At 64.2% G+C, this 54,499-nt stretch carries 56 protein-coding genes and 1 pseudogene; 36 read left to right on the plus strand and 21 right to left on the minus strand.

The window, feature by feature from the left end; translation table 11 throughout:
* The 3 genes and pseudogenes from MRBLMU1_RS11810 to MRBLMU1_RS11820 all read left to right on the plus strand — a co-directional run.
* Positions 1–230: pseudogene (locus tag MRBLMU1_RS11810) on the plus strand (hypothetical protein); the annotation flags it as partial.
* Positions 172–1,002: a hypothetical protein gene (locus MRBLMU1_RS11815; protein WP_363501381.1), complete on the plus strand. Its 831-nt coding sequence runs from the start codon at positions 172–174 to the stop codon at positions 1,000–1,002. The pseudogene MRBLMU1_RS11810 and the gene MRBLMU1_RS11815, both read left to right, overlap by 59 nt.
* Before the next feature lie 79 nt (positions 1,003–1,081).
* On the plus strand, positions 1,082–3,385 hold the full coding sequence (locus MRBLMU1_RS11820) for a UvrD-helicase domain-containing protein (RefSeq protein ID WP_363501384.1): 2,304 nt from the start codon (positions 1,082–1,084) through the stop codon (positions 3,383–3,385).
* 84 nt (positions 3,386–3,469) lie between these two features.
* On the opposite strand, the gene MRBLMU1_RS11825 is transcribed toward MRBLMU1_RS11820, so the two are convergent.
* The 3 genes from MRBLMU1_RS11825 to MRBLMU1_RS11835 form a co-directional block, all read right to left on the minus strand.
* A complete protein-coding gene (locus MRBLMU1_RS11825; protein ID WP_363501387.1) occupies positions 3,470–4,252 on the minus strand; it encodes a BPSS1780 family membrane protein in 783 nt (260 codons plus the stop codon).
* Positions 4,252–5,208, minus strand: a complete 957-nt coding sequence (locus tag MRBLMU1_RS11830; protein ID WP_363501390.1) for a homoserine kinase — start codon at positions 5,206–5,208, stop codon at positions 4,252–4,254. Before MRBLMU1_RS11830 ends, MRBLMU1_RS11825 begins: the two co-directional genes overlap by 1 nt.
* A gap of 105 nt (positions 5,209–5,313) precedes the next feature.
* On the minus strand, positions 5,314–5,727 hold the full coding sequence (locus tag MRBLMU1_RS11835) for a hypothetical protein (RefSeq protein WP_363501393.1): 414 nt from the start codon (positions 5,725–5,727) through the stop codon (positions 5,314–5,316).
* A 268-nt stretch (positions 5,728–5,995) separates the two neighbouring features.
* On the opposite strand from MRBLMU1_RS11835, the gene polA reads away from it, so the two are divergent.
* The 3 genes from polA to MRBLMU1_RS11850 all read left to right on the plus strand — a co-directional run bounded on the left by polA (position 5,996) and on the right by MRBLMU1_RS11850 (position 10,656).
* Positions 5,996–8,770, plus strand: coding sequence for a DNA polymerase I (gene polA, locus MRBLMU1_RS11840; protein ID WP_363501396.1), 2,775 nt, complete (start codon positions 5,996–5,998; stop codon positions 8,768–8,770).
* Positions 8,771–8,875: 105 nt separating this feature from the next.
* Entirely contained in the window at positions 8,876–9,760 is an 885-nt protein-coding gene (locus MRBLMU1_RS11845; RefSeq protein WP_363501399.1) for a dienelactone hydrolase family protein, read from the plus strand.
* A gap of 137 nt (positions 9,761–9,897) precedes the next feature.
* A complete protein-coding gene (locus tag MRBLMU1_RS11850) occupies positions 9,898–10,656 on the plus strand; it encodes a ZIP family metal transporter (protein WP_414646073.1) in 759 nt (252 codons plus the stop codon).
* A 338-nt stretch (positions 10,657–10,994) separates the two neighbouring features.
* Here the strand turns inward: MRBLMU1_RS11850 and MRBLMU1_RS11855 are convergent, their stop codons facing one another.
* From MRBLMU1_RS11855 to MRBLMU1_RS11865, 3 genes are read right to left on the minus strand one after another with little or no spacing between them, the layout of a single operon-like run.
* Complete coding sequence (locus MRBLMU1_RS11855; RefSeq protein WP_363501402.1) at positions 10,995–11,846, minus strand: sulfurtransferase; 852 nt, start codon at positions 11,844–11,846, stop codon at positions 10,995–10,997.
* 12 nt (positions 11,847–11,858) lie between these two features.
* Positions 11,859–12,782 carry a DMT family transporter gene (locus MRBLMU1_RS11860; protein WP_363501405.1) on the minus strand — a complete coding sequence of 308 codons (924 nt, stop codon included), beginning with the start codon at positions 12,780–12,782 and terminating at the stop codon, positions 11,859–11,861.
* Between the two features lie 26 nt (positions 12,783–12,808).
* A complete protein-coding gene (locus MRBLMU1_RS11865) occupies positions 12,809–13,918 on the minus strand; it encodes an aromatic ring-hydroxylating oxygenase subunit alpha (protein ID WP_363501408.1) in 1,110 nt (369 codons plus the stop codon).
* Positions 13,919–14,275: 357 nt separating this feature from the next.
* Here MRBLMU1_RS11865 and MRBLMU1_RS11870 point away from each other — a divergent pair, with 357 nt between their 5' ends.
* Genes MRBLMU1_RS11870 through dxs form a run of 3 tightly spaced genes read left to right on the plus strand, consistent with a single transcriptional unit; the run spans position 14,276 to position 17,298 of the window.
* Entirely contained in the window at positions 14,276–14,533 is a 258-nt protein-coding gene (locus MRBLMU1_RS11870; RefSeq protein WP_363501411.1) for an exodeoxyribonuclease VII small subunit, read from the plus strand.
* Entirely contained in the window at positions 14,530–15,420 is an 891-nt protein-coding gene (locus MRBLMU1_RS11875; RefSeq protein WP_363501414.1) for a polyprenyl synthetase family protein, read from the plus strand. The genes MRBLMU1_RS11870 and MRBLMU1_RS11875 overlap by 4 nt, the downstream gene beginning before the upstream one ends.
* Positions 15,421–17,298 carry a 1-deoxy-D-xylulose-5-phosphate synthase gene (dxs, locus tag MRBLMU1_RS11880; protein ID WP_363501417.1) on the plus strand — a complete coding sequence of 626 codons (1,878 nt, stop codon included), beginning with the start codon at positions 15,421–15,423 and terminating at the stop codon, positions 17,296–17,298.
* A gap of 93 nt (positions 17,299–17,391) precedes the next feature.
* Here dxs and MRBLMU1_RS11885 read toward each other — a convergent pair whose 3' ends face one another.
* A complete protein-coding gene (locus tag MRBLMU1_RS11885; protein ID WP_363501420.1) occupies positions 17,392–18,618 on the minus strand; it encodes an SGNH/GDSL hydrolase family protein in 1,227 nt (408 codons plus the stop codon).
* Positions 18,619–18,712: 94 nt separating this feature from the next.
* Between MRBLMU1_RS11885 and MRBLMU1_RS11890 the strand changes: the two genes are divergently transcribed.
* Both MRBLMU1_RS11890 and MRBLMU1_RS11895 read left to right on the plus strand, forming a co-directional pair.
* Positions 18,713–19,627 carry a LysR family transcriptional regulator gene (locus tag MRBLMU1_RS11890; protein ID WP_363501423.1) on the plus strand — a complete coding sequence of 305 codons (915 nt, stop codon included), beginning with the start codon at positions 18,713–18,715 and terminating at the stop codon, positions 19,625–19,627.
* Between the two features lie 78 nt (positions 19,628–19,705).
* The gene (locus tag MRBLMU1_RS11895; RefSeq protein WP_363501426.1) at positions 19,706–20,467 is read left to right on the plus strand and encodes a M48 family metalloprotease; all 762 of its coding nucleotides are present in this window, start codon (positions 19,706–19,708) and stop codon (positions 20,465–20,467) included.
* Between the two features lie 43 nt (positions 20,468–20,510).
* On the opposite strand, the gene MRBLMU1_RS11900 is transcribed toward MRBLMU1_RS11895, so the two are convergent.
* Entirely contained in the window at positions 20,511–21,086 is a 576-nt protein-coding gene (locus MRBLMU1_RS11900) for a cob(I)yrinic acid a,c-diamide adenosyltransferase (protein WP_363501429.1), read from the minus strand.
* 19 nt (positions 21,087–21,105) lie between these two features.
* A complete protein-coding gene (locus tag MRBLMU1_RS11905) occupies positions 21,106–21,663 on the minus strand; it encodes a suppressor of fused domain protein (protein ID WP_363501432.1) in 558 nt (185 codons plus the stop codon).
* Positions 21,664–21,789: 126 nt separating this feature from the next.
* Between MRBLMU1_RS11905 and MRBLMU1_RS11910 the strand changes: the two genes are divergently transcribed.
* The 3 genes from MRBLMU1_RS11910 to glcF are packed head-to-tail and all read left to right on the plus strand — an operon-like array spanning position 21,790 to position 25,630.
* Positions 21,790–23,289, plus strand: coding sequence for an FAD-linked oxidase C-terminal domain-containing protein (locus MRBLMU1_RS11910; protein ID WP_363501435.1), 1,500 nt, complete (start codon positions 21,790–21,792; stop codon positions 23,287–23,289).
* Between the two features lie 10 nt (positions 23,290–23,299).
* The gene (gene glcE, locus MRBLMU1_RS11915) at positions 23,300–24,382 is read left to right on the plus strand and encodes a glycolate oxidase subunit GlcE (RefSeq protein WP_363501438.1); all 1,083 of its coding nucleotides are present in this window, start codon (positions 23,300–23,302) and stop codon (positions 24,380–24,382) included.
* Between the two features lie 9 nt (positions 24,383–24,391).
* Positions 24,392–25,630 (plus strand): glycolate oxidase subunit GlcF, encoded by a 1,239-nt coding sequence (gene glcF / locus MRBLMU1_RS11920; RefSeq protein ID WP_363501441.1) that lies wholly within the window; start codon positions 24,392–24,394, stop codon positions 25,628–25,630.
* Between the two features lie 18 nt (positions 25,631–25,648).
* Here glcF and MRBLMU1_RS11925 read toward each other — a convergent pair whose 3' ends face one another.
* The 4 genes from MRBLMU1_RS11925 to MRBLMU1_RS11940 all read right to left on the minus strand — a co-directional run bounded on the left by MRBLMU1_RS11925 (position 25,649) and on the right by MRBLMU1_RS11940 (position 31,099).
* Positions 25,649–28,141: a putative bifunctional diguanylate cyclase/phosphodiesterase gene (locus MRBLMU1_RS11925; RefSeq protein ID WP_363501444.1), complete on the minus strand. Its 2,493-nt coding sequence runs from the start codon at positions 28,139–28,141 to the stop codon at positions 25,649–25,651.
* Between the two features lie 178 nt (positions 28,142–28,319).
* Entirely contained in the window at positions 28,320–28,805 is a 486-nt protein-coding gene (locus MRBLMU1_RS11930) for a glutathione peroxidase (protein WP_363501446.1), read from the minus strand.
* 13 nt (positions 28,806–28,818) lie between these two features.
* Positions 28,819–29,955, minus strand: coding sequence for a PilT/PilU family type 4a pilus ATPase (locus tag MRBLMU1_RS11935; RefSeq protein WP_363501448.1), 1,137 nt, complete (start codon positions 29,953–29,955; stop codon positions 28,819–28,821).
* A 100-nt stretch (positions 29,956–30,055) separates the two neighbouring features.
* Positions 30,056–31,099 (minus strand): type IV pilus twitching motility protein PilT, encoded by a 1,044-nt coding sequence (locus MRBLMU1_RS11940; protein ID WP_363501451.1) that lies wholly within the window; start codon positions 31,097–31,099, stop codon positions 30,056–30,058.
* A gap of 60 nt (positions 31,100–31,159) precedes the next feature.
* On the opposite strand from MRBLMU1_RS11940, the gene MRBLMU1_RS11945 reads away from it, so the two are divergent.
* Both MRBLMU1_RS11945 and proC read left to right on the plus strand, forming a co-directional pair.
* Positions 31,160–31,861 carry a YggS family pyridoxal phosphate-dependent enzyme gene (locus MRBLMU1_RS11945; RefSeq protein WP_363501454.1) on the plus strand — a complete coding sequence of 234 codons (702 nt, stop codon included), beginning with the start codon at positions 31,160–31,162 and terminating at the stop codon, positions 31,859–31,861.
* A gap of 1 nt (position 31,862) precedes the next feature.
* A complete protein-coding gene (gene proC / locus MRBLMU1_RS11950; protein ID WP_363501457.1) occupies positions 31,863–32,687 on the plus strand; it encodes a pyrroline-5-carboxylate reductase in 825 nt (274 codons plus the stop codon).
* A gap of 21 nt (positions 32,688–32,708) precedes the next feature.
* Here the strand turns inward: proC and MRBLMU1_RS11955 are convergent, their stop codons facing one another.
* From MRBLMU1_RS11955 to MRBLMU1_RS11965, 3 genes are all read right to left on the minus strand, one after another.
* Complete coding sequence (locus tag MRBLMU1_RS11955; protein WP_363501460.1) at positions 32,709–33,059, minus strand: DUF883 family protein; 351 nt, start codon at positions 33,057–33,059, stop codon at positions 32,709–32,711.
* A gap of 87 nt (positions 33,060–33,146) precedes the next feature.
* Positions 33,147–34,001, minus strand: coding sequence for a 4-hydroxybenzoate octaprenyltransferase (ubiA, locus tag MRBLMU1_RS11960; protein WP_363501463.1), 855 nt, complete (start codon positions 33,999–34,001; stop codon positions 33,147–33,149).
* Positions 34,002–34,068: 67 nt separating this feature from the next.
* Positions 34,069–35,004: a hydrogen peroxide-inducible genes activator gene (locus MRBLMU1_RS11965; protein ID WP_363501466.1), complete on the minus strand. Its 936-nt coding sequence runs from the start codon at positions 35,002–35,004 to the stop codon at positions 34,069–34,071.
* Between the two features lie 121 nt (positions 35,005–35,125).
* Between MRBLMU1_RS11965 and MRBLMU1_RS11970 the strand changes: the two genes are divergently transcribed.
* The 5 genes from MRBLMU1_RS11970 to MRBLMU1_RS11990 all read left to right on the plus strand — a co-directional run bounded on the left by MRBLMU1_RS11970 (position 35,126) and on the right by MRBLMU1_RS11990 (position 38,978).
* A complete protein-coding gene (locus MRBLMU1_RS11970) occupies positions 35,126–36,310 on the plus strand; it encodes a PilT/PilU family type 4a pilus ATPase (protein WP_363501469.1) in 1,185 nt (394 codons plus the stop codon).
* Positions 36,311–36,329: 19 nt separating this feature from the next.
* Positions 36,330–36,815: a D-glycero-beta-D-manno-heptose 1-phosphate adenylyltransferase gene (gene rfaE2 / locus MRBLMU1_RS11975; protein WP_363501472.1), complete on the plus strand. Its 486-nt coding sequence runs from the start codon at positions 36,330–36,332 to the stop codon at positions 36,813–36,815.
* Positions 36,812–37,105, plus strand: a complete 294-nt coding sequence (locus MRBLMU1_RS11980; protein WP_363501475.1) for a hypothetical protein — start codon at positions 36,812–36,814, stop codon at positions 37,103–37,105. Before rfaE2 ends, MRBLMU1_RS11980 begins: the two co-directional genes overlap by 4 nt.
* Before the next feature lie 71 nt (positions 37,106–37,176).
* Positions 37,177–37,935 (plus strand): AraC family transcriptional regulator, encoded by a 759-nt coding sequence (locus MRBLMU1_RS11985; protein WP_363501478.1) that lies wholly within the window; start codon positions 37,177–37,179, stop codon positions 37,933–37,935.
* A 59-nt stretch (positions 37,936–37,994) separates the two neighbouring features.
* Positions 37,995–38,978 carry a DMT family transporter gene (locus tag MRBLMU1_RS11990; protein WP_363501481.1) on the plus strand — a complete coding sequence of 328 codons (984 nt, stop codon included), beginning with the start codon at positions 37,995–37,997 and terminating at the stop codon, positions 38,976–38,978.
* Here the strand turns inward: MRBLMU1_RS11990 and trmL are convergent.
* On the minus strand, positions 38,910–39,380 hold the full coding sequence (gene trmL / locus MRBLMU1_RS11995; protein WP_363501484.1) for a tRNA (uridine(34)/cytosine(34)/5-carboxymethylaminomethyluridine(34)-2'-O)-methyltransferase TrmL: 471 nt from the start codon (positions 39,378–39,380) through the stop codon (positions 38,910–38,912). The genes MRBLMU1_RS11990 and trmL overlap by 69 nt on opposite strands.
* Before the next feature lie 20 nt (positions 39,381–39,400).
* Entirely contained in the window at positions 39,401–40,225 is an 825-nt protein-coding gene (locus MRBLMU1_RS12000) for a ComF family protein (protein ID WP_363501487.1), read from the minus strand.
* 94 nt (positions 40,226–40,319) lie between these two features.
* Here MRBLMU1_RS12000 and MRBLMU1_RS12005 point away from each other — a divergent pair, with 94 nt between their 5' ends.
* The 7 genes from MRBLMU1_RS12005 (at position 40,320) to MRBLMU1_RS12035 (ending at position 46,301) form a co-directional block, all read left to right on the plus strand.
* A complete protein-coding gene (locus MRBLMU1_RS12005; protein ID WP_363501490.1) occupies positions 40,320–41,246 on the plus strand; it encodes a methyltransferase domain-containing protein in 927 nt (308 codons plus the stop codon).
* A gap of 431 nt (positions 41,247–41,677) precedes the next feature.
* Entirely contained in the window at positions 41,678–42,895 is a 1,218-nt protein-coding gene (coxB, locus tag MRBLMU1_RS12010) for a cytochrome c oxidase subunit II (protein ID WP_363501493.1), read from the plus strand.
* A gap of 15 nt (positions 42,896–42,910) precedes the next feature.
* Positions 42,911–44,500, plus strand: a complete 1,590-nt coding sequence (gene ctaD / locus MRBLMU1_RS12015; protein WP_315212296.1) for a cytochrome c oxidase subunit I — start codon at positions 42,911–42,913, stop codon at positions 44,498–44,500.
* A gap of 3 nt (positions 44,501–44,503) precedes the next feature.
* Entirely contained in the window at positions 44,504–44,611 is a 108-nt protein-coding gene (locus tag MRBLMU1_RS12020; protein ID WP_218147319.1) for a cytochrome oxidase small assembly protein, read from the plus strand.
* Position 44,612: 1 nt separating this feature from the next.
* Complete coding sequence (locus MRBLMU1_RS12025) at positions 44,613–45,197, plus strand: cytochrome c oxidase assembly protein (RefSeq protein ID WP_363501498.1); 585 nt, start codon at positions 44,613–44,615, stop codon at positions 45,195–45,197.
* Positions 45,184–45,390 (plus strand): DUF2970 domain-containing protein, encoded by a 207-nt coding sequence (locus MRBLMU1_RS12030; RefSeq protein ID WP_363501501.1) that lies wholly within the window; start codon positions 45,184–45,186, stop codon positions 45,388–45,390. The genes MRBLMU1_RS12025 and MRBLMU1_RS12030 overlap by 14 nt, the downstream gene beginning before the upstream one ends.
* Before the next feature lie 32 nt (positions 45,391–45,422).
* Positions 45,423–46,301 (plus strand): cytochrome c oxidase subunit 3, encoded by an 879-nt coding sequence (locus MRBLMU1_RS12035; RefSeq protein ID WP_414646067.1) that lies wholly within the window; start codon positions 45,423–45,425, stop codon positions 46,299–46,301.
* Positions 46,302–46,398: 97 nt separating this feature from the next.
* Here the strand turns inward: MRBLMU1_RS12035 and MRBLMU1_RS12040 are convergent, their stop codons facing one another.
* On the minus strand, positions 46,399–46,602 hold the full coding sequence (locus MRBLMU1_RS12040) for a twin transmembrane helix small protein (RefSeq protein WP_090316716.1): 204 nt from the start codon (positions 46,600–46,602) through the stop codon (positions 46,399–46,401).
* Between the two features lie 39 nt (positions 46,603–46,641).
* On the opposite strand from MRBLMU1_RS12040, the gene MRBLMU1_RS12045 reads away from it, so the two are divergent.
* Genes MRBLMU1_RS12045 through MRBLMU1_RS12070 form a run of 6 tightly spaced genes read left to right on the plus strand, consistent with a single transcriptional unit; the run spans position 46,642 to position 51,691 of the window.
* The gene (locus MRBLMU1_RS12045; protein WP_363501508.1) at positions 46,642–47,376 is read left to right on the plus strand and encodes an SURF1 family protein; all 735 of its coding nucleotides are present in this window, start codon (positions 46,642–46,644) and stop codon (positions 47,374–47,376) included.
* 28 nt (positions 47,377–47,404) lie between these two features.
* Positions 47,405–47,983 carry an SCO family protein gene (locus MRBLMU1_RS12050; protein ID WP_414646074.1) on the plus strand — a complete coding sequence of 193 codons (579 nt, stop codon included), beginning with the start codon at positions 47,405–47,407 and terminating at the stop codon, positions 47,981–47,983.
* Positions 47,984–47,988: 5 nt separating this feature from the next.
* Positions 47,989–49,152, plus strand: a complete 1,164-nt coding sequence (locus MRBLMU1_RS12055; protein WP_363501513.1) for a COX15/CtaA family protein — start codon at positions 47,989–47,991, stop codon at positions 49,150–49,152.
* Between the two features lie 9 nt (positions 49,153–49,161).
* Positions 49,162–50,055, plus strand: coding sequence for a heme o synthase (gene cyoE, locus MRBLMU1_RS12060; protein WP_363501517.1), 894 nt, complete (start codon positions 49,162–49,164; stop codon positions 50,053–50,055).
* The gene (locus MRBLMU1_RS12065; RefSeq protein ID WP_363501520.1) at positions 50,052–50,639 is read left to right on the plus strand and encodes an SCO family protein; all 588 of its coding nucleotides are present in this window, start codon (positions 50,052–50,054) and stop codon (positions 50,637–50,639) included. Before cyoE ends, MRBLMU1_RS12065 begins: the two co-directional genes overlap by 4 nt.
* Complete coding sequence (locus tag MRBLMU1_RS12070) at positions 50,636–51,691, plus strand: AI-2E family transporter (RefSeq protein WP_363501523.1); 1,056 nt, start codon at positions 50,636–50,638, stop codon at positions 51,689–51,691. The genes MRBLMU1_RS12065 and MRBLMU1_RS12070 overlap by 4 nt, the downstream gene beginning before the upstream one ends.
* Before the next feature lie 24 nt (positions 51,692–51,715).
* Here MRBLMU1_RS12070 and MRBLMU1_RS12075 read toward each other — a convergent pair whose 3' ends face one another.
* Positions 51,716–52,114 (minus strand): GFA family protein, encoded by a 399-nt coding sequence (locus tag MRBLMU1_RS12075; RefSeq protein ID WP_363501526.1) that lies wholly within the window; start codon positions 52,112–52,114, stop codon positions 51,716–51,718.
* A gap of 185 nt (positions 52,115–52,299) precedes the next feature.
* Here MRBLMU1_RS12075 and MRBLMU1_RS12080 point away from each other — a divergent pair, with 185 nt between their 5' ends.
* Together MRBLMU1_RS12080 and MRBLMU1_RS12085 are read left to right on the plus strand one after the other, a co-directional pair.
* Positions 52,300–52,512, plus strand: coding sequence for a hypothetical protein (locus MRBLMU1_RS12080; protein ID WP_363501529.1), 213 nt, complete (start codon positions 52,300–52,302; stop codon positions 52,510–52,512).
* A gap of 10 nt (positions 52,513–52,522) precedes the next feature.
* Positions 52,523–53,113, plus strand: coding sequence for a hypothetical protein (locus MRBLMU1_RS12085; protein ID WP_363501532.1), 591 nt, complete (start codon positions 52,523–52,525; stop codon positions 53,111–53,113).
* Here the strand turns inward: MRBLMU1_RS12085 and MRBLMU1_RS12090 are convergent.
* Positions 53,110–54,447, minus strand: coding sequence for a hemolysin family protein (locus MRBLMU1_RS12090; protein WP_363501535.1), 1,338 nt, complete (start codon positions 54,445–54,447; stop codon positions 53,110–53,112). The two genes, MRBLMU1_RS12085 and MRBLMU1_RS12090, sit on opposite strands and share 4 nt — an antisense overlap.
* Positions 54,448–54,499: the final 52 nt, after the last annotated feature.

Below are 54,499 nucleotides of genomic sequence, written 5' to 3' on the forward strand. Positions count from 1 at the left end.
CGACCAGCTACCACGACATCCTCCCGGAGGTCGGCCGTATCGAGATCGGCTACACCTGGTACGCCAAGAGCCGCCCCCGCAGCCCCCGCCGCCCCCGCAGCCCCCGCCGCCCCCGCCGCCCCCGCCGCCCCCGCCGCCCCGGCGATGCCAGCTTTGCCGGCGATACCCGCAGTGCCAGCGCCACCTGCCGCCCCGGCGGCGCCGGCCGCACCGATTTCTTTTGGCAATAGCACCGTCAACCTGGGCGACAAACACGCCGACCGTGCCTACGCCATCGTTTGGAACGGCACCGACCACGTTCATATCTCCGGTTCATCCGACGATGTGCGCCGTATCGCGGAACTACGTTCCAATCTCAAGGGCGATTTCGTCTGGTATCGCGAAGACGGCAAAGCCTATCTGATCCAGGACCCGGCGGTCATCTCCAAGGTGCGGGAGGTCTGGAAGCCCGTCAGCGTCATCGGCGCATTGATGGAATCGCAAAGCAAGCGGATGGATGTCCATTCCAAGGTGATGGACGGGCTGGCCGCGCAGATCGACCGTTTGACCAGCGACATGGAAAGCGGCCCGGCCGCAGCCGAGCGCGAGCGGCTGGAACGTCGGATGGAAGCGCTCGCGGCCAGGCAAGAAGCCATCGCCGGGCGCATGGTGGCCGCCAGCGAAACCCTGAGCCATGACCAGAGCCAGGAAGGCGTGCGCAAATACCGTGAGCTGGAGGCTGCAACGCGCAGCGAGATGGTGCCGCTGCAAAGGGAAATGGCGCAGATGCAACGCGACATGGCCGCGAAAATGGCAAGCATGCATCGCAATGCGGCGCCGATGAAGGCGCTCAACGTGCAGATGGCCGAAGCCAACAAACCGATGGCGGAACTGGGCCGGCGCATGGGTGAGCTGGGCCGCGAGCAGGCCAAGGCCAGCCGCGAAGCCGAGCGCAACTTCAAAGCGGTGATTCAGGACGCCATCCGCGACGGCAAGGCGGTGCCGGCGAAGGGGCTGATGTAGGCGGGATGCGGGGCCGGCCCGATATGGACCGGCCCCACATGGACCGACCCCGAAGGGCCGCTGCCGGTATAATCACGGCATGCAAAATCTTCTTCACAATCTTAACGACGAACAACTCGCTGCCGTGACCCTGCCGGCCCAAAGCGCCCTGATTCTGGCGGGCGCAGGCTCCGGCAAAACCCGCGTACTGACGACCCGCATCGCCTGGCTGATCCAGACCGGGCAGGTGTCGCCGTCGGGCATCCTGGCCGTGACCTTCACCAACAAGGCCGCCAAGGAAATGACGACGCGGTTGTCGGCGATGTTGCCGATTAATACACGCGGCATGTGGATCGGCACCTTCCACGGATTGTGTAACCGCCTGCTGCGCACGCACCACCGCGACGCCGCGCTGCCGCAGACGTTCCAGATCCTCGACTCGCAGGACCAGCTGTCGGCGATCAAGCGCCTGATCAAGGCCAACAACATCGACGACGAGAAGTTCCCGCCGAAGGATGTGATGTACTTCATCAACGGCGCCAAGGACCAGGGCCTGCGCGCCGACAAGATCGACCCGTACAACGCCGACGAGCGCAAGAAGGTCGAGCTGTACCAGCTGTACGACGACCAGTGCCAGCGCGAAGGCGTGGTCGACTTCGCCGAGCTGCTGCTGCGCACCTATGAACTGCTCAGCCGCAACCAGCCGCTGCGCCAGCACTACCAGCAGCGCTTCCAGCACATCCTGGTCGACGAGTTCCAGGACACCAACGATCTGCAATACAAGTGGCTCAAGCTGCTGGCCGGCCATGGCGAGCAGGGCGGTGGCGCGCTGTTCGCCGTCGGCGACGACGACCAGAGTATTTACGCCTTCCGTGGCGCCAACGTCGGCAACATGAGCGCCTTCGAGCGCGAGTTCCACGTCAAGAACTTGATCAAGCTGGAACAGAACTACCGCTCGCACGGCCACATCCTGGACGCCGCCAACGTGTTGATCGCCAACAACAGCAAGCGCCTGGGCAAGAACCTGCGCACCGACGCCGGCCATGGCGAGCAGGTGCGCGTGTATGAAGCCAGCTCGGACCTGGCCGAGGCGCAATGGATCATCGAGGAAACCAAGAACCTGATCGCCGACGGCGCCTCGCGTAGCGAGATCGCGGTGTTGTACCGGTCCAACGCGCAATCGCGCGTGATCGAGCACGCATTGTTCTCGGCCGGCATTCCGTACCACGTCTACGGCGGCCTGCGCTACTTCCAGCGCGCCGAGGTCAAGCACGCGATCGCGTATTTGCAGTTGATGGACAACCCGCACAACGACTCGGCCTTCCTGCGCGTGGTCAACTTCCCGACGCGCGGCATCGGCCTGCGCTCGATCGAGGCGTTGCAGGCCGCGGCCGACCAGCACCGGGTGTCGCTGTACGCGGCGGTGCCGTATGTGATGGGCAAGGCTGGCTCGTCGCTGGGCGGCTTCGTCAAATTGATCGAAGGCGCGCGCTTCGAGACGCAGCAGATGGCGTTGCCGGAGCTGGTGCGCGTGGTGCTGGAGGCCAGCGGCCTGCTGGCGCACTACCAGACCGAGAAAGAGGGCGCCGACCGCATCGAGAACTTGGAGCAGATGGTCAGCGCCGCGACGCAATTCGTCTCGGAGGAAGGCTTCGGCCAGGGCGCGCCGGCGCATCTGGGACCGCGCTCGCAGGAGCAGTCGGGCCTGCCCGTGGTCAACGAGGACGGCTTCGAAATCCTTGACGCCGACGCGCCGCTGGCGACGGTGATGTCGCCGCTGTCGGCCTTCCTGTCGCACGCGTCGCTGGAGGCGGGCGACAACCAGGCCACGGCCGGCCAGGAAGCGGTGCAGATGATGACGGTGCACTCGGCCAAGGGGCTGGAGTTCAACAACGTCTTCATCACCGGGCTGGAGGAGGGCTTGTTCCCGCACGAGAGCAGCTCGCGCGAGGACGGCGGCGTGGAGGAGGAGCGGCGCCTGATGTACGTCGCGATCACGCGCGCGCGGCAGCGGCTGTACATGTGCTTCGCGCAGACGCGCATGCTGCACGGCCAGACCCGCTACAACATGAAATCGCGCTTCTTCGACGAATTGCCGGAGGACTCGCTCAAGTGGCTCTCGCCGAAGGTGCAATCGCACTGGTTCGCCAACAAGAAAACGCCGTGGGACGACGTGGTGCCGCTGGCCGGTTCCGACAACGCGATAGCGCAAAAGATCGCGCATAAATCGCCGGGCGCGGGCTGGCGCATTGGCGAGTCTGTCGCGCACGGCAAGTTCGGCGAAGGGGTGATTGTCAATATCGAAGGCAGCGGCGCCAACGCGCGCGCACAGATCAACTTCGGCAGCAACGGCATGAAGGTGCTCGATCTCAGCATCGCCAAGCTCGAGCGATTAGCTCATTAATCGGTTCCACGTAGGGCGGATTGGGCGGCACGCTGCGCTAATCCACCCTACGTGTTCCCATATTAAAACGGGGTTTCGGGCCGCCTAGAGCAGGGGTTCGGGGCCGTCGGCCTTGACCGGGACCGCGAGGTCGGTGGGGCCGAAGATTTGCCGGTACGCGATGTACAAGGTGCAATGCGTGAGCACGATGGTGATCAGGAACAGCGTGAAGATGCCGGCCACCGCCAGCTGCGACGAGCCGAGGATCAGCACGACGATCTTGCAACCGACGAAGTACATCAGGTGCAACGTCACCGCCGCCGTCAGGAACGCCTTCCAGCCGCGCAGCACCGCGACTACGCTGAAAAACAGCGCTTTGTTCAACTTCATCTTTTGCCAGTAGATCAGCGGCGCCGTCAGGCACGTCAGCATCCAGCCCACCGTGTAGATCGTCGACGAGGTGAATACCGCGCCCAGCAACCCTTCCAGCTGGCTTTGGTCGATCTGCGGCGGACGCGTGCCCATTTGCATGACGGCATCGCCGGCCATCGCGTACAGCACGCCCAGGGCGATCACCAGCAGCAACAGGTTGAGCACGCCCATGGCCAGCAGCGGACTGCGCACCGGCTTGCGGAAACCGCTCAGCAGCAAATTCGGCAGCGCGCGCTTGCCCTGGTCGACCTGCGCGCAACCTTCCAGCAGCGCGACCGAGAACAGCGGCGTCAGGATGAACGGCGCGATCTGCCCCAGCAGCGGCACGATCATCGAGAACAACGAGACGAACATGCAGCAGAAGAACAGCGCCATGAGGCCGCCGGGCTGCTTGCGGAAAAGCATCATGCCCTGCTTGACCCATTGCCATCCGGCGCGCGCGGGAAATTTATTCATCAGAAAAGTTTCGGCGCCAGCGTGGCGATGCGTTCGCGCAAGATGCGCTCAAAGTGGGTCGGATCGTGCGGGGTCAGCATTTCGGCTTCGCGCGGCAGGTAATAGTCGTACAGGCGCGACAGCCAGAAGCGCAGCGCCGCCGCCCGCAGCATCGGCTGCCAGGCGGTTTGTTCGGCCTCGGTGAACGGGCGCACCGCGTGGTAGGCGTCGAGCAGCGCGCGCACGCGGGCCGTGTCGAGAACGCCGGTGTCGAGGGCGATGCACCAGTCGTTGACGGTGACGGCGACATCGAACAGCCAGGTGTCGCAGCCGGCGAAGTAAAAGTCGAAGAAACCGGTCAGGCGCTCGCCGTCGAACATGACGTTGTTGCGGAACAGGTCGGCGTGCACGGGGCCGCTTTGCAGCTTGCGGTAGGTCTCGCAGCCGGCGAACGCCTCCTGGAAGTGCATCTCCGCCTTGAGCAGGTGGGCGTTGCTTTCCGACAGGAAGGGCAGCACTTGCGGCGTGGTCGCGTTCCACCAGTCCAGGCCGCGCAGATTGGGCTGTTGCAGCGGATAGTCGCGGCCGGCCAGGTGCATGCGCGCCAGCATGGCGCCCACTTCGGCGCAGTGCGCCGGTTGCGGGTCCATCTGCGAGCTGCCTTCGAGCTTGGTGACGATGGACGCCGGCTTGCCGTGCAGCGGCACGATCAGCTCGCCCTTGTCGGTGGCGATCGGCGCCGGCACGGCCACGCCGCGATCGGCCAGATGGCGCATCAGGTTCAAATAGAAAGGCAGTTGCTCGAACGATAAGTTTTCAAAGATCGTGAGCACAAACTCGCCGCGCTCCGTGGTCAAGAAGAAATTGCTGTTCTCAATGCCGGAGGCGATGCCCTTGAGGGCCAGCGGCTTGCCGAGGGGGAATTGCGTGATCCACTGGGTGACATCGTCCAGGGTGACCGGGGTAAACACTGCCATGTGCAAGCTTGATGAGGTTCGGTGAATCGGCGCCCGCCTTGGCGGACGTCCGGGATGCCTGCCGAGGCAGGCGCGTCTTTAAATGTATTAGCGATACTACCGGGTTTACTTGGCGGCCGGCGCCGCTGGTGGCGGTGGCGGTGCGTCGGTGTCGGCCGCCGCTTCGTCGTCCGGATTCTTCTTTTTCTTGCCGCCGAAGGTCATCACGGTCCACTGCGGACCGCGCGCGGCGCCGGACATGGCGTCGCCCGGCAAGGCGCTGCCGACCGGATGGGTTGGTTTCAGCGTGTACGTGCTGGGACCGCTTTTGACGGTCGCTTCCACCACGTTGCCGCTGTTGTCGCGGCGTTCGGTGATTTGGCGCTCCGGCGCCGGCTTGGCCGTCACCGTGATCGGATCGTCGGCCACTTCTTCGATCTTTTCCAGTTTCGGCGGCGCCTGGCTCGGCGTCGACTGCGCGAACGCGTTGGCGCCGAGCGCCAGGAGGAGTGCCGGCCAGAGGAGGGAGGTGCGCGTCATGATGGATCGCCTTAGTAGGTAAAAAGCCGTGGAATTTTTATGTATGATCCATTGTAACAAACAGACACGCTTCCCTGTGCGTCGCGGCGGATTTCCGGCGGATTTCCGCCGCATGGACGTCTGTTTTTCCAACAGGAAATGCTGAATTTCACCATGGTATTGTCATACTTGAAACGCGGGCGCGGCAGGCGGATGCCGGCCAAAACCTGCGATAATGCGGCATTCGTGGCAAATCACGCACTTTTGCCCTCACATCTCTTTAGTTCCTATGCAAAATACCCTGCTGTTAGTTGACGGTTCCAGTTACCTTTACCGCGCCTTCCACGCGCTGCCCGACCTGCGCAGCCCGGACGGCCACCCGACCGGCGCCATGCATGGCATGGTCAACATGCTGCGCCGGCTGCGCGCCGATTATCCGGCCGCCTACATCGCCTGCGTGTTCGATGCCAAGGGCAAGACCTTCCGCGACGACATGTATCCCGACTATAAGGCCACGCGCGCGCCGATGCCCGACGACCTGCGCCTGCAGATCGAGCCTATCCACGAGGCCGTCAAGGCCATGGGCTGGCCGATCCTGATGGTCGACGGCGTCGAGGCCGACGATGTCATCGGCACCCTTTCCGTCGACGCGGCCAAGGCCGGCATGAACGTGGTGGTGTCGACCGGCGACAAGGACCTGGCGCAGCTGGTCAATCCGCAAGTCATGCTGATCAACACGATGACCAACGAGAAGATGGATGAGGCCGGCGTGCTGGCCAAGTTCGGCGTGCCGCCGAACCGCATCATCGATTACCTGACCCTGATCGGCGACACGGTCGACAACGTGCCCGGCGTGGCCAAGTGCGGGCCGAAGACGGCGCTCAAGTGGCTGACGCAGTACGACAGCCTGGACGGCGTGATGGCCAATGCCGACAAGATCACCGGCGCCGTCGGCGAGAACCTGCGCAAGGCGCTGGAGTGGCTGCCGAAAGGGCGCGAGCTGATCACCGTCAAGACCGACTGCGACCTGTCGGAGCACATGATGTCGATCAGCGAATCGCTGGTGGCGCGCGCCGAGGACTCGGAAACCTTGCTGACCTTCTTCGGCAAGTACGGTTTCAAGACCTTGTTGCGCGAACTGAACGCGCTGACCCCGGCCGCGCCGATCGGCGCGGCGGGCAAGGCAGCGGCGGCGGCCGTCGCGGCCGGCGGCGCGGTCTCGGCCAACGGCGACCTGTTCGGCGAAGTGCCGAAGGTCAACGTCAACTACGAGACCGTGTTCACCGACGAGCAGCTCGACAAGTGGATCGCGCTGATCGGCGCCGCCGAGTTGACCGCCGTCGACACCGAGACCACCTCGCTCGAGCCGATGACGGCGCAGCTGGTGGGCATCTCGCTGTCGGTGCAGCCCGGCGTGGCCTGCTACATCCCGGTCGCGCACGCGTACCCCGGCGTGCCGGAGCAACTGACACGCGAGCACGTGCTGGAAAAACTCAAGCCATGGCTGGAGGACGAGACCAAGTTCAAGGTCGGCCAGAACCTGAAATACGACAGCCACATCTTCGCCAACCACGGCGTGCGCCTGCGCGGCATCCACCACGACACCCTGCTGCAATCGTACGTGTTCGAATCGCACCGCACGCACGACATGGACGGCCTGGCGCTGCGCCACCTGAACCACACGACGATCCCCTTCGTCGACGTCTGCGGCAAGGGCGCCAGCATGATCACCTTCGACAAGGTGGACATCGCGCGCGCCACCGAATACGCGGCCGAGGACGCCGACATCACGCTGCGCCTGCACCTGGCGATGATCGGCGAGGTCGAGAGCGACGAGCGCCTGAGCTACATCTACCGCAACATCGAACTGCCGACGGCGGTGGTGCTGCAAAAGATCGAGCGCAACGGCGTGCATATCGACGCCGCGTTGCTCGACATCCAGTCGGCCGAACTGGGCGCGCGCATCGCCGAGCTGGAGGCCAAGGCGCACGAGCTGGCCGAGCAGCCGTTCAACCTCGGTTCGCCCAAGCAGATCGGCGAGATCTTCTTCGAGAAGCTGAAGCTGCCGGTGGTGAAAAAGACCCCGAGCGGGGCGCCGTCGACCGACGAGGAAGTGCTGCAAAAGCTGGCCGAGGACTATCCGCTGCCGAAGGTGCTGCTGGAGTACCGCAGCCTGTCGAAGCTGAAGTCGACCTACGCCGACAAGCTGCCGAAGGGCATCAACAAGGAAACCGGCCGCGTGCACACCAACTACGCGCAGGCGGTGGCGGTGACCGGACGCCTGGCGTCGAACGATCCGAACCTGCAGAACATTCCGATCCGCACCAAGGAAGGGCGACGCATCCGCGAGGCCTTCATCGCGCCGCCGGGCAGCCACATCGTCTCGGCCGACTATTCGCAGATCGAGCTGCGCATCATGGCGCACATCTCGGGCGACGAGAACATGCTGCGCGCGTTCGCCGAGGGCGTGGACATCCACCGCGCCACCGCCGCCGAGATCTTCGGCGTGCCGCCGGACGAGGTGTCGAGCGAGCAGCGGCGCTATGCCAAGGTCATCAACTTCGGCCTGATCTACGGCATGAGCGCGTTCGGCCTGGCGGCCAACCTCGGCATCGAGCGCGCCGCCGCGCAGAGCTACATCGACCGTTATTTCGCCCGTTTCTCCGGCGTGAAACAGTATATGGACGACACGCGTTTGCAGGCCAAGGCGCGCGGCTATGTCGAAACGGTGTTCGGACGCCGCCTGTGGCTGCCGGAGATCAATTCGCCGAACGGTCCCCGTCGCCAGGGCGCCGAGCGGGCGGCGATCAACGCGCCGATGCAGGGTACGGCGGCCGATCTGATCAAGCTGGCGATGGTGGCGGTGCAGAACTGGCTCGAGACGGACAAGTTGCAGACCAAGATGATCATGCAAGTGCACGATGAGCTGGTGCTGGAGGTGCCGGATGCCGAGCTGGAACTGGTCAAGCGCAAGCTGCCGGAGTTGATGGCCGGCGTGGCGCAGTTGAAAGTGCCGCTGACGGCGGAAGTCGGCGTCGGCAAAAACTGGGACGAGGCGCACTAAAGCGCGCTTCACCAACAACCGACCCGCAAGCCCGGGGTCGTACCCCGTACGGGGTACGACCCCACGTCAAAGGTTTGCGGGTTTCAACATTACCGGAGGAGTCGCATGGATGATTTGAAGCGGGACGCAGAGAGTTTGCTGACGAAAACCAGCCTGTCGGACGGTGTCGACCGCCGCGACTTCCTCAAGGTGGCGCTGGGCAGCGGCTTCGCCGCCGCCGCGATGCCGGTGGTGGCGCAAAACGTCATCAAGACCGACACCGCCGGCCTGACCGCCGGCACCATCACCCTGACGGTCGATGGCCAAACCGTCCCCGTCTACCGCGCCCAGCCGGAAGGCAAAACCAACCTGCCGGTGGTGCTGGTGATTTCCGAAATCTTCGGCGTGCACGAGCACATCGCCGACGTCGCCCGCCGTTTCGCCAAGCTCGGCTATCTGGCGCTGGCGCCGGACCTGTTCGTGCGCCAGGGCGATCCGCAAAAATCCGCCTCGATCGCCGACCTGCAACGCGACATCATCTCCAAAACCCCCGACACCCAGGTCATGACCGACCTGGACGCGCTGGTCGCCTGGGCCAAGGCCAATGGCGGCAATCCCGACAAGATCGCCATCACCGGCTTCTGCTGGGGCGGGCGCGTGACCTGGATGTACGCGGCGCACAATCCGTCGATCAAGGCCGGCGTCGCCTGGTACGGACGCCTGATCGGCACCTCCAACGCCGTCACGCCCAGGCATCCGATCGATATCGCGGCTACTTTGAACGTCCCGGTGCTGGGCCTGTATGGTGAAAAAGACACCGGCATCACCCAGGATTCGATCAAGGCGATGCAGGCCATGCTGGCCAAGGGGCCGAACAAATCGACCTTCGTCATCTACCCCAACTCCGGCCACGCCTTCCACGCGGACTACCGTCCCAGCTATGTGGAAGCGGATGCCAAGGACGGCTGGGGCCGGATGCTGGCGTGGTTCAGGCAGAACGGGGTCGCCTGAACCCAGCCAATCACGCCGTTTTAACTGTTTTTAGCCAAAAATGAGCAGGAAAGCGTGCCGGGCGGTAAAATAACGCCCCCGGCCTGCGCAGCGGCACGGCTCCAGGTACAAGAGGCTATAACATCGATCCCATACTTATCTCCATATTACTGGCGACCACACTAGCCGGTGTCGTCAGCATTTCGGCCGCTGCCGTGTTCTCGTTTACGCTGCTCTCGAAGGTGGTTGAGCGCATGGTCAGCCTGTCGGTCGGCATCATGCTGTCGACCTCGCTGCTGCACGCCTTGCCCGAAGCGTTCGAATCGCACGCGAGCGCGCGCAGCCTGTTCGCGACCCTGCTGGCCGGCCTGCTGGCGTTCTTCCTGCTGGAAAAGCTGGCCATCATGCGCCATTCCCACCACCACGAGGGCGACGGCCACCACCATCACCACGGGCATGACAAGCACGAGGCCGGCAAGGCCGGCTGGATGATCCTGGTCGGCGACGGCATGCACAACTTCACCGACGGAATTTTGATCGCCGCCGCCTTCATGGCCAACCCGGAGCTGGGCCTGGTGACGGCGCTGGCCATCATCGCCCACGAGATCCCGCAGGAGATCGGCGATTTCATCGTGCTGCTCAACGCCGGCTTCTCGCGGACGCGCGCGTATGTCTACAATTTGCTGTGCAGTTTGCTGGCGATCGCCGGCGGCCTGCTGGGCTATTACACGCTGGACCGCGCCAGCGAGCTGATTCCGTACGTGCTGGTGTTCGCCTCGTCGGGCTTCATCTACATCGCCGTGAGCGACCTGATGCCGCAGATGCAACGCCGCGCCACTTTGCGCGAATCGGTGCCGCAAGTGCTGCTGATCGCCACCGGCGTCGCCATCGTGCTGTTCCTGACCAACGGTCATTGATCCACGCGTTTTCGTTTGCGCCGAGGCGCTTGCAGCCAGCGCCGCCCGGCATATCATGGCGGGATGAACTCCAGAGAACAGAAGCAGGCAGAGGCACTAGCCGCTCTCTCGGCAGCAGATCGGGAGCGGCTGGAACGCTTGGCCGCGCGCGCCGACGTAAGTCTAGAGGCGATATGGCCTGACGTGTGGTCCTACGGGTTCGAAGACACGGAGGACAGCGTCGAGACAAATCTGGCCGCCGCCGACGACATTGCCGCAGGTCGGACGGTCTCCAATGAGGACGTAATGGAAGGGCTGAAGCGGATAGTCGATAGCCATCAAAAGCGAATGCGGAAGTCCTAGCCCCCGGTCGCCACCGGCCGTGCCGGGTCCGAGCACCACTCGCTCCACGAGCCGGGATACAGCGCCGCGCCCGGCAGCCCGGCGATCTCCAACGCCAGCAAATTGTGGCAAGCCGTCACACCCGAGCCGCACTGCATGATCGCCTGCGGCGCCGCCGCGAACAGCGGCGAGAATTCCTGCTTCAGCTGCTCGGCGCCCTTGAAGCGCCCATCCGGCGTCAAATTGTCCTTGAAGAAGCGGTTCTTGGCGCCGGGGATATGGCCGCCGACCGGATCGATGGTCTCGTTCTCGCCACGGAAGCGGTCCGCCGCGCGCGCATCGACCACCACCCGCGTCTGCGTGACCAGGTTCGACTCCATATCCTCCACCGTCACCGTGTGCATCAGCGACGGCTTGTCGGCTATCGTGCCGCCCGGCCGCGCGGTCACCATCGTCACCAGCGGCAAGCCCTGCGACTGCCACGCGGCCAGGCCGCCGTCGAGCACCGCCACCGCCGGATGGCCGACCCAGCGCAGCAGCCACCACAGCCGCGCGGCGAACATGCCGCCGTGCGCGTCGTAGGCCACCACTTGCGTGTCGTCGTTGATGCCCCAGCCGCGCAATGTCGCGATCAGCGCGGCGCGGTCGGGCAGCGGATGGCGGCCCTGGAACTTGCCGTCCGCGCCCACCTTGGCGCCGGACAGGTCGGTGTCGATATTGGCGAACTGCGCGTTCTGGATATGGCCGATGGCAAAGCCGTCGCGGCCCGCGTTAGGATTCATCAGGTCGTGCCGGCAATCGAGAGTGGCCCAGGTGTCATCGTCCAGATGCTGGGACAGGTCGGCGGCGCTGATCAACGTGGTGTGCATGGTCCGGACTCCTTAAACTTCACTGGCGATCGGGTCGGTATTGGCGATGGCCTTACCGCGTTCGGTGTTACGGGTATTGTAGAACGTCGCGGCCACGCCCGACGCCAGAATGATGGCGATGCCCGCCCAGCTGTGCCAGCTGAACACGTCGCCGAACACCAGCACGCCCCAGATACTGGAGAACACGATGCCGGTGTACTGCAGATTGGCGACGACCAGCGTCTGGCCGAGGCGGTAGGCGCGCGTCATGGCGATCTGCGCGCTGGTGGCGCAGACGCCGATGCCCAGCAACAGCAGCGCCCCGTGGACCGTGTTGATCGGGTGCCAGACGGCCGGCTTGTCGCCCGCGAACAGGTAATTGCCGGCCACGCCGGCGACGATGTTCATGACCGCGAAGTAGAACACCACGCGGTTTTCGGGTTCGCCGGCCAGGCCCAGCTTGCGCACCTGCATGTAGGCCATCGCCGTCAGCACGCTGGAGAACAGCGCGATCAGCGCCGGCACCAGCTGGTTGGCGTGGAAGGCCGGTTGCAGCAGCAGGGTGACGCCGACAAAACTCATCGCCACGGCCACCAGCAGCGGCCATTTGACCTGATTCTTGGCGTGCCACCAGCCCATCGCGAACAGCCATACGGCGATCCAGATCGGCGACAGGTAGTTGAGCGTCATGGCGGTGGCCAGCGGCAGATTGGCTATCGAGTAGTACCACAGCCACAGCGAGATGACGCCGATCAGGCAGCGCCAGAAGTGCGCCATCGGCATGGAGGTGCGGAAGCTGCCGCCCTGCATGCGGATGATCACCGCCAGCACGACGACGCCGACAATGCCGCGGTACATGACCATTTCAGATGTCGAGAATTCTTCGGAGGCCAGCTTGACGCACACCCCCATGACGGCGAACATGAAGCTGGCGAACAACATCCAAAGTGATTGCATCTGATTCCTGTATCCGGTGAGCGGCCCTAGGCCGCCGATATGTCTATGTTGGCGCGGTACCACTCGTGGAAATGCTGCATGCCGTCTTCCATCGGCGACTGGTAGGGGCCGGCGTCGCTGGTGCCGCGCTCGAACAGGGCCTTGCGGCCGGCGTCCATACGCAGCGCGATCTCGTCGTCCTCGGCCACGGTTTCCATGTAGGCGGCGCGTTCGGCCTCGATGAATTCGCGCTCGAACAGCACGATCTCCTCGGGGTAGTAGAACTCCACCACGTTGCGGGTGCGCTGCGGGCCGTCCGGCCACAGGGTCGAGACGATCAGCACGTGCGGATACCATTCGACCATGATGTTCGGATACAGCGTCAGCCAGATGGCGCCGTATGGAGGCGGTTCGCCGCCGCGGAACTTGAGCACCTGCTCCTGCCAGCGCTTGTAGACCTCGGAACCCGATTTGAGCAGGCCCTTGTTCACGCCCACCGTCTGCACGCTGTAGTCGCGGCCGAATTCCCAGCGCAGGTCGTCGCAGCTGACAAAGCCGCCCAAGCCCGGGTGGAACGGTTCGACGTGGTAATCCTCCAGATAGACCTCGATGAAGGTCTTCCAGTTGTAGTTGCAGACCTGGACTTCGGCGTGGTCGAACATGTAGCCGGCAAAATCCAGGTCGCCCGTCACCGACAGGTTCTTGAGCTTTTCCATGACGTTGTAGCCGTTTTGCTCGAACAGCAGGCCGTTCCAGCTTTGCAGCTGGGTCTTGGGCAGGTTCAGGCACGGCGTTTCGGCGAAGTGCGGCGCGCCGATCAACTCGCCCTTGAGGTCGTAGGTCCAGCGGTGCAGCGGGCAGACGATGTTGTTGGCGTTGCCACGGCCGTTGAACATCAGCGCCTGTCGATGGCGGCAGACGTTGGACAGCAGCTCGAGGCCGTTTGCGTTGCGCACCAGCATGCGCCCTTCGTTTTCGGAAACGAGGGTCGCAAAATCGCCGACGTTCGGCACCATCAGTTCGTGCCCGACGTAGCGCGGACCGGCCTGGAATAATTGCTGCATTTCACGCTGCAACAGCGCTTCGTCGAAGTAGACGTTTACCGGCAGTTGCGCGTGTGGACGCGCCAGCTTGGCGTGGGTACCCAGATCGGACATCCCAACCCCCCTTAATATGTGCTTCAGACCAAAGAGAGACAGAATCCGTAAAGACCTGAATTCAAGTTCGTTGAAAATGGTATTTCGGACAGAACCGGCGATTATACCGCGTTTCGTTCCCTGCCGACAGACTGCAGTGCTCGTTTTCTGTGCAAAAACTTGTAACAAATACATGCAGATCGAGGATATGGGGTCGATTGCGATAAAATCCATAGTCCGCCGCCGGTGCGGCCGCTATAGTTCCACCGGAGAAGGTGGTTTGTTCTAAAATAACGGGCTACACTGCGCTGGCGGGTATTGTTAACCGCAAGTTAGCCTGGAATTAGCCCTGAAGTTTGCCTTGAAGCCTGAGTGACTATGTCTAAGAAATTATCTGCCGACGCGACCGCCGCCGCCCCCGTCTCGTTTGAAGAAGCGATGGCGGAGCTGGCAACCTTGGTCGCGCAAATGGAAGCAGGGCAACTGCCGCTCGAAGCGTCGGTGGCCGCCTACGCGCGCGGCTCGGAGCTGGTCAAGTTCTGCGCCGCCCAGCTCGAAAAAGTCGAATCCCAGGTCAAGGTGCTGGAGGGCGACATGCTCAAGCCGTTCGCGGAGACCGGCGAGGCCGAGCAATGAGCGGCGCCTTCGACGACTGGATGAAAACCGTGCAGGCCGGGTCTGAAAACGATTTATCCGGTTTCCTGCCCACCGCGACGACGGTGCCGGCCAAGCTGCACGACGCCATGCGCTATGCGCTGCTCGGCGGCGGCAAGCGCGTGCGCCCGCTGCTGGTGTACGCGGCCGGCGCGCTGTTCGACGCCGATCCCGCCACCTTGGCGCGCGCCGCCGCCGCTGTCGAAATGATCCACGCCTATTCGCTGGTGCACGACGACATGCCGTGCATGGACGACGACGCGCTGCGCCGGGGCAAGCCGACCGTGCACGTCGCCTACGACGAGGCGACCGCGCTGCTGGTCGGCGACGCGCTGCAATCGCAGGCCTTCCTGGTGCTGTCCGAGGCGACCAGCGTGCCCGCGTCCCGCCAGGTGGCGATGCTGCGGTTGCTGGCGCACGCCTCCGGCTCGGCCGGCATGTGCGGCGGCCAGGCGATCGATCTTGACAGCGTCGGCGTCAGCCTGACGCTGGAACAGCTGGAGCGAATGCACCAGCTGAAAACCGGCGCGTTGCTGCGCGCCGCCGTGATCCTTGGCGCGCTGGCCGGCAAGGATCTGGACGAGGTCGAACTGACGGCGCTGAACGCCTACGCGCGCGCCATCGGCCTGGCGTTCCAGGTGGTCGACGACGTGCTCGACGCCACGGCCGATTCGGCCACCCTGGGCAAGACCGCCGGCAAGGACGCCGCCGACAACAAGCCGACCTACGTCTCGATACTGGGTCTGGAACCGTCGCGCGCGCTGGCGCAAACATTGCGGCTCGATGCGCACGCAGCGCTCGCGCCGTTCGGAGACAAAGCTCTGCGGTTACGCGAACTCGCGGATTTGATCGTGCAGCGGAAGGCATAAATGAACTTGCTACAAAATATAGATTCACCAGCCGATGTGCGCAAACTGGCGTACACCCAATTGACGCCGCTGGCGCACGAACTGCGCGCCTACCTGCTCGACTCGGTCTCCAAGACCGGCGGCCACCTGTCGTCCAATCTCGGCACGGTTGAACTGACCGTGGCGCTGCACTACGTGTTCAACACGCCGCACGACCGCATCGTCTGGGACGTCGGCCATCAGACGTATTCGCACAAGATCCTCACGGGTCGGCGCGAGCGCATGAACACCCTGCGCCAGCTGAACGGCATCTCCGGCTTCCCCAAGCGCGACGAGAGCGAGTACGACACCTTCGGCACCGCGCACTCGTCGACATCGATTTCGGCCGCGCTGGGCATGGCGCAGGCGGCCAAGATCAAGGGCGAGCACCGCCACGCGATCGCCGTCATCGGCGACGGTTCGATGACCGCCGGCATGGCGTTCGAGGCGCTCAACAACGCCGGGGTGCAGGACGACATCAACCTGCTGGTCATCCTCAACGACAACGACATGTCGATCTCGCCGCCGGTCGGCGCCTTGAACCGCTACCTGGCGCGCCTGATGTCGGGGCAGTTCTACGCCGCCGCCAAGAACGTCGGCAAATCGGTGCTGCCCGGTCCCGTGCTGGAACTGGCCAAGCGGCTGGAAGAACATGCCAAGGGCATGGTGGTGCCGGCCACGATGTTCGAGGAATTCGGCTTCAACTACATCGGCCCGATCGACGGCCACGATCTGGACTCGCTGATCCCGACGCTGCAGAACATCAAGCAGCTCAAGGGGCCGCAGTTCCTGCACGTGGTGACCAAGAAGGGCCAGGGTTACAAGCTGGCCGAGGCCGAGCCGACCCTGTACCACGGCCCTGGCAAGTTCAATCCGGCCGAAGGCATCAAGCCGGCGGTCGCTCCCGGCAAGATGACCTACACCGACGTCTTCGGCAACTGGCTGTGCGACATGGCGGCCGCCGACAAGAAACTGGTCGGCATCACGCCCGCGATGCGCGAAGGTTCCGGCATGGTGCGCTTCGAGCGGGAATATCCGGACCGCTACTTCGACGTCGGCATCGCCGAGCAGCACGCGGTGACCTTTGGCGCCGGCCTGGCGTGCGAGGACATGAAGCCGGTGGTGGCGATTTATTCGACCTTCCTGCAGCGCGCCTACGATCAACTGATCCACGACGTGGCGCTGCAAAACCTGGACGTGACGTTCGCGCTGGACCGCGCGGGCCTGGTCGGCGCCGACGGCGCCACGCACGCGGGCAATTACGATCTGGCTTATCTGCGCTGCATTCCGAACATGGTCGTCATGGCCGCGTCGGACGAAAACGAATGCCGCCAGATGCTGACCACCGGCTACCAGTACAAGGGACCGGCGGCGATCCGCTATCCGCGCGGCGCCGGCATCGGCGCGACCATCAAGCCGGAGCTGACGACGATCGAAATCGGCAAGGGCGAGATCAAGCGCAAGGGGCAGAAGATCGCGATCCTAGCGTTCGGTTCGATGGTCACGCCGTCAATGGTGGCGGGCGAGACGCTCGACGCGACGGTCGCCAACATGCGCTTCATCAAGCCGCTGGATGTGGAGCTGGTCAAGCAGCTGGCCGCCGAACACGATTATCTGGTGACGGTGGAAGAGGGCTCGATCATGGGCGGCGCAGGTTCGGCGGTTGCCGAGGCGCTGGCCGCCGAAGGCATCGTCAAGCAGGTGCTGATGCTTGGCTTGCCGGACAAATTCATCGACCACGGCGACCCGGTCAAGCTGCTCGCCAGCGTGGGCCTGGATGGCGCCGGCATCACCGCCTCCATCAAAAAGCGCTTCGACAGCGCCGGCGACGAGCCGCGTCTGGTGGTCAACAACGGTTGATTCGACGAGTGTCGTTGGCGGCTCACGCATTGGCGGATTAGCGAAGCGTAATCCGCCAATGCACGCGCCGTCGGCAACGCATGCCTTGGCCAATCACGGTAATCCGCCAGCCTCCACCGCCTGCGCCATTGCCTCATAACCGGCATCACCAGGATGCAGGTGATCGCCACTATCATAACGCGGCAACATGCGCGCCGGCCGCGCCGGATCGCGCAGCAACCTGTCAAAATCGACCACCGCGTCGAACTCCCCACCGTCCCTGATCCACTGATTGACCTCGCGCCGCACCGCATCCTTCTCTGGCGTGTAATAACCCTCGAACGGCGTGCCATGCAGCGCCCCCTCAAACGGCAGCAACGTCGCACCGACGATACGCACCCCGCGCACGCGCGCCTGCGCGATCAGCTGCCGATACACGGCGATCATGCGCTCCGCCCGCATCAGGGGCTCGTCCGGCGCGAAGGCGCTTTGCGGCCACCCGATATCATTGATCCCCAACAGAACCACGACAGTCCTGACGCCGGGCTGACTCAATACATCCTGCTCGAAACGCGCGGCGGCATTGACGCCCATGCGATCACCCAGCAACCGCGCGCCGGAGATGCCGGCGTTGACCACGGCGATGCCGTCCGCGCTGAAACGGGCGGCCAGATAATCCGGCCAGCGCCGGTCACGATTCGGGGTCGAGCCGTTGCCGTCGGTGATGGAATCTCCCAGGGCCACCAAAGCGCCTTTGCCACCCGGCGCTTCGACCAGGATGGCGCTGAGCAGGGCCCGTCCATGCATCGCTCGCGCACCTTTCAACGTCGCCGCTCCGGTGGCGTTGCCGTCGACGATATCGCCGGTCTGCTGCGCACCCCAATGGAAGCTCTTCAACGGCGTTGCCTGCGGCAGGTACACGCCGACCGCCAGCTTTTCCAGCGCGTCCACGCGCATATCGACAGGATCGCTGATCAACGGCGCCCCGGCCGGAATGGTGGCGGCGCGCTGGCCGCCGAAGGTTAGCTCCCGCGCGGAACCGCCCGTGTCACCGGCACGGGCGACGCGCGCTTCCCCAATGACGATCGGCCGGTCGCCGTAGCGGTTCGACAAGACGATACGCACGCGTGTCCCGCCGACGCTGATGCGCGCCGTTTCGCGTACGGTTTGCCGCTCCAGCGTTGCCGGAACGGCGGTCGGCAGTGGAAAATCCGCTCCCCATGTGGCTTGCGGGCTGGCGTACCAACTGGTGGTCCAGCCGCCCGATCGTTCGACGGCATATGACGGCGCCGCCACTGCCAGCGCGGCCGCCAGGGCGAGATAGTTCAAGGTTTTCATCATGGGCTCCTGTAAAGCCACACGATAGGTCATTCCGAATATCACGTGAAGACGAGGAATCGGACTATACTTCATTCAAATATCGAATAAGCGAGCCATGGATACCATCAGATCATTGCGCTGCTTCGTGCGCGCCATCGAATTGGGCAGCCTCTCTGCCGTCGCGCGCGAGGAGCGCATCACCCAGCCCACCGTCAGCAAACTGATGGCGGGGCTGGAGCGCGAACTGGGCGTGCGTCTGCTTGAGCGCAGCACCACCAGCCTGCAACCGACGCCGCAGGGAAGCCGCTTCTATCAGCGCGCGCTTGGTGTGCTGGCGGAATACCAGGAGGCCGTGGCCGAAGCGCGCGGCCAGACCGACACGCCGGCGGGACTGATACGAGTCAACGCGCCGGCTGCCTTTGGCCAGTTCCGGCTTAACGCCATGCTGGCGTCCTTCCTCGAACAATATCCGCAGGTCGACATCGAACTGATACTCGACGACCGCATGGTCGATCTGGTCAAGGAGGGCGTCGATATCGCGTTGCGGCAGGGCCGTGAACTGCCGCCGGATGCGGTGGCGCGGCTGGCTGGCATGTCTCCCAGACACCTGGTGGCGGCGCCGTCATATCTGCGCCTGCGCGGCCAACCGCTCCATCCGGTGGAGCTGGCGAACTTCGACTACATCCGCTTCGCCTGGCTGGCCGATGGCGATATGCTAACGCTCCATAGTGGCGACAAGATTGAAAGCGTGGTCACGCGCGGCCGCTACCGCGTCAACCATGCGTTGGCGATCCGCGAAAGCCTCGCGGCCGGCGGTGGGATTGGATTGTGTCCGTTATGGCTGGTGCGGGATTTGCTCGACAGCGGTGCACTGGTGCGCGTGCTGCCGGAGTGGGAGGGCCAGCCGCAGGCGCTGCACCTGCTGTCGCCGTCGCGCCGCTACCAGCCGCTGCGCGCGCGATTGCTGCTCGATCATCTGGCGCGGCAAATCGCGCGGCTGCCGGGATACACGAATACGCAACAGATTTGATCTATCCCGCTTGCCTTCGACCGCGCATGGCATATATTGATATAAATCGTTTATATCAGAATGCTCCCGGGAGGCAGGATGAAAGTGGTCGCCGTTGGCCTGATGGCCTTGAGTCTGATGTATGCCTGCGCCCGCGCCCAGGTGCCCGAGTCCGGGCGCGCGCAGGAACTGAGCTTCAGCGCCGACGAAGTTGGCGCCCGCATGGAGGACAAATACATCGACCGCATGGTCGATCTGGCCGCCGCCGGCAAGCTTGACGAGGACCGCGCGCTGCTGGCGCGGCTGCGTGTCATCAGCGAAGGATTGATCAAGGCCGCCGTGGCGATGAAGCCGGAAGCGGCCGAATGGCAGTGGGAGGTCCACACCACCAGCGATCCGGAGGTGGACGCCCTCTGCATGGCGGGCGGAAAAATTCTGGTGGGAGGCGCGTTTGTCCACAAACTGGCGCTCAGCGACGGCGAACTGGCCACCTTGCTCGCCCATGAGGTGGCGCATGCCGTGGCGGAGCATCATCGGGAGACGCTGTCCGAGGCTTTGTCCTTGAACCGCCCGTTGCGCGCGCCGGTCGACGTCGTGATGGAGCGGTTGGATAGCGACCTGTCGCTGCAGATACGTCTATCAAAATTATCGAGCTTGCAGGAGTCGGAGGCGGACCAACTGGGAATGGTGCTGGCGCATCGCGCCGGGTGGCCGGCGGCGGAGATGGTCAGCTTCTACCGCAAGCTGCAGACCGAAGAACGATCTGCGCTCGTGTCCAACGCCTATCCGGCGGCGGCCTCGCGCATCAGCATGGCGAAGGGGATGGCTTTGTTGTTCCAGCCTCCAACCCCGCATCCCTGAAGGGCATGCGCGCGTCGCTACTACGGGGGCTGACCCGGCCGGATCAGACCCCGTCTGGATTTGCGGATTTGCCGCGGCGTTCATGCTGCCACAACACGTCGCTACCGCCGCCGAAGCGGTTCAGCACCCGAGACAGCACAAACATCAGGTCCGACAAGCGGTTCACGTACTGACGCGGATGTTCGTGGATGGTTTCGGTTTTGCCCAAGGTGACGATGGCCCGTTCGGCGCGGCGGCACACCGTGCGGCACACGTGCGCCTGCGACGCCGCGCGCGAACCGGCCGGCAGGATGAATTCCGTCAGCGCCGGCAAGGTGGCGTTGTACTTGGCCAGCAACGCGTCGAGCCGCTCGACGTGGGCCTCGGTGATCATCTGGTAGCCGGGGATGCACAACTCGCCGCCCAGATCGAACAGGTCGTGCTGGATCGTCACCAGCTCCTCGCGCAGATCGGCCGGCATGTCCTCGCACAGCAGCAATCCGATGTGCGAGTTCAGTTCGTCGACTTCGCCGATGGAGTGGATGCGCACGCTGTCCTTGTCGGTGCGGGTGCCGTCGCCAAGGCCGGTGGTGCCGCCGTCGCCGGTGCGGGTGGCGATTTTTGAGAGTCGGTTGCCCATATGTGGCTCCTGGTGTCGATTATTTACCGGCGATGCTGGCGCGCGTCGGGTCGTAGGGATGGAAGCCGGGCGTGTTCCAGAAAGCCTCGGTGCCCTTGGCCTCGTACATGGCGATTTCCTCGTCATACATCGGGAACAGGCCGGCCAGGTAGATGGTGCGGTCTTGCAGCTCGAACTTGACCTGGTCCTTGTCCATGAACTGGGGGCGGTAGACGAAGCAGGCGTTCATCGCGCTGTCGCCCGACATGGGCATATGCAGGGCGAACGACGACTGGTAGGCGAACGAGCGCTTGCCGAAGAACTCCTGCGCGAGATAGGCGGCACCCTTGCCCCAGCCTCGATCGGTGGTCTTCAGCGTGAAGCTCAGCTCCGGCTTGCCGTGCACCCAATCCGGGTAGCTGGCATTGGACAGGCCGGCGGTGACGGCCGTCAGCATGCCCGCCGCCGGAAAGTCGGCGAAATAGAAGATCAGCATGCGCGGACGACCGCTCAGCGTGATATGGGCGATTTCCGTCGCCTGCATGTTGAAACGCCGCTCCAGTGCCAGCAGCCACTCTTTCTCAAAATTGTATTCCATACGATTCCAATGCGTTGATATAGCGAAGGCCGGCAGATTATACGCCGCGCACCAGCCAAAGATATCGCCTGGCCGGACGTTTGTGCTTACAATCGAGGCTTACTCGTGTTTTCAGGCGCCGGTCCCATGAACACTGCCATTCCCGATCCCGGTCTTCTGGCCGACATCGCCGCCCGCCGCGACCAAGTCGCTGCTGCGCTGCGGCATGTGCTGCCGTCGAGCGCCATCTTGTCCGCGCCGGAGGATACCCGGCCCTACGAATGCGACGGCCTGGCCGCCTACCGCCAGTTGCCGATGATCGTCGTGCTGCCCGACAGCGAGGCGCAGATCGTCGCCGTGCTGGGCGTATGCCGCGAGTTGAACGTGCCGATCGTGCCGCGCGGCGCCGGCACCGGGCTGTCCGGTGGCGCGATGCCGATCGCCGATGGCGTCGTGCTGTCGACCGCGCGCCTGAACCGCATCGTGCGCATGGACGCGTATTCGCGCACGGCGGTGGTCCATCCGGGTGTGCGCAACCTGGCCATCTCCGAGGCGGCCGCGCAGCACCGCTTGTACTACGCGCCCGACCCGTCGTCGCAGATCGCCTGCACCATCGGCGGCAATGTGGCGGAGAACTCGGGTGGCGTGCATTGTCTGAAGTACGGCCTCACGGTACACAATGTGCTGCGCGTGCGCATGGTGACCATCGACGGCGACGTCGTGGAACTGGGCGGCGAGGCGCTCGACGCGCCGGGACTCGATCTGCTGTCTGTCTTCATCGGCTCGGAGGGCATGCTCGGCATCGTGACCGAGGTGACGGTCAAGCTGGTGCCCAAGCCGGCGACGGCGCGCGTGATCATGGCGTCGTTCGATCAGGTGGTGGCCGGCTGCGAGGCGGTAGCCGCGCTGATCGCGGCGGGCATCATCCCGGCCGGACTGGAGATGATGGATCAAACCTCGTCACGCATGGTCGAGCCGTTCGTCCGGGCGGGCTACGACACCGACGCCGCCGCGATTCTGCTGTGCGAGGCCGATGGCACCGCCGAGGAAGTGGAGGAGGAGATCGCCCGCATGTCGGCCGTGCTGCAAACGGCCGGCGCCAGCGCGATCGCGGTGTCGCAGTCGGAGGCGGAACGCCTGAAGTTCTGGTCCGGCCGCAAGAACGCCTTTCCGGCCGCCGGCCGCATCTCGCCGGACTACTACTGCATGGACGGCACGATTCCCCGCAAGCGCCTGGGCGAGGTCCTGACAGGCATCGCACAGATGGAAACCAGGTACGGCCTGCGCTGCGCCAATGTCTTCCATGCCGGCGACGGCAACCTGCATCCACTGATCCTGTTCAACGCGAACATCCCCGACGAATTCGAACGCGCCGAAGCGTTCGGCGCCGAGATCCTGGCGTTGTGCGTGGCTGTGGGCGGTACCATCACCGGCGAGCATGGCGTGGGCATCGAGAAGATCGATTCAATGTGCGTGCAGTTCGCGCCATCCGAGCTGGCGGCGTTCTTCTCGGTCAAGCGCGCGTTCGACCCGGCCGGCCTGCTCAATCCGGACAAGGCTATACCGACCCTGAACCGCTGCGCCGAATTCGGCAAGATGCGCGTCAGCGGCGGCGCGCTGCCGTTCGCCCATCTGCCGCGTTTCTGAACGGAGCCACATGACTGAACCATTGACGGATTCATCGACCGACATCGCGGCGCAGTTCGGCGCCCGTATTCGCGCCGCCACGGCCGCCGGCAAGCCGCTGCGCTTGCGCGGCGGCGGCACCAAGGACTGGTACGGGCAGGAGTTCGACGGCGAAGTGCTCGACACGCGCGCCTACTCGGGCATCGTGTCGTACGAGCCGACAGAACTGGTGATCACCGCGCGCTGCGGCACGCCGCTCGCCGAGATCGAGGCGCTGCTGGCGCGGCACAATCAAATGCTGGCTTTCGAGCCGCCGCGCTTCGGCGCCGAATCGACGATAGGCGGCGTGGTCGCTAGCGCCTTGTCCGGGCCGCGCCGCGCCAGCGCCGGTGCCGTGCGCGACTTCGTGCTGGGGGCGGTGCTGATGGATGGACGCGGCGAGGGGCTGCGTTTCGGCGGCCAGGTGATGAAGAACGTTGCCGGCTACGACGTCTCGCGCCTGCTGGCGGGCTCGCTCGGCACCTTGGGCCTGATATTGGAAGTGTCGCTCAAGGTGCTGCCGGTGCCGGTGGGTGAGACCAGCCTGCGGTTCGACATGAGCGAGATCGACGCGTTGACCCGGTTGAACGAGTGGGCGGGCCAGCCGCTGCCGATATCGGCAAGCTGCTGGCATCGGGGCGTGCTGACGCTGCGCTTGTCCGGGGCCGAAGCGGCGGTGATCGCGGCGCGGCAAAGGCTGGGCGGCGAGGCGTTGGATGACGGCGTCGCGTTCTGGACATCGTTGCGCGACCAGTCGCACGACCATTTCAGCGGCGGCGCCTTGTGGCGCCTGTCAGTGCCACCGGCGGCCAGCGCCATCATCCTGCGCGGCGAGCAGCTGATCGAGTGGGGCGGCGCCCAGCGCTGGCTCAAGGTGGACGATTGCGACGCCGGGCAGGCGGCCGGCATCCGTAGCGCGGTGGCGGCGGCGGGCGGGCATGCGACGCTGTTCCGGGGCGGGGATAAGCAGCTCGGCGTGTTCCATCCCCTGGCGCCCGCCGTGGCGAAGATCCACGAGCGGCTGAAGCAGTCCTTCGATCCGGCGGGGATCTTCAATCCCGGCCGCATGTACTGATAGGTATCCATGCAAACCAATCTCGCCGATTTCATCAAGAACACCCGCGAAGGCGAAGAGGCCGAAGCCATCCTGCGCTCCTGCGTCCATTGCGGATTTTGCACCGCGACCTGTCCCACCTATCAGCTGCTTGGCGATGAGCTGGACGGGCCGCGTGGACGCATTTATCTGATCAAGCAGGTGCTGGAAGGCGCGCCGGTCACCACCAAGACGCAAACACACTTGGACCGCTGCCTGACCTGCCGCAACTGCGAAACCACCTGTCCGTCCGGCGTGCAGTACGGACGCTTGATCGACATCGGCCGCAAGGTGGTGGAGGAGCGCGTCGAGCGTCCGCTGATGGAGCGGCTGAAGCGCAAGGTGTTGAAGGAGGGCCTGCCGCGCAAGGCGGTCTTCACGGCGGCGTTGCGCGCCGGGCAGCTATTCCGTCCGCTGCTGTCGCCCGCCATGCAGGACAAGATCCCGGCCGTGGCGCGCGCCGGCGCCTGGCCGACGCGCGAGCATGGGCGCAAGATGCTGGTGCTGGAAGGCTGCGCGCAGCCGGCCATGGCGCCCGATATCAACGCCGCCACCGCGCGGGTGCTCGATGCGGTGGGCGTGCAGCTGATTGTCGCCCCCAAGGCGGGCTGCTGCGGCGCGGTGCGGCATCACTTGAACGATCACGAGGCGGCGCTGGACGACATGCGCCGCAATATCGACGCATGGTGGCCGTATGTCGAGAGTCGTGCGGTGGAAGCGATCGTCATGACGGCATCCGGCTGCGGCTCCACCGTCAAGGATTACGGGCATCTGCTGGCGCACGACAGCGACTACGTCGGCAAGGCGGCGCGCATTTCGATGATGACGCGGGATCTGAGCGAAGTCATGCCGGAGTTCGAGGAAGGGCTGGCGCGCCTTGGGGCGGTCATCAAGGAGCGCGTCGCCTATCATCCGCCTTGTACCTTGCAGCATGGCCAGCAGATACGCGGCAAGGTGGAGGGCGTGTTGCGCGCGGTCGGTGTCGATGTGGTCCTGTGCGCGGAGAGTCATTTGTGCTGTGGTTCCGCCGGGACGTATTCACTGCTGCAGCCGGAGTTGTCGCTGCAGCTGCGCGACCGCAAGCTGGCCAATCTGGCCGATACGGGGGCGACCACCATCGTTTCGGCGAATGTCGGCTGCACGGCGCATTTGCAGTCGGGGACGCAGACGCCGGTGTTGCATTGGATTGAGTTGGTCGATAGGGCGCTTGCGGGCCGTAAGCGGCGATGAGCCGCCACCGACGCGTGCCTATTGCACGAACAGCGGTATTTGCGCGGTGCCGCCGGCCGGTTCCTGGCCGTGCAGGCTGACGATGGGCGGCAGTCCGGCGGCGGCCTGCCAGGTCGGCGCCAGGTCGAAGCCGTCGACCCATGCCAGCACCTCGTCCGCCGGCATCGGCCGCGCGATGCCATAACCCTGCACCAGATCGCAGCCCAGCCGCATCAACATCGCTCCGTGTTCGATCGTTTCGACGCCCTCGGCGATCACGCCCAGGCCGAACGACCTGGCCAGGCCGATGACCGCACTGACCAGGTGCAGATCGTCGCGGTCGACCAGCATGTTGCGCACGAAGCTTTGATCGATCTTCAGCAGGTCCGCCGGCAACCGTTTGAGGTAGGACATCGACGAATAGCCGGTGCCGAAATCGTCGAGCGCGAAGCTGATGCCCAGCGCCTGGCAATCGAGCATGATGCCGCGCACGTGGTTGATGTCGCTCAGCGCCGACGACTCCAGGATCTCCAGCTCCAGCATGTGCGGCGGCACGTCCGGGAATTCGGACAGGATCGCGGTGAGCCGGTCGACGAAATCGCCGCGCTGGAAATGGCGCGCGGCGATGTTGACGCTGATGACCCATGCCGGATCGAAGGCGCGCCATTGCTGCAACTGGCGCAGGGCCTCGCGCAGCACCCACTCGCCGATGTCGACGATCACGTCGCTGTGTTCGACGATGGGCAGGAATTCCATCGGTCCGACGATCCCGCGCGAGGGATGCTGCCATCGCAGCAGCGCCTCCATGCCGATGATGCGGCCTTTGCGCATGTCCAGCTTGGGCTGGTAGTACAGCCGCAACTCGCCGGCGCGCAGGGCCGAGCGCACCTCGGTGCGGCGGTTGTGGTGCGTGCGCACCTGCTCGTCGAGGTCAGCGTCGAAGAAGTGGAAACGGTTGCGGCCCATGATCTTGGCCTGGTACAGCGCCTGGTCGGCGTGGCGCAGCAGGCTGTCGGCGCTGATCTCGTTGCCGGTGTAGACGGCGATGCCGACGCTGGCCGACATCGCCACCGCCTGGCCGTCGCCCACGTAGTCGCGCGACAGCGCCGACATCAGCCGGTCCATCGCCACCTCCACGGCCGCGCGCGAGTGCATCTCCGGCAGCAGCAGGACGAATTCGTCGCCGCCCAGGCGTGCGGCGTAGTGGCGCTGGCCGGCGAAGTCGTGCAGGCGGCTGGCGGCCTGCTTGAGCACCTCGTCGCCGATGGCGTGGCCCAGCGTGTCGTTGACCTGCTGGAAGTGGTCCAGATCGAACAGGCACACGGCCAGCAGGTAGTCCTGCTCACGCGCGCGCGTGACCTCGTTTTCGAAGCGGGCCGCGAGCGCCGCGCGGTTGGGCAGCCCGGTCAGGACATCGTGGTTGCTTTGCCAGGAGATCTGCTGCATCAGCTGGCGGCGTTCGGTCACGTCGCGGAACACCAGCACCGAGCCTTGCACCTCGCCGTGGGCGGCGCGGATGCCGTTGGCCGTGTATTCGATAGTGATGGTCTGGCCGGCGCGGTTGCGCAGGCTCTGGTTGCCGACCTTGACCACTTCGCCGCCGTCGTAGATCGCCGACATCGTTTTGAGCAGCGAGTGCTGGCCGAAGTTATTCGCCAGGACGAACACCTGGTGCAGCTCCATGCCGCGCGCGAGCGCTTCGGACCAGCCGGTGAGGCGTTGGGCGACGTCGTTGATGGATTCGATCCTGCCTGTCAGGTCGGTGGTGATGACGGCGTCGCCGATCGACGCCAGCGTCACTTCGATGCGTTCCTTTTGCGCCTGCAGCTGGTCCTGCGCGGCCAGCGTGCGTTTCAGTTGATCGCTCAAATTCTTCTCGCTGGTCTGCAGCTTGCCGACCAGCGCCTGCACCCGCTGCGCCATGTTGTTGAAGGTGACGGCCAGCATGCGCGCCTCCAGGGTGCCGCCGACCGGCAGGCGCACGTCGTGCTCGCCGGCCTGGAAGCGGCGGGTGACGTCGTTGAGGCGCTTGAGCATGCGCTTGTTGGCGAAGATGATAATGCCCAGCAGCGTGTAGATCACGGTGACGTTGAGGGCGGTGATGATCATCTGCTTCCAGACGGAGGTCCACACGGTGGTCACCGGCAAGGCGGGATCGAACTCCAGCACCAGGCTGGCGGTGCCGATGTAGATGTGGCGGCGGATCGGCTCCAGCGGCTGCAGCCTGGCGAACCACGCGGGGACGTCGGCCCGTGGCGGCGGCTGGCGCAGCGCCTCCAGATGGCCGCCGGCGAAGTCCAGGCGGGCGGCGGCCAGATCGGGACTGAGCAGCAGGGCGTCGGCCAGCGTGCTGTCGATGGCGGCGCGGTCGGGCACGGCCAGCGCCGGCAGCAGCGCCTTGTGCAGATAGATGCCGATGTCGCTGGCGTCCTGTTGATAGCGCGCGTTGGCGCTGACGGTCTCCGCCTGGAACAGCAGCGTGTAGCGGACGCCCACCACCATGGCGATGATGATGAAAATGGGTACGAACAACCGGGAATACATTCCCATTCGCAGCCACGGCGACAATAATTTTCCAAACACGGACATAGGTACTTGATTCGATTGGAAAGGGCCAAGGGCCATTATTACCGAAAAGTTAACCTAAAGCACGTTTTTCGGAAAACGATTGCAGCATTTACATGATGTACTAGACAACGATTAACCGATTTTATTCGGCCAGCAGCTTTTCGATGTCGGCGATCAGCTCCTCCGGCTTGGTGGCGGGGGCGTAGCGGTTGAAGACGGTGCCGTCTTTGCGGATCAGGAACTTGGTGAAATTCCACTTGATCGCCTCGGTGCCGAGGATGCCGGGGGCGTCCTTCTTGAGCTTGACGAACAGCGGGTGGGCATGCTCGCCGTTGACGTCGATCTTGGCGAACAGTGGGAAGGTGACGCCGTAGTTTTTCTCGCAGAACGCGCCGATTTCGTCGGCCTGTCCCGGCTCCTGGGCGCCGAACTGGTTGCAGGGGAAGCCGAGCACCGTCACGCCCTTGTCCTTGAACTGCTGGTAGACCTGCTCGAGCCCCTTGTACTGCGGCGTGAAGCCGCACTTGCTGGCGGTGTTGACGATCAGCAGGACCTGGCCCTGGTACTGGCGCAGGTCGACGGGCGCGCCCGTCAGGCTGTCGGCGGAGATGTCGAAGATGGTGTCCATGGATGTGTCCTCGTTAGATGATGCCCAGGTGTTCGGTGCCGGCCGACAGGTCGCGGTTCTTGGCGGCCTTGCCTTCCAACTTGATAGCCAGCCGCAGGTCGTTGACGGAATCGGCGTTGCGCAGCGCGTCCTCGTACGTGATGATATCCGCTTCGTGCAAATCGAACAGCGACTGGTCGAACGTCTGCATGCCCAGTTCGCGCGATTTCTTCATCAGCTCCTTGATCTCGTGGACCTGGCCCTTGAAGATCAGGTCCGAGATCAGCGGCGAATTGAGCATGATCTCGATCGCCACCGCGCGGCCCTTGGCCTCCTTGCGCGGGATCAGGCGCTGCGAGATCATGCCCTTGAGGTTCAGCGACAGGTCCATCAGCAGCTGCTGGCGGCGCTCCTCGGGGAAGAAGTTGATGATGCGGTCGAGCGCCTGGTTGGCGCTGTTGGCGTGCAGGGTGGCCAGGCACAGGTGGCCGGTCTCGGCGAAGGCGATCGCGTGGTCCATGGTTTCGCGGTCGCGGATCTCGCCGATCTGGATCACGTCGGGCGCCTGGCGCAGCGTGTTTTTCAGCGCGACCGTCCAGTCGTCGGTGTCGACGCCGACCTCGCGCTGGGTCATGATGCAGTTCTTGTGCGGGTGGACGTACTCGACCGGGTCCTCGATCGTGATGATATGGCCGTAACTGTGCTCGTTGCGGTGGTTGACCATGGCCGCCAAGGTGGTCGACTTGCCGGAACCGGTGGCGCCGACCATGATCACCAGGCCGCGCTTGGCCATGACGACGTCCTTGAGCACCTCGGGCAGGCCGAGGTCGTCGAGCTTGGGGATCTCGCTGGTGATGGTCCGCAGCACCATGCCGACCGAACTCATCTGCACAAACGCCGACACCCGGAAGCGGCCCAGGTCGCCTGGACTGATGGCGAAGTTGGCCTCCTTGGTCAGCTCGAACGATGCGGTCTGCTTATCGTTCATGATGGAGCGGGCCAGGTCGACGGTATGGGCGGCGGTCAGCACCTGGGACGACACCGGCGTCATCTTGCCGTCGATCTTGATCGCGGGCGGAAAGCCGGCGGTGATGAACAGGTCCGAGCCTTTTTTGCTGGTCATCAAGCGCAGCAGATCGAACATGAATTTGGAGGCCTGGTCGCGTTCCATGATGGTTCCTTCAGGACGGGGTCAAGTCTGTCATTCGGACACGAGTTCTACCGTAATGCCGTAGAGTTCGTGTCCGAATGACAGACTTGACCCCCTTGTTTTAGCCGGGGAAGTTGTCCGGGGTTTTGGCGGCGCTGCGGGCGGCGGCGGCGGAGATGACGTTGCGCCGCACCAGGTCCGTGAGGTTCTGGTCCAGCGTTTGCATGCCGACGTTGCTGCCGGTCTGGATCGCCGAGTACATCTGCGCGATCTTCGATTCGCGGATCAGGTTGCGGATCGCCGGCGTGGCGACCATGATTTCGTGCGCGGCCACCCGCCCCGAGCCGTCCTTGGTCTTGAGCAGCGTTTGCGAGATCACCGCCTGCAGCGATTCCGACAGCATCGCGCGCACCATCTCCTTTTCGTCGGCCGGGAAGACGTCGACGATGCGGTCGATCGTCTTGGCCGCCGACGAGGTGTGCAAGGTGCCGAACACCAGGTGCCCCGTCTCGGCCGCCGACAGCGCCAGGCGGATCGTCTCCAGGTCGCGCAATTCGCCCACCAGGATGGCGTCCGGGTCCTCCCGCAGCGCCGAGCGCAGCGCGTTGTTGAACGATAGCGTGTGCGGCCCGACCTCGCGCTGGTTGATCAGGCATTTCTTCGATTCGTGCACGAACTCGATCGGGTCCTCGATCGTGAGGATGTGGCCGTATTCGTTTTCGTTGAGGTGGTTGACCATCGCCGCCAACGTCGTCGATTTGCCCGAGCCGGTCGGGCCGGTCACCAGCACCAGGCCGCGCGGCTTGAGCGCGAACTCGGCGAAGATCTTGGGCGCGTTGAGCTCTTCGAGGCTGAGGATCTTCGACGGGATCGTGCGCAGCACCGCCGAGGCGCCGCGCTCCTGGTTGTAGGCGTTGACGCGGAACCGCGCCAGCCCCGGTATCGCGAACGAGAAGTCGACCTCCAACATCTCCTCATAGGCCTTGCGCTGGCCGTCGTTCATGATGTCATAGATCATGCCGTGCACTTCCTTGTGCTCGAGCGGCGGCAGATTGATGCGCCGTACGTCGCCGTGCACCCGTATCATCGGCGGCAGCCCGGCCGACAGGTGCAAATCCGAGGCCTTGTTCTTGACGGAGAATGCGAGAAGTTCGGAGATGTCCATTTATAATCCCTGCCTGGCGTTGGTGTGATGACGCTTACCGCTGTCTTTTACTCGATGATTATGTCTCCGATCCCCCAAAACTTGCAAGCAATCACCGCGACTATCGTTGCCGCCGCCCAGGAATCCGGCCGTCCTCCGCAGGCCGTGCGCTTGCTGGCCGTGTCCAAGACTTTCGGTCCGGAAGCCGTGCTGGAGGCGGTGCAAGCCGGCCAGCGGGCCTTCGGCGAGAATTATCTGCAGGAGGCGCTCGACAAGATCGCGGCGTTGAGCGCGCAGCCCGAGCGGCTTGAATGGCACTTCATCGGGCCGATCCAGAGCAACAAGACGCGGCCCATCGCCGAACATTTCGATTGGGTCCATACGGTCGAGCGCGAGAAGGTCGCGCAGCGCCTGTCCGAGCAGCGGCCGGCCGGCATGGCGCCGCTGCAAATCTGTTTGCAAGTGAATATCAGCGGCGAGGCCAGCAAGAGCGGCGCCGCCCCGGAGGAGGTGGCGGCGCTGGCCCACAAGGTCGCGGCGCTGCCCAATCTGACATTGCGCGGCCTGATGGCGATCCCCGAGCCGGCCGTGGAATTCGACCAGCAGCGCGCGGCGTTCGCGCGGCTGCGGACGTTGTACGAGCAGCTGCGCGCCGACGGCCTGGCGCTCGATACGCTGTCGATGGGCATGTCGGCCGACCTGCGCGCGGCGGTCTTCGAGGGCGCGACCATCGTGCGCGTCGGCAGCGCCATTTTTGGAGCACGAACTTACAACAAGGTTTGATATGAAGATTGCATTTATTGGCGGCGGCAACATGGCCTCCGCGTTGATCGCCGGCCTGGCCGGCAAGCTGTCCGCCGGCGCGGACATCCATGTGGTCGATCCGAATCCGGCGTCGCTGGAAAAACTGCACCAGCAGTACGGCGTGACCACGGCCACCGCCGCCGACGCCGCCGCGGGCGCGGCCGACGTGATCGTGCTGGCGATCAAGCCGCAGAGCATGCGCGAAGTGGCGGCGCAGCTGCTGCCGCTGCTGGACCAGGCGAAGCAGACCTTGATCGTGTCGGTCGCGGCGGGCATCCGCAGCGCCGACCTGTCGCGCTGGCTGGGCGGCTACGGCGCCATCGTGCGCTGCATGCCCAACACGCCGGCGCTGATCGGCATGGGCATCACCGGCATGGTCGCCGCCGCAGGCGTGAGCGCCGCGCAGAAACAGGCCGCCGACGATATCCTGCGCGCGGTCGGCCCGACCGTGTGGCTGGACGACGAGGCCAAGATCGACGCGGTGACGGCGCTGTCGGGCAGCGGTCCGGCCTATGTGTTTTACTTTATCGAGGCGATGCAGCAGGCGGCCGGGGACATGGGCCTGAGCGCGGAGCAGGGCACGCAGCTGGCGCTGGCGACCTTCGCCGGGGCGGCGCAACTGGCCAACCAGTCGACCGAGCCGGTCTCGCTGCTGCGCGAGCGGGTGACGTCCAAGGGCGGCACCACCTACGCCGCGCTGACCAGCATGGAGCAGAGCGGCGTCAAGGCCGCCATCGTCAAGGCGGTGAAGGCGGCCGCCGCGCGCGGCAAGGAGATGGGCGACGAGTTGGGCGCGGCCAATTAAGGTCGCGCCCGGACATCGCGTCTATCGGCGCGACACCAGGATGCCGACCAGCACGCCGAGCGCGGCGCCCACGCCGACCGCTTTCCACGGGTTGTCGCGCACGTAGACGTCGGCGCTTTGCGCCACTTCGTGGCTGCGGGCGATGACGCTGTCCTCGAGCTTGCGCAGGTCGGTCTTGGCGGTGCGCAGTGTGTCCTCGAAGCGGGCGCGGACCTCGGAGGCCTTGCCGCTGACTTGCTCGCCTGCATCACTGAGGTAGTGTTCCGCTTCGCCGATGGCGGTCTTCAGACCGTCCATCAGCTTGTCGCGCGCCGCGCCGCTGGCGGCCTGGCCGTCGGAGATGCCGTTGCCGTTTTGATGAGTTTGATCCATGGTGATGCCCTCCTGTCTGTCGCTCGTTGAAAGGGATAGCCGGTTTAGGCGCCCAGTGCGGGGCGCCTTTGCGCTGGGGCTATCGTTTCAGCGCAGCGCGTAATCGACGGCAATACCCGCGAACACCGCTGCGCCCAGCCAGTTATTATGGCGGAAAGCGTAAAAACACGCGTCGCGCTCCCGTGCGCGGATCAATGTGTAGTGATACAGCGCGATGCCGGTGGCCACCGCCAGGCCGGCGACGAACCAGACACCCAACCCCAGCTGCAGGCCGCACACCAGCAACAGCGCCAGATGCACGCCGTAGCACAGCATGACGGCGGCGACGTCGTAGCGGCCGAAGGTGATGGCCGAGGTCTTGATGCCGATCTTTAAGTCGTCGTCGCGGTCGACCATCGCGTATTCGGTGTCGTAGGCGACCGCCCAGAAGACGTTGCCCAGCAACAGCACCCAGGCCACCGGCGGCACCGTGTCCTGGATCGCGGCGAACGCCATCGGGATGCCGAAGCCGAAGGCGATGCCCAGGTAGGCTTGCGGGATGGCGAAGAAACGCTTGAAGTAGGGATAGGTGCCGGCGATGATGACGGCCGCCACCGACAGCTGCTTGGTCAGCGCGTTGAGCGGCAGGATCAGGCAGAACGAGACGATGGCCAGCCCGGCGGCGATGGCCAGCGCTTCCTTGCCGCTGATGCGGCCGCTGGTGATCGGGCGCTGCGCGGTGCGCTTGACGTGCTTGTCGATATCCTGGTCGGCGTAGTCGTTGATGGCGCAGCCGGCCGAGCGCATCAGCAGGGTGCCGAGCGAGAAGATCACCACCAGCATCCAGTCCGGCTTGCCGTCGGAGGCCAGCCACAGCGCGCATAGCGTCGGCCACAGCAGCAGCAGGGTGCCGATGGGTTTGTCCAGTCTGACCAGGCGGAAATACAGCTGCAGCTTGTTCATTGATTGCGTCGCTTGAAGGGAAAGACTGGCATTATCGCAAATCTTTCCCCGCCGGTCGCGGGCCGGCTTATTCCTCGTCGCAGAGGGTGGTGATGCCGGGCAGGTCGCAGGCGGCGACGACTTCGCAGACGGCGTCGATGGCGGCCTTGCGGGTGAAGCTCTTGCGCCAGACGATGACGACGCGGCGCGATGGCTGCGGCGCGTCGAAGTTGCGGAACTGCAGCATGCCTTCGGTGGTGTTCATGTCCGGCACCGAGGCGCGCGGCAGCACGGTCAGGCCGATGCCGCTGGCGACCATGTGGCGGATGGTTTCGAGCGACGAGCCCTCGAAGGTGCGCTGCATGCCGTTGCCGGGCGCCGAGAAGCGGGCCATCTCGGGACATACTTCCAGTACCTGGTCGCGGAAACAGTGTCCGTTACCGAGCAACAGCATGTTCTCGGTCTTGAGGTCGTCGGCGGGGATGGTCTTGCGCTTGGTCCACGGGTGCTGGGCCGGCATGGCGACCACGAACGGTTCGTCGTACAGCGCCTGCATCGCCATGCCGTGGTCGGGCAGCGGCAGCGCCATGATGGCCGCGTCGAGCTCGCCCTGGCGCAGCATCTCCAGCAGGCGCACGGTGAAGTTCTCCTGCAGGATCAACGGCATCTGCGGCACCTTGGCGATCATGCCCTTGACCAGCGGCGGCAGCAGGTACGGGCCGATGGTGTAGATCACGCCCAGGCGCAGCGGGCCGGCCAGCGGGTCCTTGTTCTGTTTGGCCAGTTCCTTGATCGCGGCGGTCTGTTCCAGCACGCGTTCGGCCTGGGCGACGATTTGCGCGCCCAGCGGGGTGACCGAGATCTCGGCGCCGCCGCGTTCGAACAGCACCACGCCCAGCTCGTCCTCGAGTTTCTTGATGGCGACCGACAGCGTCGGCTGCGCGACATAGCACGCTTCGGCGGCGTGCCCGAAGTGTTTCGCTCGCGCAACGGCTACTATATATTTCAGTTCGGTCAGAGTCATGAATCTATTTGAACACAGGCAATGTACAGATGCAATAATTGTGGGCCAACAAAGGGCATTGTAGCGGAATGGTGTCGATATAATGCACCTTGGCGGCGCAAACCTGAGAAAGAAGGGCGGTATGTCCACAACATTCGGACCGGAAGAGGCGCAAGCCTACCTGCACAAGCTGTTGAAAGTGATGCACCATACGGGCGGCTCGGATCTGTTCATTTCCGCCGATTTCCCGCCCAGCATCAAGGCGCAGGGGGCGATGAAGCCGCTGAGCCAGCAGAAGCTGACCGGCAGCGTCACGCGCGCGCTGGCGCTGTCGATCATGAACGAGAAGCAAAAGCGCGAGTTCGAGGCCGAGCTGGAGTGCAACTTCGCCATCTCGCTGCCGGAGGTCTGCCGCTTCCGCGTCAATGTTTTCGTGCAGCAGCAGAACGTGGCGATGGTGATCCGCACCATCGCCTCCGAGATCCCGACGTTCGAAAAGCTCGACCTGCCCGAGGTGTTGAAGGACGTCATCATGACCAAGCGCGGGCTGGTACTGGTGGTCGGTGGCACCGGTTCGGGCAAGTCGACCACGTTGGCGGCGATGATCGATTACCGCAACGCCAATTCGGCCGGCCACATCATCACGGTGGAAGACCCGGTCGAGTATGTGCACAAGAATAAGAGCTGCCTGGTCACGCACCGCGAGGTCGGCGTCGACACCTTGTCGTGGCATAACGCGCTGAAGAACACCTTGCGCCAGGCGCCGGACGTGATCCTGATCGGCGAGATCCGCGACACCGAGACCATGGAACATGCGATCGCGTTCGCCGAGACCGGCCACCTGTGCCTGGGCACCCTGCACGCGAACAACTCCAACCAGACCATGGACCGCATCATCAACTTCTTCCCCGAGGAGCGGCGCAACCAGTTGCTGATGGATTTGTCGTCCAACCTGCGGGCCATCGTCTCGCAGCGGCTGGTGCGCACCGAGGACGGGCAGGGGCGCAAGGCGGCCATCGAAATCCTGCTCAACACGCCGACGATCGCCGAGATGATCTTCAAGGGTAATTTCCAGTCGATCAAGGAGATCATGCACAAATCGCGCGAGCTGGGCATGTGCACGTTCGACCAGGCGCTGTACGAACTTTATAATAAGGGCTACATCGGCTATGAAGAGGCGATCCGCAACGCCGATTCGGCCAATGGCCTGCGCTTGCAGATCAAGCTGCGCGGCGAGCGCAAGGAGCCGGGCGACACAGGCCGCGCCGGCGCCGATACACTCAGCATGCAGATCGAAGCGGAAGCGCCGGACGAAGAACCCAAGTAATCACATCGAAAAGACCCACATGCCCCAATTTGAAGACAAGATCTGCACCCGTGAACAACTGGCCGCGCGCGTGGCCGCGCTGCCCAAGCCGGTGGTGCTGACCAACGGCGTATTCGACATCCTGCACCGCGGCCACGTCACGTACCTGGCGCAGGCGCGCGCGCTGGGGGCGTCGCTGGTGGTGGCCGCCAATACCGACGCGTCGGTCAAGCGGCTGGGCAAGGGCGACGACCGGCCGCTGAACAACTGCGCCGACCGCATGGCGGTGCTGGCGGCGCTGGAGTCGGTCAGCCTGGTGGTCGATTTCGACGAGGACACGGCGCTGGAGGTGGTGCAACAGGCGCGGCCGGAGATTTACGCCAAGGGCGGCGACTACCGGATGGATGCGATTCCGGAGGGACAGGCGGTGCTGGCCTACGGCGGGCAGGCGGTCGCGATCGATTTCGAGCACGACCGGTCGACGACCAAGTTGTTGACCAAGGTGCGCGCGCAGCGTCCGGCATGAGGCTGCTGCTGATCGCCATCGCGGTGCTGGTGTTCATCGGCGTGCTGTGGGGGCCGGTGACGTATGTGGCGTGGCGGCTGTGGCAGCGCGGCGACCCGGTCGCGTTCCGGCAATTGCGGTTCCTGCTGCCGGCGCAGCTGATGGCGGCGGTGGCGCTGGCGTTCACGGCCGATGTGCTCGGCATGCGCAATCCGCCGGCGCTGTTCGCCGCCTCGACGGTCATCGTCAGCGCGGTGGGCACGGGCGCGCTGGCGCTGGCGCGTTACGTCGCCAGAAGGCGCGGGCGCTGAATCCCGGCCTGCGTGTTTTAACGGTATTTGGACGACGCGGGTTCCCCACCGCCGATGGTACACTTGGGCGCATGTCCGCTCTTGCATCCACCGCACTCGATCTGCGCAGCTACGGCGCCGTGCCGTCGGCCGGCGTGCACGGCTTCGCCCAGCTGGTGCTGCCGCTCAAGGGCAAGCTGACGCTCGATATCGGCGGCGAGGGCGGCGTCGCCCATCCCTTGCAGGCCGCGTTCATCGAACCCGGCCTGGTGCATACCCAGTTCTCCACAGAGTCCAATCAATCGCTGATCCTCGATTTCGACCTGGCGATGGCGCCGGAATCCACGGCCGCGCGCCTGATCGAGCGGCCTTACGCGCCCATCAGCGCGCCGGCCGCCAAGCTGATCGACTACATCGGGCTCATGCGCGCCCATGCGGGAGCCGACGCCGCGACGCTGGCCAACTGGGCGCCGTTGCTGCTCGACGCGCTGGCGCGGCAGCCGATCCGTCCCGCGTCGCGCCTGCTGCCCGCACTGGACAAGATCGAGGCCCATCCCGGCTTGCCGTGGAACGCCGAGGCGATGGCCAAGGCCGCCTGCATGAGCGTGAGCAGCCTGCACCGCGTGTTCCGCGACGAGCTGCGCACCACGCCGCTGGCCTGGCTGACTGACATGCGCCTGCGCTGGGTGTGCCGGCAGTTGGCCGCCACCAATCTGCCGATCGCGCAATTGGCCACGCAGGCCGGGTACGCCGACCAGAGCGCGCTGACGCACGCGATGCGCCGCGCGATGGACATCACACCGTTGGCTTACCGCAAGCGCGAACGGCAGGATCAGACAAAAAATCGCTAGCCTGGCACAATCCGCGCCGCTCCCGCCCGCCGACAATGACGCCTTCTCAAGGAGGCGATATGTGGTATGGCGTGTTATGCGGGGTGGCGGCCGGGGCGATGTGGGGGACGATCTTTGTCTTGCCGGCGTGGCTGGCCGCGTTTTCTCCGCTGGAGCTGGCGCTGGGGCGCTACCTGGCCTATGGAGCGATCATGCTGGTGCTGCTGGCGCCGCGCCTGTCCGGGCTGCTGAAGCGCCTCACCCGCGCCGATTGCATGGTGCTGTTGCGCCACGCGCTGGCGGGCAATATTGTCTACTATTTGTTGCTGTCGTTCGGCGTGCAGCTGGCCGGCGTGGCGGCGGCGTCGCTGGTGATCGGCCTGCTGCCGCTGAGCGTGACCCTGGTGGGCCGGCGCGATCACGGATCGGTGCCCTTGCGCAGGCTGGCGTGGCCGCTGCTGGTGGTGATCGCCGGAATGGTGTGCATCAATGTGGAAGTGTTCACGGCGGCGCGGGCCGGCTGGGCGGCGTCGGCGCTGGGCATGCTGTGCGCGTTTGGCGCGCTGCTCTGTTGGACCTGGTACGCGGTGGACAACGCGCGCTTTCTCAAGCGTAACGCCAGGTTCAGCAGCGCGGAATGGTCCGGCCTGTACGGCATCAGCACGGGCGTGATCGCGCTGGCGATCGCCTCGGCGACGGGCCTGGTGGCGATTGGTGCCGGCGGTCTTGGCGCCCCCGGCCGCGACTGGCCGCGTTTCTGGGGCCTGATCGCGCTGGTGGCGACGGCCGCCTCCGTGATCGGCAACCAACTCTGGAACATCGCCAGCCGCCGCGTGCCGGTGACGCTGTCGGGACAGTTGCTGCTGTTCGAAGTGCTGTTCGGGCTGCTGTACGGTTTCCTGTACCACCGGCAAACGCCGCGGCCGCTGGAGTGGTTGGCGATCCTGCTGCTGATCGTCGGCGTGGCGTGGTCGGTGTGGCTGCACGCCCGGCCGTCAAGCGCCGCCGGCGTAACCGTTCTGGCGCCAGGCCTCGAAGACCACCACCGCCACGGTGTTCGATAGGTTCAGGCTGCGGTTGTCCGGACGCATCGGCAGGCGGATGCGCTGGGCCGGCGGGAAATTCTCTCGCAGCGCCGGCGGCAGGCCGCTGGTCTCGGAGCCGAACACGAACACATCGCCCGGCTGGAAGCTGGCCTGCGCGAACGGCGACGAGCCGTGCGTGGTCATCGCGAACATGCGCGCCGGGTCCGGCTGCAGGTCCGCCAGGAACGCTTGCCAGTCGGCGTGCACCTTCATCCTGGCGTATTCGTGGTAATCCAGTCCGGCACGTTTCATCTTCGAATCCTCCAGCGGGAAGCCCAGTGGTTCGATCAGGTGCAGCTGCGCGCCGGTGTTGGCGCACAAACGGATGACGTTGCCGGTGTTCGGCGGAATTTCGGGGTGGACCAGCACTACGTGAAACAAAATGTTCTCCTCAATACAATTCAATGCGGCGGCGTGCGGGCGAACACCAGGTTGCTCACGCGGGCGGCGCCGTGGCGCTTCAAGGTGGCCGCCAGTTCGTCCAGCGTGCCGCCGCTGGTCATGACGTCGTCGACGATGCCGATATGCCTGCCGCGCACCTGCGCGGCGTCCGGCACCGCGAACGCGCCGGCGATGTTGCGCTGGCGCTGCTCGGGCGCGACGCTGCTTTGCGCCGTCGTCTCGCGCACCCTCGCCGTCAGGCGCGGATGCAGCGCGACGCCGAGGCTGCGCGCCAGCGGCCTGGCGACTTCCAGCGCCTGGTTGTAGCCGCGCTCGGCCAGCCGGCGCGGCCCCAGCGGCACCGGACAGATCAGCGCCGGCAGGACGAAGCCCGGCTGCTGCAACACGGCGTCGCGCAGCAGGCGCGCGAACAGGGCCGCCAGGGCCAGCCGGTGGCCGAACTTCAGTTGCAGCACCAGTTGGTCGACCGGCATCGCGTAGTCGGCCGCGGTCAAGGTGACATCGAAGGCGGGCGGATGCGTGGCGCACTGGCCGCACAGTTGACCCCCGGGGTTGCCGCGCGTCTGCTGCCCGGGATGGTTCGCCATGGCGCCCGACAACGGATTGGCGCAGCAATCGCATCGCGCGACAGCGGCATTGGCGCCGAAAAATTGTGCGGCGCATTCGGGGCAAAGCGTGTCGTCGCTGTCCAGTCCGCACAGCGCGCAGGACGTCGGCAGCAACGTACGCAAGACCCTGGCGCTGGTGCGCCGCAGCAGGCCGCCGGCCGGGCCGGCCCCGGCGCCGCCAGTGCCTGTTGTTTCTTCGATCAGCTTGCCACGCATGCCACGCTCCCGGCAAAAAACGCGGGCCGTAGCCGTCGCATTCGCGTTCAACCATGTACACTGCCGACATTATCGCATTACAGACCACCCCACGATGCATGTGCCCGCAAATCCACCCAAACTCAGTGCGCCTATCGATCTGGAGCGTGTGCGCGCGCTATTTTCCCGCCCTGAACGCATTGCGCCGGCCGATTTCCTGCGCCGCGAAGTGTCGTCGCGCATGTTCGACCGCCTGGAACTGATCAAGATCGCGCCGCAACGCGTGCTCGACGCCGGCTGTGGCGCCGGCGCCGACCTGCCGTTGTTGCAAAAATCCTATCCCGCCGCCCAGATCCTCGGCCTCGATTCCGCCGAGGCGCAGCTGCGCGCCGCGCAAGGCCAGTCGACCAAGCCGTCGTCGCTGAACCAGCTGCTGAGCAAGCTGTTGCCGTCCAAGACGGGTGTCGACCTGATGTGCGGGGATTTCGCTGAATTGCCGTTGGGACCGAACTCCGTCGACCTCGTGTGGTCCAATCTGGCCCTGCATTGGCATCCCCAGCCTGATCGCGTGTTCGCCGAATGGCGCCGCGTGCTGCGTGTGAACAGCCTGTTGATGTTTTCCTGCTTCGGACCCGATACGTTCCGCGAGCTGCGGGCGGCGTTCGCCGAGGCCGACCTGGCCGCGCACGCGCTGCCGTTCGTCGATATGCACGACTTCGGCGATCAATTGGTGGAGGTCGGGTTCTCGACGCCGGTGCTGGATATGGAAGTGATCACCGTGACCTACGACACCCCCCGGGCGATGCTGGCCGATGTGCGCGCCCTGGGCGGCAATCCGCTGGGGACGGTGAGCAGGGGACTGATGGGCAAACACGCCTGGCGACGCATGCTGGACGCGCTGGAAAAGACCCGCCGTGCGGACGGCAAGCTGGGGCTGACCTTCGAGGTGATTTACGGCCACGCCTTCCGTCCGGCGCCGAAAGTGACTTCCAAAGGTGAAGCCATCATCCGCTTCGATCTGCCCCGCAAGCCGCGCCAGTAGCGGGTTTGCGGCCGTTTCACCCGCCGTTCGACATTTCGCACTGTGGTAAAGCTGAGTGCGCTCTGAGGGACGGAAGAGTTGCAAAATGGATTATTTGTTGATGTGCGTCGTTGTTGTTATATATAATCATTGACTAATTTTGCCAGCATGTCACGTCGCCAGCTATAACCCACCGACGCGAGGCGAAAGCAGTTAGAACGAACAAGAACAAGCAGTTGAATTAAGCAGAATCAGGCTTTTATGTTGTCCGTAGGCAGTATGTAGGGACGACCTTATAAGTCTCAAGGTCCCGCCGGGGTCGCGTTGAAGAAGTTTTTCAAACGTGGCTGGCATGGGGCCTGAAGTTGTTTAAGGAGCGGCGCCGGTTCAGTTCACCGAAATCCGGAGTCGTTAAAAAAATATTTTTAATTTCTTGGGTGGTTGGGGAAAACATGACACATGCGAAGCGACTTCAATCGTTGATGCTCGGGCTGACGATGACGGCAGCCAGTATCCCAGCGTGGGCGGCGGAGACGGCGGCTGGCACCTACGGCCCGGCGACGGGCGGCACCGGCGGCCCCATCCCCGGGCAGATGAATCTGCAGCCCCCCGCGACCCAGATCGCTTCCCAAATCTACGACCTCCACACCTGGATGATGGTGGTCTGCCTGGTCATCTTCGTCGCCGTGTTCGGCGTGATGTTCTATTCGATCTTCAAACACCGCAAGTCGCTCGGCCACAAGCCGGCCACCTTCCACGAATCGACCGCCGTTGAAATCGCCTGGACCGTGGTGCCGTTCCTGATCGTCATCGGCATGGCGCTGCCCGCCACCCGCACCGTGGTCGGCATGAAGGACACCTCCAACGCCGACATCACCATCAAGGTGACCGGCATGCAGTGGAAATGGGGCTACGACTACCTCAAGGGCGAGGGCGAGGGCATCTCCTTCCTGTCGAACCTGAAGACGCCGCGCTCGCAAGTGGGCGCGCCGGGCTTCGCGCCGACCGAGGCGCGCGGAGACAACTACCTGATGGACGTCGACAACGAGGTCGTGGTGCCGGTCAACAAGAAGATCCGCATGGTCACCACCGCCAACGACGTCATCCACTCGTGGTCGATCCCGGCCTTCGGCGTCAAGCAGGACGCCATTCCCGGCTTCGTGCGCGACACCTGGTTCAAGGCCGACCACACCGGCACCTATCGCGGCTATTGCTCGGAGCTGTGCGGCAAGGAGCACGCCTTCATGCCGATCGTGGTCAAGGTCGTCACCGACGCCGAGTACAAGACCTGGGTCGACGGCAAGAAAAAGGAAATGGCCGCGCTGGCCGACGATCCGAACAAGACCTGGACCATCGACGAACTGAAAACCAAGGGCGAAAAAGTCTACACCGCCAATTGCGTGGTCTGCCACCAGGCCACCGGCAAGGGCGTGCCGAACGCCTTCGCGCCGCTGGACGGCTCGGCCGTCGTCAACGGCCCGAAAGCCGACCAGATCCATGTGCTGCTGAACGGCCAGAAGAGCGGCAAATACCCGGCCGAGATGCCGGCGTGGAAGCAACTGTCGGATACCGACATCGCCGCCGTCATCACCTACACCCGTAACAGCTGGTCGAACAAGGCCGCCGAAAACATCGTTCAACCAGCCGAAGTCGTGGCTGCACGTAAGTAATCAGGAGCGTTACAAATGAGCACAAGCACCTTGGATCACGCACACGATCACGATCACGCTCACGACCACCCGCACGGGTTGTCGCGCTGGTTGTTCGCCACCAACCATAAAGACATCGGTACCCTGTACCTGTGGTTCTCGTTCGTCATGCTGCTGTCGGGCGGCGTGCTGGCGCTGATGATACGCAGCGAGCTGTTCAAGCCCGGCCTGCAGTTCTTCCAGCCCGAGTTCTTCAACCAGCTGACCACCATGCACGGCCTGGTGATGGTGTTCGGCGCCATCATGCCGGCCTTCGTCGGCTTCGCCAACTGGATGATCCCGCTGCAGATCGGCGCCTCGGACATGGCGTTCGCGCGCATGAACAACTTCTCGTTCTGGCTGCTGCCGCCGGCCGCGCTGCTGCTGGCGACCTCGTTCCTGGTCCCGGGCGGCGCCACCGCCGCCGGCTGGACCCTGTACGCGCCGCTGTCGACCCAGATGGGGCCGGGCATGGACATGGCCATCTTCGCGATGCACCTGATGGGCGCGTCGTCGATCATGGGCTCGATCAACATCATCGTCACCATCCTCAACATGCGCGCGCCCGGCATGACCCTGATGAAAATGCCGATGTTCTGCTGGACCTGGCTGATCACCGCCTACCTGCTGATCGCCGTCATGCCGGTGCTCGCGGGCGCCATCACCATGACACTGACCGACCGCCACTTCGGCACCACCTTCTTCAACGCGGCCGCCGGCGGCGACCCGGTCATGTACCAGCACATCTTCTGGTTCTTCGGCCACCCCGAGGTCTACATCATGATTTTGCCGGCGTTCGGCATCGTCTCGCAGATCCTGCCGGCGTTCGCCCGCAAGCAGCTGTTCGGCTACGCCTCGATGGTGTACGCCACCGCGTCGATCGCGATCCTGTCGTTCATCGTCTGGGCGCACCACATGTTCACCACCGGCATGCCGGTGACGTCGCAGCTGTTCTTCATGTACGCGACCATGCTGATCGCGGTGCCGACCGGCGTGAAGGTGTTCAACTGGATCGCCACGATGTGGAAGGGCTCGATGACCTTCGAAACCCCGATGCTGTTCGCGGTCGGCTTCATCTTCGTGTTCACCATCGGCGGCTTCACCGGCCTGATCCTGGCCGTGACGCCGATCGACATCCAGCTGCAGGACACCTACTACGTGGTGGCGCACTTCCACTACGTGCTGGTGGCCGGCTCGCTGTTCGCGCTGTTCGCCGGCTTCTACTACTGGTCGCCGAAGTGGACCGGCCACATGTACAACGAGACGATGGGCAAGGCGCACTTCTGGCTGTCGCTGATCACGTTCAACATCACCTTCTTCCCGATGCACTTCCTGGGGCTGGCCGGCATGCCGCGCCGCTATGTCGACTACTCGGCGCAGTTCACCGACTACAACATGGTCGCCACCATCGGCGCCTTCGGTTTCGGCCTGTCGCAGGTGTTCTTCCTGTTCTGCGTGATCCTGCCGACCATTCGCGGCGGCAAGAAAGCCGAAGCGAAGCCATGGGATGGCGCCGAGGGCCTGGAGTGGACCGTGCCGTCGCCGGCGCCGTTCCACACCTTTGAAACGCCACCGCAGTTCAAGTAATCTATGTCCGAACATAAAAAGCCGAACAACGCGCGCACCGGCTGGATACTGGCCGGCCTGGCGCTGTTCTTTTTCCTGTCTGTGTTTGTCAAACGTATCTGGCTGAGCTGACTTGAGTCGAGACAACGAAACCAGCGGGTTGAACCGCACGCTGTTGGGCAAGCTGATCGTCATCGCGGTGGTGATGTTCGGCTTTGCCTACGCGCTCAACCCGTTCTACCGCCAGATCTGCGAAGCGCTGGGGCTGAACGTGCTGACGCAGAAGGACGGCACGGTCGAGTTCGACAAGAACACGCAGGTCGACAAGACGCGCGACATCGTCATCGAGTTCGACGCCAACGCGCAGGGGCCGTACCGCTTCCGCCCCACGGTGACGAACATGACGGTGCATCCGGGCGAGTTGGCCACGGTGATGTACGAGGTGGTCAACACGCAAAACCGCGATGTGGCGGCGCAGGCGATACCGAGCTACGCGCCGCAAAACGCGATGCAGCACTTTAAAAAGGTCGAGTGTTTCTGCTTCAAGCAGCAGGCGCTCAAACCGAACGAGGCGCGGCAGATGCCGGTGGTGTTCTTCATCGATCCGGCGCTGCCGAAGGATGTGAAGACGATCACCCTGTCGTACACCTTCTTCGAGGTGGGCGGCATGGACAAGACCGCAGCGGTGGGCGAGGGCGCTAAAAATGCCATCCGATAAAAAGGAAAGCGCCTCGTTCCTGTACTCGTTGCGGGCGGTGTTCTGGTCGTTTTTCGGCCTGCGCAGGAAGAGCGATTTCGATACCGATTCGGCCAAGCTGAATCCGTTGCACATCGTCATTGCCGCCCTGATCTGCGTGGCCGTTTTCATCGGCTTGCTGATCACGATAGTCAAATTAGTAGTGGCACAATAACAGTAGCATCCTCGAATAAATGATTTAGGGAGATGAAGATGAGTTCACAGGTCGGTTCACACCACGCGACGGCGCCGTACTATTTTGTGCCGGGTCCGTCCAGATGGCCGCTGTTCGCCGGTATTTCGCTGTTGGTCACGATGGTCGGCGCATCCGGCTGGGTGAACGACGCGTCGTGGGGCATGCCGGTCAACCTGATCGGCATCCTGTCGATCATCACCGTGCTGTATTTCTGGTTCGGCGACGCCATCAAGGAATCCGAGTCCGGCCAATACAGCCAGCGCATCGACTACTCGTACCGCTGGTCGATGGCCTGGTTCATCTTCTCGGAAGTGATGTTCTTCGCCGCCTTCTTCGGCGCGCTGTTTTACGCGCGCACGATCACGATGCCGTGGCTGGGCGATCTCGATCACAAGTTCATCTGGCCGGACTTCGCCGCGCACTGGGGCAACACCGGTCCGGCCGGCACGATTGAAACGTTCAAGACCATGGGCCCGTTCCCGATTCCGACGATCAACACCGCTTTGCTGCTGACCTCGGGCCTGACGTTGACGATTTCACACCACGCGCTGCGCGCCGGCCACCGCGCGCAGACGGCGATCTGGCTGTTCGCCACGGTGCTGCTGGGTGCCATCTTCATGGGCTTCCAGGCCTACGAATACATGCACGCGTACTCGGAACTGAACCTCAAGTTGACCTCGGGCATCTACGGCTCGACCTTCTTCATGCTGACCGGCTTCCACGGCTTCCACGTCACGGTGGGCGCGATCATGCTGTCGGTGGTGCTGTACCGGGTGCTGAAGGGCCACTTCACGCCGGACAACCACTTCGCGTTCGAAGGCGCGGCCTGGTACTGGCACTTTGTCGACGTGGTCTGGCTCGGTTTGTACGTTGTCGTGTACTGGCTGTAAGGGCGCAGCGTTATAATGCCGCGACGGGGTCGTCGCGGCGCAAAAAGCCGCAGACGGGACCGCCCGCTGCGGCTATTTTTTTAAGAGCAATTCCGTTTCAGGTGCGGATGCCGGTGGGGTGGATGTAGCCGAGCTTGTAGAAGAGCAGGATCAGCAGGAACAGGGCGATCGACAGGCCCACCCGCAGCGCGAGCGCGTTGACGGTGTTGTTGCTTTTGCCCTTGTCGCGCATCAGGAAGAACAGGGCCGACCCCAGGCTGCCCAGTATCAGGATGAACGCGATGGCGACAGCAATTTTCATGACAGGACCGGGCGGTGAAATGAGTGAGGCTCCATTGTAATGCCTATTAGCTTCCGCTTTAAATTGATCCCTTTCGTGGCGACCGTGCTGCTGGTGACGCTCGGCATTCAGCTGGGGAACTGGCAGGAGCGCCGCGCCGCGCAAAAAATCTCCGCTCAGGATAAACTTGCTCAAGGTAACCTCGCCGGTCCGCTGGTGCTCGACGGTAAGCCGCTCGATGCCGGCGCCGTCGAGTTCCGCCGCGTGACCGCGACCGGGGAGTTCGTGGCCGGCTGGCCGCTGTACCTGGATAACCGCCCCTACCAGGGCCGCTCCGGCTTTTATGTGCTGATGCCGTTCAAGATCGCCGGATCGGGCATGCATGTGCTGGTGCAGCGCGGCTGGCTGCCGCGCGATTCGGCTCAGCACGACAGGTTGCCGGCCTTCCTCACGCCGACGGGCGAGGTCACGCTCGAAGGCGTGGCGCGGCTGAACCCGGGCCACGTGATGCAATTGGGTACGGCGCCGCCGCTGGCGCCGAACGCGATCGTGCAGAACGCCGATCCGTTGCAGGTGGCGCAGCAGAGCGGACTGACGATGCAGCCGTTCGTGCTGCAGCAGACCGCGCCGGCCAAGCCGGGCGGCGACGATACGCACATGGCGCGCGATTGGGCGCTGCCGGCGATGAGCGTCGAAAAACATCAGGGCTACGCCTTCCAGTGGTACGCGCTGGCGGCGATGGCCGTTGTCTTCTTTGTTGTGAACGGATTCAGACGTGCAAAACCCGCCAAATAATCAAACATCCCGTGGCCGCTGGAAGCTGATGGCCGTGCTGGCCGTGTGCGCCGCGCCGCTGATCGCTTCGTATTTCATGTATTACGTGGTCAAGCCCAAGGGCGGCGTAACCAATTACGGCACGCTGATCGATCCGCGCCTGTATCCGATCCCGCCGATGGCCAGCACCACGCTGGACGGCAAGCCGGCCACGCTGGACGACTACAAGGGCAAATGGATCATGCTCAAGGTCGGCCCGTCCGAGTGTTTGCAGGAATGCCAGGACCAGCTGTTCGCGATGCGCCAGCTGCGCACCATGCAAGGCAAGGAGATGGAACGCATCGAGCGGGTGTGGATGATCACCGACAGCGAGCCGCTCGATACGGTGCTGATGCGCGTCAACGACGGCACCCGCATGCTGCGCGCGCCGGCCGCCGTGATCGACAAGTGGCTGCCGCTGGACAAGACCGCACCGGCCGACAAGGTCGCCGACCACGTCTACCTGATCGACCCGCTGGGCAACCTGATGATGCGCTTCCCGAAAGGCGCCGTCTCCAGCGACACCGAGAAGGTGCGCAAGGTCCACAAGGATATCTACAAACTGCTTAAAGCCTCGGCGATCGGATAGCCATCATGCACATGACCCTGATCCAAATGGCGGTCACGGCGTTGCTGGTCGCGCTGCTGCCGCTGTCGCTGGTCTATACCTCGTCCGACGCCAGCAAGTACCGCAAGCTGGTGTGGGTCAGCGTGTTCCTGACGTTCGACCTGATCGTGTTCGGCGCCTTCACCCGCCTGACCGACTCCGGCCTGGGCTGCCCGGACTGGCCCGGCTGCTATGGCGCCGCCAATCCCTTCCTGGCGCATGCCCAGATCGTGGCCGAGGAAACCCTGCGCCCGACCGGCCCGGTCACCGTGGTCAAGGCCTGGATCGAGATGATCCACCGCTACCTGGCGATGGCGATCGGCGTGCTGATCGTGGCGATGATGTCGCAGGCGTGGTACCGCTGGATCAAGTCCCAGCGCACCCGCATCGAGTACGCGCCGGGCATGCCGACCTTCCTGTTCTTCTTCGTCTGCCTGCAGGGCGCGTTCGGCGCCTGGACCGTCACCTTGAAGCTGCAACCGGTGATCGTCACCATCCACCTGTTGCTGGGCATGGGGCTGCTGGCGCTGCTGGTGTGGTACGGCGGCCGCCAGAACCACCTGATCTCGCCGGTGCGCACGGTAACGGCGTCGCCGCCGGCGATGCGCAACATCCGCCTGCTGGCCGCCGCCTCGGCGCTGATCCTGCTGGTGCAGATCGCGCTGGGCGGCTGGGTCAGCACCAACTACGCGACCCTGGCCTGCACCGATTTCCCGCTGTGCGGCGGCAAGCTGGTGCCGGAGATGGACTTCGAGCATGGCTTCACGCTGTGGCGCGAGCTGGGCAAGACCGCCGCCGGCCACTATCTGCCGTTCTCGGCGCTGACGGCGATCCACTGGGTGCACCGTAACATGGGCTTCGTGGTCGCCCTGGTGGCCGGCTACACGGCCTGGCGCGCGTGGGACCATCCGGCGCTGCACAAGACCGCGCGCGGCATCGCCATCATGCTGGCGGTGCAGATCGCCAGCGGCGTGGCCACCATTTACCTGAGCTTCCCGTTGACCATCGCCGTGCTGCATAACGCCGGGGCGGCGATGCTGGTCCTGCTGCTTACCATGTTAAACTACAAGGCTAAGTACCAGTACGATCTTGCCAAAAAAGCAGCTTCAGGCTCGGCTTTCCCGCAGATCTTGCCGGTCAGGCAACGATAAGCACACCTGATGACCACTCACACCGCAATTTCCAAACCACCCAGCCGCGCCTCGCAATATTGGGCGCTGACCAAGCCGCGCGTCACCCAGATGGCGGTGTTCTGCGCCGTCATCGGCATGTTCCTCGCCACCGAGGGGCTGCCGGACTGGCGCGTCGTGGTCGCCGCCACCATCGGCATCTGGCTGCTGACCGGCGCCGCCTTCGCCGTCAACTGCCTGGCAGAGCGCGAGATCGACGCCCGCATGGCCCGCACCGCGCGCCGGCCGATGGCGCTGGGCGATATCACCGTGATGCAGACTGTGGTGTTCGCCACCGTGATCGGCGGCGCCGGCATGTGGATCCTGTACACGATGGTCAATCCGCTGACGATGTGGCTGACCTTTGTCACCTTCATCGGCTACGCCATCATTTACACGATGATTCTGAAGCCCTCCACGCCGCAGAACATCGTCATCGGCGGGCTGTCGGGCGCGATGCCGCCGGCCTTGGGCTGGGCCGCCATCGCCAACGAGGTGCCGATGGAAGCGTGGCTGCTGGTGCTGATCATCTTTGTCTGGACGCCGCCGCATTTCTGGGCGCTGGCGCTGTACCGCCGCGACGACTACGCCAAATCCGGCCTGCCGATGCTGCCGGTCACGCACGGCATGCAGTTCACCCAGTTCCACGTCTGGCTGTACTCGATCGCGCTGGCCGCCACCACCTTGCTGCCGTTCGCGGTGCACATGAGCGGGCTGATTTACCTGGTGTCGGCCGTCATCCTCAACGCGGTGTTCCTGCACCACGCGTGGAAAATCTACCGTCACTACACCGATCTGGTGGCCCGCAAGGCGTTCACCTGGTCGATCATTTATTTGTCGCTGCTGTTCGCGGCGCTGCTGGTGGACCACTACATCAAACTATGAAGAAAATCCTCGCCCTGGGCCTGCTGGCCGTCTCCATGATGTTGGCCGGCTGCGGCGAGAAAACCGCGGCGGCGCCGACGTTCAAGAACGTCGACATCACCGGCGCCGCCTTCGCGCGCGACTTCGCGCTGACCGACCACACCGGCAAGCCGCGCACCCTGGCCGACTACAAGGGCAAGGTGGTGGTGATGTTCTTCGGCTTCACCCAGTGCCCGGACGTGTGTCCGACCACGATGGCGGAGATGTCGGCGGTGATGAAGGAACTGGGGCCGCAGGCCGAACAGGTGCAGGTGCTGTTCGTTACCGTCGATCCGGAGCGCGATACGAAAGAGCTGCTGTCGCAGTACGTGCCGGCGTTCGACAAGCGCTTTGTCGGCCTGTACGGCACGCCCGAGCAGACCGCCGCCGTCGCCAAGGAATTCAAGGTGTTCTACTCCAAGGTGGAGGGCAAGACGCCGGGCAGCTATTCGATCGACCATACGGCCGCCAGCTACATCTTCGACCGCAACGGCAAGGTGCGCCTGCTGGTGCGCCATAACCAGGGGCCGGCGCCGATCGTCCAAGATATCAAACAACTGTTATGAGCGGGGATCCCGTGGGCCAGCGCTTCCAGCCTTTTACCCGGCTCGCCGCCGTCATCCTCTTGGTGATCGGCTGCCTGTTCGTGCTGCGGCCGTTCCTGGCCGCGATCCTGTTCGCCTGCGCCATCGCCATCTCCAGCTGGCCGCTGTATCTGCGCCTGCTCGAGCGCGTGAAGGGGCGGCGCTGGCTGGCCGCCATCATCATGAGCGTCGGCCTGACCTTGCTGATCGTCGTGCCGCTGACCCTGGTCACCTGGAACATCGCCGACAACGCCTCCGAATTCTACGACCACTTCAAGGGCGACCTCGACACGGGAACCTTGTCGCCGCCGGCATGGCTCAAGGATATCCCCATCGTCGGCGACATCATCGACACCTATCTGCGCAAGCTGCTGGGCAGCCGCGACGAGCTGGTCAACACCGCCAAGGGCATGCTGGAGCCGGCGCGTCATTTCCTGCTGGGCAGCGGCATGGTGCTGGGCAGCGGCGTGGCGCAGGTTAGCCTGGCCGTGTTCGTTAGCTTCTTCCTGTATCGCGATGGCCAGTACATCGTCGTCTCGCTGTCGAACGCGATGAACAAGCTGATTGGCGCGGAGCAGAGCCTGTCGGTGTCCGACACCGTCAGCCGCACGGTGCGCGGCGTCATGTACGGCCTGCTGGGCACGGCGCTGGCGCAATCGGTGGTGGCCGCGGTCGGCTTCCTGATCGCCGGCGTGCCGGCCGTGGCGCTGCTGTCGGTGGCGACCTTCCTGCTTTCGCTGATCCCGGTCGGCCCGCCGCTGATCTGGGGCGGGGCGGCGCTGTGGCTGTTCAACGAGGGCAGCGTCGCCTGGGGTGTGTTCATGCTGGTGTGGGGCATGTTCCTGATCAGCGGGGTCGACAACGTCGTCAAGCCCTTGCTGATCAGCCGTGGCAGCAGCCTGCCGTTCATCCTGGTGCTGCTGGGGGTGATGGGCGGGGTGCTGGCGTTCGGCTTCGTCGGGCTGTTCATCGGGCCGACGTTGCTGGCGGTCGGACTTGGGTTGTTGCGCAACTGGACCGGGCAGCCTGTTTGATTCGGTCTGTCGTTCGCGGCCTGGCTACAAGTGCCTCACCTCGTCCGGCGGGGTTTCCCAGTTATCATTGCGGCCGTCCAGATAGGTGATCGGCGCTTTGATCAGCTCTTCGGGGGTGACGTCGTCGAGGCAGGTCACATTGACGGCATAGAACTCGCCCCAGCGCGGCGAGTTGCCGATCCCAAATGAGCGCACGCCGCAGTGGCGGCAAAACAGGTGCTTGTCCCGTTTGGTCAGGAATTGGTAGGTGGTGAGGTCCGCTTCGCCCGAGAGGAGTCGGAAGGCCGATGGCTGGACGATGGCCGGCCAGAACCGTACCTTGGTGCAGATCGAGCAATTGCAGCGCAAGGTACCCTGGCTTAGGTCGATGTCCGCCTCAAAGCTCACGGCGCCACAATGACAACTTCCACGATAGGTTTTCAAGGTCTCTCCGACTGGTTCGATAGCGGCAAGACTAGCAGTGGATTGCCTCTCTGGCAAATTGAAAGCGATTTGTCTTGTCTCAAACCGCGCTCGCTCATTTGACCGGTGCTGTCAAAATCTTAGGTATATAATTTTTGTCGTAGCGGATCGATAACGGGTGAATCTACAGTGTCGAGGAGAAATACATGGGCGAGAACAAAAACTTCTTTTCATCTGCCGACTTGGCCGCGATTAGCGCGCGAATGGCCCGCTATTCGGCCTCGCCTGCCTCCACGAATTCTGCATATCTGCCCAAGTCGCCCATCGTCGCGAGGCTTATGCGTGAAAAAGGAGTTTCCCGCGAGAAGATGAACGAGGCTTATCGCATCGCGCAGATGACGGTTCGTTCAGGTAAATAGGACCTTAGCGATGACTGAGGACTCTGTCTTTCAGCGGTTGACTGCCGATCCCAATAATGCGGCCGGCGCACTTGCGTACATCGCCTACAAGCGGCAAAAAATTGAATTCTGTAAATCGTTCGGCGATCGCGAGCCCACGAGGGAGGAATTGCATAGCTTTCACGCGGTCGCGTCCCTTGATACATCGATCGACGCGTACCGTTCTCAAGGCGAGGCGATCGCGGAATCCTTTCTCAATGCCAGTCTCGATGAGCTTGCTGCGAATGCCAAGGCGGCGACGTGCCAGCATACGCTGTATCGGAAAATCGAGTCCGGTAATGTTAGATTGGAAGAAAAACTTGGTGCGATTGCCGAAAGCATAGGCGCAAAACGGACGCTCGTTGGCTGGTTGCGCGAGGTGTCGGGCAATCTACTGGTCAATTTAGTCTCGATTTTCGTGCTCGGTGCGCTTTTGCTTGGATACCGGTTCAGCGCGGAGCTTCAGCAGGGCGCAGAGAGGAAGGCGGGCGTGAGCGATACGACTGCCAGCCAGAGCCACACAACAACCGAGCCTGCGCAGCGCGCTGGCCCGGCAACCCGCCCCAATTCACCTATCCCCTAATCCAGATCGGCGTTGTCCTCGGTGTCATCCTTCGGAATGACCTTCACCAGCAGGATGCGCGGGCCGTTCATCTTTTTCGCCACGATGTCGAAGTGGCGGAAACTGATGCGCTGCCCCTGTTTCGGGATGTCGCCCAGCTTCAGCATGATCAGGCCGCCGACCGACTCCACCTCGTCCATGCCCAATTCCTCGTTCTCGATATCGATGCCCAGCGTGCGTTCGAGCGAGAAGATCGGCAGACTGGCCTTGCCGATCAGCGTGCCGTCCGGCTGCTTGAGCCAATCGTTCTCGTTGAGGCGGAACTCGTCGTGGATCTCGCCGACCATCGCGCCGAGCAGGTTGTCGAGCGTGATGAAGCCCAGCGGCCGCTTGCCCTTCTCGCCGATCAGCGCGAAGTGCGGGGCGCCGTCGCGGAAGCGGCGGAACTGCTCCAGCGCCGGCGTGCGCGCCGAAATCGTCTCCACCGGCCGCAGGAACGGTGTCAGGTCGGTGATCGGCTTGCCCGATTGCTGGGCGAAGAACAGGTCCTTCAGGTGCACCACGCCCAGCACCGTCTCGCCGTCCTTGTCGTAGTACGGATAGCGGCTGAAGCGGTTGCGCAGCATGGTTTGCAGGTTGTCGGACAGCGCGCGGCCGGCGTGCAGGCTGATCACCTCGTTGATCGGGCGCATCAGGTCCGACACGGCCAGATCGCTGAAATCGAGCGAATGGGCCAGGATGTTGCGTTCGTCCTTGTTGAACTTTTCACCAGGCTGGCTGGTGCGCAGGATCATCTTCAGTTCCTCGACCGAATAATGGCTCTCGTGGCCGCCCTTGCCGGCCAGGCCGGCCAGCCGCAGCACCATGTTGGCGCTGCCGTTGAGCACCCAGATGAACGGGTACATGGCCCAATAGAAGGCATACAGCAACGGTGCGCACCACAGGCCGACCACCTCCGGCATGCGGATCGCGAGCGATTTGGGCGCCAGTTCGCCGACGACGATGTGCAGGAAGGAAATCACGCCGAAGGCGAAGATGAAGGCGATGCTGTGGACCAGTTTGGGCGAATCGATGCCGATGGCGGCCAGAAACGGTTCGAGCAGGCTGGCGAAGGCTGGTTCGCCGACCCAGCCGAGGCCCAGCGAGGCGAGGGTGATGCCGAGTTGGCAGGCCGACAGGTAGGCGTCGAGCTGGCCGTGTACTTTGCCGAGGATGCGACCGCGTAGTCCCTGGGTCTTGGCGATGGCGCGAACACGCGTCTTGCGCAGCGTGACGATGCCGAATTCGGCCGCCACAAAGAATCCATTGAGTGCGACCAGGAACAGGGCGAGCACGACAAGCATAACGTTTTGCATAGGGGCCGAGCGGCAGTGACGTAGTTAAAACATGCATCTTAAACGACTGCGC

The organism is Burkholderia sp. LMU1-1-1.1 (genome assembly GCF_040675865.1).
In the GTDB taxonomy this organism is placed as follows: Bacteria; Pseudomonadota; Gammaproteobacteria; order Burkholderiales; family Burkholderiaceae_D; genus Rugamonas.

Excerpts from the sequence above, each read along its gene's own strand:
- MRBLMU1_RS11820 (WP_363501384.1), top strand. The coding sequence starts at position 1,082 with ATGCAAAATCTTCTTCACAATCTTAACGACGAACAACTCGCTGCCGTG.
- MRBLMU1_RS11825 (WP_363501387.1), bottom strand. The coding sequence starts at position 4,252 with ATGAATAAATTTCCCGCGCGCGCCGGATGGCAATGGGTCAAGCAGGGC.
- MRBLMU1_RS11830 (WP_363501390.1), bottom strand. The coding sequence starts at position 5,208 with ATGGCAGTGTTTACCCCGGTCACCCTGGACGATGTCACCCAGTGGATC.
- MRBLMU1_RS11835 (WP_363501393.1), bottom strand. The coding sequence starts at position 5,727 with ATGACGCGCACCTCCCTCCTCTGGCCGGCACTCCTCCTGGCGCTCGGC.
- polA (WP_363501396.1), top strand. The coding sequence starts at position 5,996 with ATGCAAAATACCCTGCTGTTAGTTGACGGTTCCAGTTACCTTTACCGC.
- MRBLMU1_RS11845 (WP_363501399.1), top strand. The coding sequence starts at position 8,876 with ATGGATGATTTGAAGCGGGACGCAGAGAGTTTGCTGACGAAAACCAGC.
- MRBLMU1_RS11855 (WP_363501402.1), bottom strand. The coding sequence starts at position 11,846 with ATGCACACCACGTTGATCAGCGCCGCCGACCTGTCCCAGCATCTGGAC.
- MRBLMU1_RS11860 (WP_363501405.1), bottom strand. The coding sequence starts at position 12,782 with ATGCAATCACTTTGGATGTTGTTCGCCAGCTTCATGTTCGCCGTCATG.
- MRBLMU1_RS11865 (WP_363501408.1), bottom strand. The coding sequence starts at position 13,918 with ATGTCCGATCTGGGTACCCACGCCAAGCTGGCGCGTCCACACGCGCAA.
- MRBLMU1_RS11870 (WP_363501411.1), top strand. The coding sequence starts at position 14,276 with ATGTCTAAGAAATTATCTGCCGACGCGACCGCCGCCGCCCCCGTCTCG.
- MRBLMU1_RS11875 (WP_363501414.1), top strand. The coding sequence starts at position 14,530 with ATGAGCGGCGCCTTCGACGACTGGATGAAAACCGTGCAGGCCGGGTCT.
- dxs (WP_363501417.1), top strand. The coding sequence starts at position 15,421 with ATGAACTTGCTACAAAATATAGATTCACCAGCCGATGTGCGCAAACTG.
- MRBLMU1_RS11885 (WP_363501420.1), bottom strand. The coding sequence starts at position 18,618 with ATGATGAAAACCTTGAACTATCTCGCCCTGGCGGCCGCGCTGGCAGTG.
- MRBLMU1_RS11890 (WP_363501423.1), top strand. The coding sequence starts at position 18,713 with ATGGATACCATCAGATCATTGCGCTGCTTCGTGCGCGCCATCGAATTG.
- MRBLMU1_RS11895 (WP_363501426.1), top strand. The coding sequence starts at position 19,706 with ATGAAAGTGGTCGCCGTTGGCCTGATGGCCTTGAGTCTGATGTATGCC.
- MRBLMU1_RS11900 (WP_363501429.1), bottom strand. The coding sequence starts at position 21,086 with ATGGGCAACCGACTCTCAAAAATCGCCACCCGCACCGGCGACGGCGGC.
- MRBLMU1_RS11905 (WP_363501432.1), bottom strand. The coding sequence starts at position 21,663 with ATGGAATACAATTTTGAGAAAGAGTGGCTGCTGGCACTGGAGCGGCGT.
- MRBLMU1_RS11910 (WP_363501435.1), top strand. The coding sequence starts at position 21,790 with ATGAACACTGCCATTCCCGATCCCGGTCTTCTGGCCGACATCGCCGCC.
- glcE (WP_363501438.1), top strand. The coding sequence starts at position 23,300 with ATGACTGAACCATTGACGGATTCATCGACCGACATCGCGGCGCAGTTC.
- glcF (WP_363501441.1), top strand. The coding sequence starts at position 24,392 with ATGCAAACCAATCTCGCCGATTTCATCAAGAACACCCGCGAAGGCGAA.
- MRBLMU1_RS11930 (WP_363501446.1), bottom strand. The coding sequence starts at position 28,805 with ATGGACACCATCTTCGACATCTCCGCCGACAGCCTGACGGGCGCGCCC.
- MRBLMU1_RS11935 (WP_363501448.1), bottom strand. The coding sequence starts at position 29,955 with ATGGAACGCGACCAGGCCTCCAAATTCATGTTCGATCTGCTGCGCTTG.
- MRBLMU1_RS11940 (WP_363501451.1), bottom strand. The coding sequence starts at position 31,099 with ATGGACATCTCCGAACTTCTCGCATTCTCCGTCAAGAACAAGGCCTCG.
- MRBLMU1_RS11945 (WP_363501454.1), top strand. The coding sequence starts at position 31,160 with ATGTCTCCGATCCCCCAAAACTTGCAAGCAATCACCGCGACTATCGTT.
- proC (WP_363501457.1), top strand. The coding sequence starts at position 31,863 with ATGAAGATTGCATTTATTGGCGGCGGCAACATGGCCTCCGCGTTGATC.
- MRBLMU1_RS11955 (WP_363501460.1), bottom strand. The coding sequence starts at position 33,059 with ATGGATCAAACTCATCAAAACGGCAACGGCATCTCCGACGGCCAGGCC.
- ubiA (WP_363501463.1), bottom strand. The coding sequence starts at position 34,001 with ATGAACAAGCTGCAGCTGTATTTCCGCCTGGTCAGACTGGACAAACCC.
- MRBLMU1_RS11965 (WP_363501466.1), bottom strand. The coding sequence starts at position 35,004 with ATGACTCTGACCGAACTGAAATATATAGTAGCCGTTGCGCGAGCGAAA.
- MRBLMU1_RS11970 (WP_363501469.1), top strand. The coding sequence starts at position 35,126 with ATGTCCACAACATTCGGACCGGAAGAGGCGCAAGCCTACCTGCACAAG.
- rfaE2 (WP_363501472.1), top strand. The coding sequence starts at position 36,330 with ATGCCCCAATTTGAAGACAAGATCTGCACCCGTGAACAACTGGCCGCG.
- MRBLMU1_RS11980 (WP_363501475.1), top strand. The coding sequence starts at position 36,812 with ATGAGGCTGCTGCTGATCGCCATCGCGGTGCTGGTGTTCATCGGCGTG.
- MRBLMU1_RS11985 (WP_363501478.1), top strand. The coding sequence starts at position 37,177 with ATGTCCGCTCTTGCATCCACCGCACTCGATCTGCGCAGCTACGGCGCC.
- MRBLMU1_RS11990 (WP_363501481.1), top strand. The coding sequence starts at position 37,995 with ATGTGGTATGGCGTGTTATGCGGGGTGGCGGCCGGGGCGATGTGGGGG.
- MRBLMU1_RS12000 (WP_363501487.1), bottom strand. The coding sequence starts at position 40,225 with ATGCGTGGCAAGCTGATCGAAGAAACAACAGGCACTGGCGGCGCCGGG.
- MRBLMU1_RS12005 (WP_363501490.1), top strand. The coding sequence starts at position 40,320 with ATGCATGTGCCCGCAAATCCACCCAAACTCAGTGCGCCTATCGATCTG.
- coxB (WP_363501493.1), top strand. The coding sequence starts at position 41,678 with ATGACACATGCGAAGCGACTTCAATCGTTGATGCTCGGGCTGACGATG.
- ctaD (WP_315212296.1), top strand. The coding sequence starts at position 42,911 with ATGAGCACAAGCACCTTGGATCACGCACACGATCACGATCACGCTCAC.
- MRBLMU1_RS12020 (WP_218147319.1), top strand. The coding sequence starts at position 44,504 with ATGTCCGAACATAAAAAGCCGAACAACGCGCGCACCGGCTGGATACTG.
- MRBLMU1_RS12030 (WP_363501501.1), top strand. The coding sequence starts at position 45,184 with ATGCCATCCGATAAAAAGGAAAGCGCCTCGTTCCTGTACTCGTTGCGG.
- MRBLMU1_RS12035 (WP_414646067.1), top strand. The coding sequence starts at position 45,423 with ATGAAGATGAGTTCACAGGTCGGTTCACACCACGCGACGGCGCCGTAC.
- MRBLMU1_RS12040 (WP_090316716.1), bottom strand. The coding sequence starts at position 46,602 with ATGAAAATTGCTGTCGCCATCGCGTTCATCCTGATACTGGGCAGCCTG.
- MRBLMU1_RS12045 (WP_363501508.1), top strand. The coding sequence starts at position 46,642 with ATGCCTATTAGCTTCCGCTTTAAATTGATCCCTTTCGTGGCGACCGTG.
- MRBLMU1_RS12050 (WP_414646074.1), top strand. The coding sequence starts at position 47,405 with ATGGCCGTGCTGGCCGTGTGCGCCGCGCCGCTGATCGCTTCGTATTTC.
- MRBLMU1_RS12055 (WP_363501513.1), top strand. The coding sequence starts at position 47,989 with ATGCACATGACCCTGATCCAAATGGCGGTCACGGCGTTGCTGGTCGCG.
- cyoE (WP_363501517.1), top strand. The coding sequence starts at position 49,162 with ATGACCACTCACACCGCAATTTCCAAACCACCCAGCCGCGCCTCGCAA.
- MRBLMU1_RS12065 (WP_363501520.1), top strand. The coding sequence starts at position 50,052 with ATGAAGAAAATCCTCGCCCTGGGCCTGCTGGCCGTCTCCATGATGTTG.
- MRBLMU1_RS12070 (WP_363501523.1), top strand. The coding sequence starts at position 50,636 with ATGAGCGGGGATCCCGTGGGCCAGCGCTTCCAGCCTTTTACCCGGCTC.
- MRBLMU1_RS12080 (WP_363501529.1), top strand. The coding sequence starts at position 52,300 with ATGGGCGAGAACAAAAACTTCTTTTCATCTGCCGACTTGGCCGCGATT.
- MRBLMU1_RS12085 (WP_363501532.1), top strand. The coding sequence starts at position 52,523 with ATGACTGAGGACTCTGTCTTTCAGCGGTTGACTGCCGATCCCAATAAT.
- MRBLMU1_RS12090 (WP_363501535.1), bottom strand. The coding sequence starts at position 54,447 with ATGCAAAACGTTATGCTTGTCGTGCTCGCCCTGTTCCTGGTCGCACTC.